The following is a 57,671-nucleotide window of genomic DNA, read 5'->3' as shown; positions in this document are numbered from 1 at the left end:
CTGGCAGCCTGCTCGTTGGCTGGCCGACTGGGGCCTGGAGCCATGCAGCAGGTGCCGGCGCCATCAGTTGTCTGATCCTTGGCGTTATTTCCCGGGTTTCCCTTGGCCACACCGGCAGGCCACTGGTGCTGCCAAAGGGCATGGTTGCGGCATTCCTGGCAATCCACCTGGCCGCGTTGATTCGTGTACTTACTGCTCTGGAACTGATTCCCTGGCATCCCGGCATCGGTAGCAGCACCCTGCTCTGGCTGTTTGCCTACGGCATGTTTCTGTTCCGATATACACGGGTCCTGGCGTCACCACGCCCTGACGGTCGCGCTGGTTAGGTATGAAACGGGACAAGAATCGGGATATAGAAAAGCAGGCTTCCGGGCCTGCTTTCTGCTGGGGAGGTCTGATCAGGCAGCCAGGCGCTCCTGAACCATACGCTCGAAAACACTTCGGGCCTGACGAAAGCGGGCGGCCGGAAAGGATATGCTGATGCCCTCCAGGGCTGCCATCAGCATTTCAAGGTGGGAATCCCAGCCGGCGCAGGAAATTGCCACCAGCCCATCCAATGGCAGCGACAGAGTCAGGGTCAATAGCGTTCCCTGCCCCCTCGGTATCAGTTCCCATGTCAGGGGGCGTTCCGGGGTATCCCCCGCGCTCCACGAATACGCCAACAACCGATTGGGCTGCCAGGCCTGAATAAGACAATCAATAGGCGTCCCGCTGTTACCAAAATCCACCTGAACCCGACCACCTTCCCTGGGTTCCAGAGAACCCGGTGCCAGCCATTGCCCCAGGTATACAGAGTCCGTCAACATTTGCCAGACTTGCTCCGGCGCGTGCCCGGTCTCCCGTTCCAGTTGCACCCGAACCCTGTCCCCGGTTTTTTCGATCAGGCCGCCGATTCCCGGTTCATTCATCGCCATTACCAGCCTCCCGACGCGTTGTTCCCGATGGGAACCCGTCATCAATCATCATCGAAGCCCCTGAACAGACAAGCAATATGGATCCTTAAGGCGACAACAAACCTTGAAGCATGAGCAGCACAATTCCCCAATTGGCCCCATGGGAGAAGGCTCGCCAAAGGTCTGTTCAGGGGGTGTATTTAATCTATCAATCCTCGGTTACCGGGTCTTTGACGACTATCAATAGATTCCCGATGCCCGGTCTCACCGCGCTGACCGGAAAATGCCGGCCACAAGCCGGCAAGTATCCACTAAAGGTCAATAGTGCCTCGCCAGAATCCAGCTAAAGTATTAAGAAATCATTCTGTAACTGAGACACTGGCACTATGTACCCGGATCATTTTGAAAAAGAAGACCTGATCAAGTGTGGTCATGGCGAACTCTTCCCTGGCGATATGCGCCTGCCCATCGACGAAATGCTGATGGTCGACCGCATCATTCATATTGGCAGCGATGACGGCGAGTTTGGCAAAGGCAGCCTGGTCGCAGAGCTCGACATCAACCCGGATCTCTGGTTCTTCAAGGTTCACTTTGACGGTGACCCGGTGATGCCCGGCTGCCTGGGCCTCGACGCCATGTGGCAGCTCGTTGGTTTCTTCCTCGCGTGGAGCGGCGGAGAAGGCAAAGGCCGGGCCCTGGGTGCCGGTGAAGTGAAATTCTTTGGTCAGGTACTGCCCACCGCCAAGAAGGTGCGCTATCACCTGGATATCAAGCGGATGATCAAGCGTAAGCTCACCATGGCTATCGCTGATGCCCGCATGGAAGTGGACGGCAAGGAAATCTACACTGCCAAGGACCTACGGGTCGGCCTGTTCACATCCACTGACGACTTTTAATAAAAGCGGAGTTAGCAACATGCGTCGCGTTGTTATTACCGGCATGGGGATCGTCTCCAGCCTGGGAACCAACCAGAAAGAAGTAGCCCAGTCCCTGCGGGACTCGAAATCCGGCATTGGCTTCAGTCAGGAAGCCAAAGACAACGGCCTGCGCAGCCATGTGTGCGGCCAGATTGACCTGAACCTGCCGGAACTGATTGATCGCAAACTCTGGCGCTTCATGTGCCCGGCCTCAGGTTACACCTACCTGGCCATGCGTGAAGCCATCGAGCAGGCAGGTCTGACCGACGAACACATCAAGGCCGACACCACCGGCATTATTTTCGGCCAGGGTGGAGCTTCCACCGTTGAACTTCTGGACTCCATCGACACCCATCGCGAAAAAGGTATTCGCCGCGTTGGCCCCTACCGGGTGCCCCGCACCATGGGTAGCGCCATTAACGCTTCCATAGCCACCGGCTTTGGTATTCGCGGCATCAACTACGGCATCACCTCGGCCTGCGCCACCAGTGCACACGCCATCGGCCACGCAGCGGATCTGATCGCTCTGGGTCGTCAGGATGTGATGTTTGCCGGCGGCGGCGAAGACATCCACTGGACTCTCAGCCTGCTGTTTGACGCCATGGGGGCCCTGTCCACCAAGTACAACGACACACCGGAAGTCGCTTCACGCACCTACGATGCGGACCGTGACGGCTTCGTCATCTCTGGTGGCGGCGGCGTTCTGGCTCTGGAAGCCCTGGAGCACGCAGAAGCCCGAGGCGCCAACATCATTGCGGAACTGGTCGGCTTTGGCGCGACCTCCGACGGTGCGGACATGGTAGCTCCGAGCGGTGAAGGCGCCGTACGCTGTATGAAGCAGGCGATGAAAAACGTTGAAGGCGAGATCGGCTATATCAACACCCACGGCACCAGCACCCCTGCGGGCGACGTGACCGAGCTGAAAGCCCTGAAGGAAACCTTCGGCGACAAGATTCCACCCGTCAGCTCCACCAAACCATTGTGCGGCCATGCCCTGGGTGCGGCCGGTGTACATGAAGCGATCTACAGCCTGATCATGATGCGCGAAGGCTTTATTGCGCCATCTGCCAATATCCAGACCCTCGACGAAGGCGCCGAAGGCTACCCCATCGTTCGGGAGAGGATGGACAATCAGAATCTGGATCTGGTGATGAGCAACAGCTTCGGCTTTGGCGGCACCAACGCCACTCTGATCTTCAAGAAAGTCTGAGAGAACGGTATTCAGCCGGCGAAGTGCCCATCCAGCGCTTAAACGCCCGGCTGAATGCACTCAACTCGGAAAAGCCAAGCTGCTCGGCAATTTCCACCAGTGGCTTGGTTTTATCCTGCATGTAAGCAAGTGCCTGCTTACGGCGAACCTCTTCCAGCAGACTGGCGAATGTCAGTCCCTCCCGTTTCAGCTTCTTGTGCAGAGTGTAACGGCTCATATGCAGCTGTGACGCCACAACCTCAACACCTACCTTGCCGCGAGTGAGCTGGACACTGATCAGCGAACTCACCCTGGCACTCAGGGAAACACGAGCGGGCTCAGGCCTCAAAGGCTCCGATGCCATGCCAAATTCCTCCTTTATTTTCTGTTTGGCCAGACAAACCATACCAGCGTACACGTGTGAGCTGAAGACAATCTATTAGACCTTTGAGCGAGGTCAAGTGTCCAGAACACATCTCAGGGCAGAATAGCCGGCCACTGAATTGGCCTCATAGCCGCCCATTGCGAACCGAACACCGGAGCCACCATGATTTCCCCGGAACTGCTTGCACCCGCAGGCACCCAGGAACACCTGGAAACTGCCTTTGCCTATGGCGCAGACGCCGTATACGCCGGCCAACCCCGGTACTCCCTGAGAGTAAGAAACAACAGTTTCAAAGACGTTTCAGCCCTGAGCACAGGTATAGAACGAGCTCACACACTGGGCAAACAGTTCTACCTGGTATCCAACATCGCTCCCCATAACAGCAAGGTGCAGACCTACCTGCGGGATCTGGAACCCGCCCTGGAGCTCAAGCCCGACGCTCTGATCATGTCCGATCCGGGGCTCATCATGCTGGTCCGGGAAAAGTGGCCTGGCCAACCGGTCCACCTTTCAGTACAGGCCAACGCAGTCAATTGGGCAACGGTAGAGTTCTGGCGACGCCAGGGCATCAGCCGGGTCATCCTGTCCCGGGAGCTGGCCCTGAACGAAATCCGCGAGATCCGCGACCGGGTTCCCGACATGGAGCTGGAAGTGTTCGTTCACGGCGCCCTGTGCATGGCGTACTCCGGCCGCTGCCTGCTTTCCGGCTACATGAACCACCGGGACGCCAACCAGGGCACCTGCACCAACGCCTGCCGATGGAATTACAAAGAAGTAAAACACGGACATGACCAGACCGATGACCTGATCGCCACCTGTGCCAGCAGCGAAGCAAAGCAGGTCGAGCCGCGGGAAATTCTACTGGAAGAACCCAACCGTCCCGGCAGCTTCATCCCGGCCTACGAAGACGAACACGGCACCTACATCATGAATTCCCGGGACTTGCGAGCCGTGCAACACGTCGCAGAACTGGCCAATATCGGCGTTCACTCCCTGAAAATTGAAGGCCGGACCAAAAGCACCTACTACGTGGCGCGTACCACACAGGTCTACCGGCAAGCCATCGACAACGCCGCACAGGGAAAGCCCTTCGACATGGGGCTGATGGACGAACTCGAAGCCCTCTCCAACCGGGGCTACACCGAAGGCTTCCTCCGCCGCCACTTGCCCCAGGAATACCAGACCTACGAACAGGGCTCCTCATCCCTCGGCACCCAGCAGGTTGTCGGCACAATTACCGATGCGGATAACCGGTGGCTGACCATCGAAGTAAAAAACAAATTCGCACCGGGCGACGAACTGGAACTGATCACCCCTGCCGGCAACCTGCGATTCAGCGCTGACGGCATGGAAAACCGCAATGGCGAAACCATGACCCACGCGCCCGGCAGCGGCCATGTGGTCCGGATACCAAAGCCAGATCAACTCCCGGACACCCTGGACCACAGCTACCTGACGCGAATCCTGCCCGCTTGAAGCCAAGACTTAATCCCATGCGAAGCGGCAGATTTTCCTCCACAGACTGTGTGTTGCCAGGGATGGCAACACCAAGCCCCCATGGATGGGTTCACGGCGTGTCTGTGGAGGAAAATCTGCCGCTTTGCCAACTCCATTTCATCACGTCTCGTCGCTCTCCAAACTATCACTCTAATTGTCACCAACCTTAGTGCCCCATAGGCTGATTAAGGTATAATCCCTACACGACCAATTTAATACCTGACTATTTTACTCTGGTATTGTATAATCGCTCGCCAGAAGCAGCGGATTATCACCGCAACACCCAAATCAAAAACATTCGTCCGGCGGCCAGCACTGCGGCTCCCGGCACACCAAGGGCCTTCGGCCCGCGATGAGAGAATACGGAGCGACGATCATGGCGACCACCGATAAAGAGGTGAACGAGCTGATCAAACGGGAATACGAACACGGTTTCGTCACAGAAATCGAAGCTGAAACGTTCGAACCCGGCCTGAACGAAGACGTCATTACCCGCCTTTCCGCCATAAAGAACGAACCGGAATGGATGCTGGAATGGCGCCTGAAAGCCTATCGTCGCTGGCTCGAAATGGACGAGCCGGACTGGGCGCATGTGGGCTATCCGAAGATCGACTACAACTCGATCTCCTATTACTCCGCTCCAAAGCGCAAAGAAGATATGCCCCAGAGCCTGGACGAAGTCGATCCCGAGCTACTGAAAACCTACGAAAAACTCGGCATCCCGCTGCATGAGCGTGAAAAACTGGCAGGCGTTGCCGTCGACGCCGTATTCGACTCCGTCTCCGTTGCCACCACGTTCAAAGAGCCGCTGGCCAAGGCCGGCGTTATCTTCTGCTCCATTTCTGAAGCCATCCGGGACTATCCGGAACTGGTCCAGAAATACCTGGGCACCGTGGTACCCACCGGGGACAACTTCTTTGCCGGCCTGAACTCGGCAGTATTCTCCGACGGCACCTTTGTTTACGTGCCCAAGGGCGTACGCTGCCCGATGGAACTGTCTACCTATTTCCGCATCAACGCCGCCAACACCGGCCAGTTCGAGCGCACCCTGATTGTTGCCGATGAAGGCAGCTACGTGAGTTACCTGGAAGGTTGTACTGCCCCGATGCGCGACGAAAACCAGTTGCACGCAGCGGTCGTTGAGCTGGTAGCGCTGGACGATGCCCAGATCAAGTACTCCACCGTACAGAACTGGTACCCGGGCGATGAGAACGGCAAGGGTGGCATCTACAACTTCGTGACCAAGCGTGGCGCCTGCATCGGCAAGAACTCCAAGATCTCCTGGACTCAGGTCGAAACCGGTTCAGCGGTTACATGGAAATACCCGAGCTGCGTGCTGCGCGGGGACAACAGTGTAGGCGAGTTCTACTCCGTCGCCCTGACCCACAATTACCAGCAGGCCGACACCGGCACCAAGATGATTCACCTGGGCAAAAACACCCGCAGCACCATTATCTCCAAGGGGATTTCCGCAGGTAAGAGTTCTAATGCCTACCGGGGCCTGGTGAAATTTGGCCCCGGCGCGGAAGGTGCCCGTAACTTTACCCAGTGCGACTCACTGCTGATCGGTGATCGCTGTGGCGCCCACACATTCCCGTATATCGAGAGCAAGAACAAATCGGCCATCGTGGAGCACGAAGCCACCACCTCCAAGGTCAGCGACGAACAGATGTTCCTGTGTCGTCAGCGTGGTATCGAACCGGAGCAGGCAGTGTCCATGATCGTGAACGGCTTCTGTAAGGAAGTCTTCAAAGAACTGCCGATGGAGTTCGCGGTGGAAGCGGGCAAACTTCTGGAAGTAAGCCTTGAGGGGTCCGTGGGTTAATCCGGACCGGCGCTACTGGCAACGAATTCATACAGATTCAGAGATAGAGAGAAGCAACAAATGCTGAGCATCAAGAACCTGCACGCATCCGTTGAGGGCAAAGAAATCCTCAAGGGCATTAATCTGGAAGTCAAAGCCGGGGAAGTTCACGCCATCATGGGCCCGAACGGTTCAGGAAAGAGCACCCTATCCCAGGTGCTGGCAGGCAATGAGGCATTTGATGTCACCGATGGCTCCATCACCCTGAACGGGGACGACCTCCTGGAGCTCGAAACCGAAGAACGCGCCCGGGAAGGCATCTTCCTCGCGTTCCAGTACCCTGTGGAGATTCCCGGGGTCAGCAACCTGCAATTCCTTCGTACCGCTGTGAACGCCATGCGCACTCACAAGGGCCAGGAGGAAATGAACGCGGCCGAGTTCATGAAGCTCGCCAAAGAGGTTTCCAAGCAAGTTGATCTGGACCCGGCGTTCCTCAAACGAGGTGTTAACGAAGGGTTCTCCGGCGGTGAGAAAAAGCGGAATGAAATCATGCAGGCACTCCTGCTTCAGCCGCAACTGGCCATCCTGGATGAAACGGATTCCGGTCTCGATATTGACGCACTGAAAGTCGTCTCCGACGGCGTGAACGCCTTGCGCTCCGAAGACCGCGCCATCCTGATGGTTACCCACTACCAGCGCCTGCTGAACCACATTGTGCCGGACTACGTTCACGTTCTGGCCGGCGGCAAGATCATCAAATCCGGAGGCCGGGAGCTGGCACTGGAGCTGGAAGAGAAAGGTTACGGCTGGCTTGGCATCAAGGACGAAGACGTCGTACCGGATGCAGCCAACTAAGGAGGTCGCGGAATGAAAGCAGCACCCACTCTTCCCACCGCGTTCCTCCATTCGGCCGGACAATCCCTGCCAGAGGCACTGCTGACGCTACGCAAGCAGCGCGGCTCTGCTCTGGTGGATATACCCCTGCCGACCCGGAAAACGGAAAACTGGAAGTATTCCAGCAAGTACCTGAAGCTGACCGACGAGATGGCCATATCGCTGCCTGCCGATGGCAAAACCGGCAGCAGTCTGGCCGTCCCGGGCTACAAGGTCGCATTCCTGAACGGCGTAATGAAGCCTGAAGCCAGCGAATATCCTGACCTGGAAGGCATCCAGATCCTGAGCTTCAGCGATCTGAGCGACGAAGAAGCCGCGACATTGGCCGAGCAGCTCGACAGCAACCTGAGCGGCGATACCGTGCAACTGGCGGGACTGAATTCCGCTCGTTTCGATGACGGTTTGCTTATTCGCCTCAACGCTGATGCCGTTCTGGATCAGCCTCTGCACATTGTGCACGAGGTCAATGCCGATGCCAGCGGCTCGGCGTTTCCCCGCATCTATGTAGACGCAGGTCGCCACAGCCAGATCACCGTTGTGGAAGAATACATCTCAAGCGGCAGCGAAGCTGCGCTGGTCAACACCGTCACTGAGTTCGCGCTGGCCGAAGGCGCCAACGTCACCAGCATTCGCCTGAACATGGAAGGCGAGAATGTTCAGCATGTGGGCGCCACCGGTGTACGCCAGCAGCGTAGCTCACGCTTCGAGAGCCACTGCGTCGGCTTTGGCGGCCCATTGCGCCGCCATGACCTGCAAGTGCGACTGGAAGGCGAAGGCGCTGAATGCAAACTCAATGGCGTAGTGGTTACCCAGGGCAAACAGCATTACGACAACCACACCACCATTGAGCACGTCGCCGCCCACTGCAACAGCGAAGAGACCTACCGCAACATCGCGGCAGACCAGTCTCACGCGGTTTTCAACGGACGGATTCATATCCATCAGGACGCCCAGAAGTCCAATGCCGATATGAACAACAAGAACCTGCTGCTGTCCAATGGGGCGGAGATCGACACCAAGCCCGAGCTGGAAATCTATGCCGACGACGTGAAATGCGCCCACGGTGCCACCATTGGCCAGCTCGACGAGACTTCAGTGTTTTATCTGGTGTCCCGTGGTATCGGCCGGCGTCAGGCCAATGTGCTGCTGACCATGGCATTCATTAACGAACTGGTAGAGCAGATTCCGGTGGAATCCGTTCGGGAAACGGCGCACACCCGCCTGAACCAGTTCTTTGATCAGACCTTCGAGGAGGCGTAAGCCAGTCATGACGGATTTGTCCGTGGCCAATACTGCCAACCAGCCGGCACTTGATGTGGAAGCCATTCGCCGGGACTTTCCAATCCTGTCGCAACAGGTAAACGGCAAGCCGCTGGTCTATCTGGACAACGGCGCTTCGGCCCAGAAGCCTGTCGCCGTGCTGGACGCCATGGACCGCTACTACCGGGAAATGCACTCCAACGTGCATCGCGGAGCCCATACCCTCGGTGACCGTGCCACATCCGCCTTTGAAGGCGCGAGGGAAACCGTTCGCGGTTTCCTCAACGCAGCCAGTACACGAGAAATCATCTGGACTCGCGGTACCACCGAAGCCATTAATCTGGTGGCGAACGGATTGGCGCCGCGCCTTCAGTCCGGCGACGAAATACTCGTTACCCAGATGGAGCACCACGCCAATATTGTGCCCTGGCAAATGGTGGCAGAGCGCACTGGCGCGAAAGTCATTCCCATTCCGGTAACGCCGGCCGGTGAACTGGAACTTGATTCGTTCCACAGCCTGCTCAATGAGCGCACCAAAGTGCTGGCAGTCGCCCACGTTTCCAATGTGCTCGGAACGGTAAACCCGATTGCCGCACTGATTAACGAAGCGAAGAAACGGGGCATCATCACCCTTGTGGATGGAGCCCAGGCGGTACCTCATTATCAGCCGGATGTGCAGGCTCTGGACTGTGATTTTTACGCATTCTCGTCCCACAAGATGTTCGGGCCTACCGGCATTGGCGTGCTCTATGGCAAATCTCACCTGCTGGAAGAGATGCCCCCATACCAGGGCGGTGGCGAGATGATTGAGCGGGTATCGTTCGAGCGCACCACCTGGAACACCCTGCCCTACAAATTCGAAGCAGGTACGCCAGCAATTGCTGAAGCTGTTGGTCTCGGAGCCGCCATCGACTATCTCGGCAGCCTCGACCGGAAGGCCATGGAAGCCGCCGAGTCGGCATTGCTGATCCGGGCAAATGACTTGGTGGAAAGCGTTCCGGGTATGGAGATCATCGGCACCGCGACCGACAAAGTCCCGGTAATATCCTTCAAAATTGCCGGCTTGCACCCCAGCGACATCGGTACCCTGCTGGACCAGCAGGGCATTGCCATCCGCACTGGCCACCACTGCGCCATGCCGCTGATGGATTTCTACGGAGTTCCCGGTACAGCCCGGGCTTCCTTTGCGTTTTACAATACGCTGAATGAGGTGGAACAGTTATTTACCGCCCTTCAGAAAATTCAGCGCCTGTTTGCCTGACGGAGGTGGAATCATGACAGCAGAAGTCTTCACCCCAAATGATGTGAACGTGACCATGACCCCATCAGCGGTCCGGCACGTTCGCAAGCAACTGGACAAGAAGCCCGAAGCCAAAGGCATCCGCCTAGCCATCACCCGAAGTGGCTGCTCCGGCTTCAAGTACGAAACCCAGTGGGTGGAAGAGACCACTGGTGATGACCGGATATTCCATATCGACGGTGTGGATGTGTTCGTCAAGGAAGAACACCTGCCGATGGTCAACGGCATCGAAATAGATTTTGTCACCGAAGGCGTGAACTCGCTCTTTCGTTTCCGTAACCCCAACGCAACAGCCGAGTGCGGGTGCGGAGAGAGTTTCACCATAGCCTGATACACCAGAAGACAGCGAGGCCAGCTTGGGCATGCAAGAACGGGAAGTGGTCCTGACAAAACGCGAGGTGGAAGCCCGCCTGGTACCCGCCGGAACCGAAATCATGATTCCGGCTGATACATTCGTGACCATTACACAGGCTCTGGGTGGCACGTTCACCGTAGCGGTCAATGGCAATCTGGCGCGAATCGAAGGCCACGATGCAGACGCCCTGGGCAAAAAGCCTCTGGAAAGCAGCTTCGACACGCCTGAAGACGGCAGCGTCAATGAAAACCAGGTGTGGGAAGCCCTGCGCAACTGCTATGACCCGGAAATCCCGGTGAATGTCGTGGACCTCGGACTGATCTACGAGTGCCGGATTGAAAACGGCACCGAAGACGGAAACCACATCTATATCCAGATGACCCTCACCGCGGCCGGATGTGGTATGGGCCCTGTTATCTGCGATGACGTCAAGCGCAAGGTGGAGCACGTGCCCAATGTGGACAAGGTCACCATCGATCTGACCTTCGATCCTCCGTGGAGCAATGATATGCTCACCGATGAAGCCAAGCTTGAACTGGGAATGCTTTGATGACTGCTAGTGAACAGGATTTCCTGAATAATCCCCTGGGCACAAAAACCACTCTGGAAGATGTTCTGGATGCTTTTGAGTTTCTGGACGACTGGGAAGAGCGTTACGCCTACATTATCGATCTCGGCAAGCAGCTACCGGCCTTCCCGGATGACGGTCGCATTGAAGAGAACTACGTTCACGGCTGCCAGAGCCAGGTGTGGCTGATCCACCACTTCGATGAAGCCAGCGGCAAGCTCTACCTGCTGATTGATTCAGACGCCATGATCGTGCGCGGCCTTGCCGCCATCATTCTGGTTGCCCTTAACGGCAAAGCCCCCAGAGAGTTACTGACCACGGACATCGACGAGCTGTTCGAACAGCTTGACCTGTTCCGCCATATCTCACCAACCCGTGGCAACGGATTGCGGGCCATGGTCAGCAAAATCCGGGATATCGCAGCGACTGAAGCAGCCTGACCTCAGTACCCCCGCGCGGCACGTTTACCAGATAATGGCAACGTCGTCGCGCTGGATGTTTAGCTGACCGCCAGGCAAAGACATACTCCCGTTACTGAAATCCGGGTGTACGTTATTCAGCGTCACCGTTTGCCTTGCGTCGCTCAATTCGGGCGTCCCCCCAAGCGAATTCCAATAACGGGCACTGCGGTACAGGTGTAATTCATCACCCGGCCTCAGCCCGGCCGTTGCCCCGGATTCCAGGGTCACAGTATCACCGTCTACCCGGGTAATCCGCGTCATGAATGGCTGGCAGGCGACCACATCGTTCACTGCTAACGCCATATCATCAATGGCATCATCCACCGCGCGGCCATAGGCAGATGCCTGGAAGCCTCCGGATCCAAAGCCGTCCGAAGAGCCTGTTGAGGCATCCCAGTCAGCGGACGTGGCGAATCGTTGTCTGTAGACAGGAGAGCCACTGAAGCCATCAAACACCATCAAATCAACTACAAAGCGCCGGGACTGATCCCCATTCCACAGGGTCCTCTTCATTCCATCCCACACAGACGTCCCCCAGGCAGAAGGGTCACTCACCTCCATATCCCGGATCACGCCGGTCACCACAAACTGCGCTCCCAGCTCCCGTGCTACCTGCACTACATTGGAAAGAGCGTTATCTCCGGCCATAGAGGTCGGCGCGTCGGGAATCTCACTGAACAGCTGTCTCGAGCTCGCCCCAAGGACCTGGAGTTGCCCGGTCTCCCTCAATTTTTGCTGGAGTCGTTGAGGCAAACGTTCGCCCGCATCGTCAAGCCTGCCCAATCGGGCCTGGGACGGCTCTATCATCGGGAAACCCATCACCGCGACCCGTTTCCTGAGGTGGGAGGCATCCCCCGCACCACAGCTACCGGCCCCCTCCGTCACATCGGCCCGAACAACAATACGCAGACGGTTACCGGATTGGGTTTCATCCACAACCCGAACGTTCCGGGCACGGGCCCGGGAGGCCACCTCTGTTCGGGAGCCTGTCAGCACACCGTTCTCCATGGTGTCGCTGGTGCTGACACGCGCTTCATACTGCAGTGACAGATCTCGCAGCGCCGCTTGACGGGCCTTAGCCCTGGCCGCCTCCAGATCACCCTGGTAAATGACCGCACTGCCAACACCTTCAAGCACTACAGCCTGGACCTGACTGACAGCGACAAGCATTACCATCAGCCCGAGAAACACTTTCATATTCCGGAACCTCTGTTCATCACCTTTTCCTGCGCACTCATTATTCCCGCAGGATCAGTCGAGATAGTAGAGAGAATCGACACTCTTACTCTGAACATCGCCGACGGCATCGTTATCCCGGGGCATTGGAATCGAACAGCGATCCTGCACCTCATCATCAGCCACCCGCGACACACAGGCACGGAAACGGGGTTCGAGCTTGAGCTCCATCACAGTTTCCACGACGCCGTCGCTATGTTCGTTAACCGCCACCATTTTGGCACCACGAATATAGCTGTCGACGTAGGTCCGGAAGGTATCGTTGCGCAACACAAAGTCGTTCACCGTCGAGCTGCCATAGATAACAGTGCCGTATACCCGCTCCGCCAGATTACGGTATGCATCCAGTTGGGAAGCGCGTCTTGCCAGCAGGCGTTTGCGGGTATTCAGCCGGTCTTTGGAGGCATCCTCATAGGTTCCAAATCCGGAGACCCGCACTGTGATCGGCTCAAATTCCTGATCCGCCTGCTGAGTGCTGTCCTTCGAGCCATCAGATGCACAGGCGGTCAAACCAAGAATCAGAAGCGGGGTCACTATCCACCGAAGGGTCATTTCTCATCTCCGAAAACACATTTTTTCATGGTCATGAAAGATTCACGCCAACATATTTAACTTACTGATAGATAAACACATAGCTCCCAAAAGATCAGGACCTTCGGATTACGGCGGCAAAAAAATGCCTCCACTTACATTTGGAAAACAAACTGTTACCCCTTTGGTCATGTAGCCAACGGCGTTCTGTTCTAATCTCTTCGCACATACTGCGTTAACTCACGGATTTAACAGTTAAAAAAGGAACACCGATGAACGGAAACCGTCTGACCAAACTGTCGCTGGCTATCGGCCTCTCGGTTGCCACCTCTTCTGCTATGGCAAGTCCACAGCAGTTCATGTCTTCCCGCTCCTTTGCCATGGCCGGCACCGGCGTTGCCGTCGCCACTCCGGTGGAAGCCGCTGCAAGGAACCCGGCAATGATGGCAGGCAATCACCATGAGTGGTCCGATGATTTCGGGCTGATGCTACCATCCGTGAATGCCAGGGCAGCGGATGAAGAGGAAACCATCGATCAGGTCGATGATATCCAGGACACCATTGATGCCTTTGAAGCAGCCGCAGAGGGCGCGCAGCAGAGCGAAGCTGAAAATCAGGCAGGCATTCTCCGCGATCAGTTGCAAAACTTTGATGAAGACACTGTTCGCGTGAACGCTGGCCTGGGTCTGGCACTCGCGTTCCCCAGCAAAACGCTTTCCGTGGGCGTGTTTGCCAACGGTAACCTGACAGCAACCGTTCGGGGCGAATACGACGAAAGCGACGATGCCATACTGGCCGGCATTGAAGGCGGCAACCTGGCGACTCCCGGTGTCACCGATACCCTGCAGTCTCGCGGCAAGGTGCTCGCCTCCGCGGTTTCCGAAGTCGGTATCGCCTTCGCCCGGGAATTCGAACTGTCGAACGGCGAAAGCGTGCAACTGGGCGTGTCACCCAAGTACGTCAACCTTCAGACCTTCCAGTACACCGAAACAGTCTCCGGTTTTGAAGACGACGACTTTGACAGAGACGAGTCCCAGACCGACAAAAGCGGTTTTAACATGGACCTCGGCGCAGCCTACAGCTTCGGCGAAGAAAACGAGTGGACCGTTGGCGCCGCGGTCAAGAACCTGATCCCCATGGAACTGGACTCTGCAGCCAGCCGCCCGGCCCTGGGGGAAGAAGTCCGCACCCTCAAGCTCGACCCGATGGTCACCCTGGGCATAGCGCACAAGAGCGACTACCACGTGGTTACCGCCGAAGTGGATCTGACCAAGAAAGAAGCGTTTGGCTATGAGGATGACACCCAGTGGCTGGCTCTCGGTGCAGAGTTCGATGCCTGGCGCTACGCCCAGCTACGCGTTGGTATTCGCCAGAACCTGGCAAGCAACGACGACAACAATGGCATTGAAGAGAAAACCCAGTTTACCGCTGGTTTTGGCCTGAACATCGTCGGTGTCCGCCTGGATCTTGGCGCTTTGTACAGCGATGCGGATATGGGCGCAGCCCTGGAACTCGGCACCGCCTTCTGATTACAAACCAGAACAGGTTTGCCTCTCAAACGCGGGGAACGGATAATCCCCGCAAACATCTCAAAGGAATGCCCTTCCCCATGCAAACCTATCTGGTCGGCGGCGCAGTACGTGACAAACTCCTTGGACTCGACGTAGAAGACCGGGACTGGGTTGTGGTGGGCGCCACACCAGAAGAAATGCTGCAAAAGGGCTTCAAGCAGGTTGGTGCCGACTTTCCGGTATTCCTGCACCCCCGCACCCGGGAAGAGTACGCGCTGGCCCGGACAGAGCGTAAGCAGGGCCGCGGTTACCATGGATTCAGCGTTTACAGCGCCCCGGATGTTACCCTGGAAGAAGACCTGAAGCGCCGCGACCTGACCATCAACGCCATGGCCATGGATGAACAGGATCAACTGGTCGACCCCTTCGATGGCAAAGGCGACATTGAGCGTCGCCTGCTTCGCCACGTATCCGATGCTTTCGCCGAAGACCCGCTACGCATTCTCCGGACAGCCAGATTCGCCGCCCGCTTCCAGCCACTCGGCTTCCGGGTCAGCCCGGAAACGATGCAAATGATGCGGTCCATGGTGAGTGAAGGCGAAGTCAATCATCTGGTATCTGAGCGGGTCTGGCAGGAAATCCAGCGGGCACTCAATGAAAAAGAGCCGGGAACCTTCTTTGAGGTGCTGCAAGACTGCGGGGCACTACAGGTGCTGATTCCAGAGCTTGCATCCCCATCCGAATACCAGGCAGGCCTGAATGCTTTGCGGCTGGCACACCATGCCAATGGGTCAACAGAAGAACGTTTTGCTGCGCTCATGTCCCCTCTCGATAGCCAGACCTGCACCGAACGGGCGGCAACGCTTAAAGCACCCAACGATTGCCGTGATCTGGCCCGCCTGACCACTTTGTTTGCGCCGGATGTCAACACCGGGCAGCCGCCGACTCCGGATAGCGCTCTGGCGCTGCTTAACCATGCCGATAGCTGGCGTCGACCTGAACGGTTTGCATCGCTGTTGAAAGTCCTCTCTTTCGTTCACCCTGAGCGCCTGAGGAGCATAAAGATGCTGCAGGCTGGCGCGGAAGCCGCCACTCAAGTAGATCCCAAAGCGTTAATGCAAAAAGGATTCAAGGGTAAGGCCCTGGGTAACGCCATTCAGGCCGAACGACTTGCCCGGATTGGTCAGGCGTTCACCATGTAATGGCTTTTGGCCCAACCGGCCTTTCCGGCTACAATGCCTGCACTCTTTTTACCCAGCCGGCACCATAGACCCTCTTTGTGCCCATGAATCGGAGAAACACCATGCGCGATGTTGTCATTGTTTCCGCCAAGCGGACAGCGATCGGAACCTTCGGCGGCGGGCTTTCCAGCCTGCGTGCAGATCAGCTCGGTACAGCCGTCATTAAAGCGATTCTGGAAGAGACCGGCGTTTCCGGAGATCAGATCAACGAAGTGATTCTGGGACAGGTTCTTACCGCGGGCTGTGGCCAGAACCCGGCCCGCCAGTCCGTGATCAATGCGGGCCTGCCAGCATCGGTGCCCGCACTGACCATCAACAAGGTATGCGGTTCTGGCCTCAAAGCCGTTCACATGGCGGTTCAGGCCATCCGTTGCGGCGATGCAGAGATCATGATTGCTGGTGGTCAGGAAAGCATGAGTCAGGCGCCCCACGTACTGCCAAACAGCCGCAACGGACAGCGCATGGGGAACTGGTCCATGATCGACACCATGGTTAACGATGGCTTGTGGGATGCATTCAACGATTACCACATGGGCATCACCGCAGAGAACATTGTAGAAAAATACGGTATCAGCCGGGACGAACAGGATGCCTTTGCAGCAGCCTCTCAGCAGAAAGCCTCTGCCGCCCGCGACGCTGGCAAGTTCGACGGTCAGATCGTGCCGGTCTCCATCCCCCAACGCAAAGGTGATCCGATCATTGTTGATCGTGACGAAGGCCCGCGTGAAGGCGTTACGGCAGACAGCCTCGGCAAGCTGCGCCCGGCATTCAGGAAAGATGGCACCGTTACCGCGGGTAATGCCTCTTCCCTGAATGATGGCGCTGCCGCGGTGATGGTATGCAGCGCGGAAAAAGCCAAAGAGCTTGGACTGACTCCGCTCGCCACGATCAAGGCTCATGCGAGCGCCGGCGTTGATCCCACCATCATGGGAACCGGCCCTATCCCCGCCAGCAAGCGCTGCCTCGAACTGGCAGGCTGGACCGTGGATGACCTGGACCTTGTCGAAGCCAACGAGGCATTTGCAGCCCAGGCCATTTCCGTGAACCGTGATCTGGGCTGGGACACCAGCAAGGTCAACGTTAACGGTGGCGCTATTGCTCTCGGCCACCCGATCGGCGCTTCCGGCTGCCGGATTCTGGTCAGCCTGCTGCACGAAATGGTCAGCAGGGATGCCAAGAAAGGCCTGGCTACCCTCTGCATCGGTGGTGGCATGGGCGTCGCCCTGGCGGTCGAGCGCTGATCCATGCTCCACGTGGTGCTGTACGAGCCGGAAATTCCGCCGAATACCGGCAATATCATCCGGCTTTGCGCCAACACCGGCTGCCAGCTGCATCTGATTGAGCCCCTGGGCTTTTCCCTGGAAGATAAGCAGATGCGACGGGCTGGCCTGGATTACAGCGAGTACGCCACCGTAAAGGTTCATCCCGACTACCAGACGTTCCTGGCCAGCGAGTGCCCGCAGCGCCTGTTCGGGATGACCACGAAAGGCAGCCAGCATTACCATGAGGTAGCCTTTCAGGAGGGTGATTACCTGATGTTCGGGCCTGAAACCCGTGGATTACCCGCCGAGGTTCGGGAAGCACTTCCCCGGGAGCATTGTCTCCGGGTCCCCATGCGGCCTGAAAGCCGCAGCCTGAACCTGTCCAATACTGCAGCGCTGGTGGTCTACGAGGCGTGGCGACAGTTGGGGTTCAAAGGTGCACTGTAGTAACCAGCGAACAAGCGGATACAAAAAAACCGGCCGAAGCCGGTTTTTTTGTCTTCAGGATAAAGCTGGACTCAGTGAGTCTGCTCTTCCTTGGCCTGCCCTGCGGCCTCTTCCTGCTTGCGCTGGAGAGCCTGAGCGTAGATAGCGTCGAAGTTAACCGGCGCCAGCATCAGGGCCGGGAAGCTACCCTTGTTCACAACACCATCGATAGCTTCGCGTGCGTATGGGAACAGGATAGTCGGGCAGTACGCACCCAACATCTGACCCAGCTGCGGGCCTTCAATACCCTGAACCAGGAACACACCTGCCTGCTGGATCTCAACGATGTAGGCAACCTTCTCGCCAATCTTGGCGGTGACCGTCAGGGACAGAACCACCTCATACTGGTTGTCGCTGACCTTGTCGTGGGAAGTGTTCAGATCCAGGTTTACCTGCGGCTTCCACTGCTCCTGGAAGACGGTCGGGGAATTCGGGGACTCGAAAGACAGATCCTTCACATAGATACGCTGAAGGGCAAACTGAGGTTGAGTCTGGTTTTCGCTGCCTGCTGCAGCTTGCTGATTGTCAGCCATGTTCAGTCCTTTCGTTCTTAATCGTGGGCTCTGGCCCGTCATTATGAGGTACGCTGCCGGGCCAGTTTACAGCCTGCCCCGGACGGCTAATGTGAAACAGTGCGGCAGATTGCACTTCAGATCAAGGCCCACAGCCTCTTACTTTTTCACCAGCGGCAGGTTGCTGCCTTTCCAGTCAGCAACACCACCGTTCAGACGCACGACGTTAGTGAAGCCTTCAGCATTCAGTTGTTTGACCGCCATCGCAGCGTGCTGCCCCATCTTGTCGGCAACAATGATCTGCTTTTCCTTGTACTTGTTAAGTTCAGCTACACGGCTTTTCAGGCTATTCAGCGGAATGTTGATGGAGCCGGTGATACGGCCTTCACCAAATTCCTTGCGATCCCGGATGTCCACAACCACGGCTTCATCCTTGTTGATCAGTGTGACAGCGCTCTGGGCGGAAATCTTGGCGCCACCACGACGGGACTCCAGAATCAGGATGGCCACCAGAAATGCGACAAACAATGACGCGAGTACATAGTGGTTTACAACGAATTCAAACAAGCGATCCATGAAACTACCCCGAAAAATAATTTGGCAGGATTATACACACCCTGCAGCGCTCACAGAAGGCAGCAGAAATGGCTTGTGGGCGCCAAAACGGTTAGAATCTGTCCTCCTTGTTTATGAACTTTTTTACCTGACCGGATGAAGTGATGACCGCGACGCGCAAGCCGACTGCACTGATTATTCTGGATGGCTGGGGACACCGTGACCCGGCTGAAGACAACGCCATCAGCAATGCCAATACTCCGTTCTGGGACAAACTGTGGCAGAACCAGCCGAAAACCCTGATCAACACGTCCGGCATGTTTGTCGGCCTGCCTCAGGGACAAATGGGCAACTCTGAAGTTGGCCACATGAACCTTGGCGCCGGCCGGGTGGTTTATCAGAGCCTGACCCGTATCGACAAGGATCTTGAGGACGGCGCCTTCCAGAAAAACGAAGTGCTCTGCGCGGCTATCGACAAGGCTGTTTCCAGCGGTCGTGCGGTGCACCTGATGGGCCTGCTGTCGCCGGGTGGTGTGCACAGCCACGAAGATCACATTCTGGCAGCAGCCGAAATGGCCGCCGCCCGCGGTGCCAAAGAGATTTACATCCACGCATTTCTGGATGGCCGTGACATGCCTCCCCGCAGTGCTGCTCCATCCCTGGAAAAAGCCACTGCGAAAATGAAGAGCCTGGGTGTTGGCCGTGTGGCCTCCATCGTTGGTCGCTACTACGCCATGGACCGGGATAACCGCTGGGATCGTGTGGAAGCCGCATACAACCTGATGACTCAGGGCACTGCCGAATTTACCGTTGCAGACGCAGTGACCGGCCTGGAACAGGCCTACGAGCGGGGTGAGAACGACGAGTTCGTCAAGCCAACCCGCATCCGCGCTGCCGGCGAATCCGAAGCGACCATCAACGATGGCGACACCGTCCTGTTCATGAACTTCCGTGCTGACCGTGCCCGGGAGATGACCCGCACCTTCGTCGACAAAGATTTCGACGGTTTTGATCGTCTGAAGCACCCGGAACTGGCCGATTTCGTAATGCTCACGGAGTACGCAGCAGACATCAAAACCTCCTGCGCCTACCCCCCCGAGCAACTGGTCAACGGACTGGGCGAATACATGGCGAAGCAGGGTAAAACCCAGCTGCGCATTTCTGAAACCGAGAAGTATGCTCACGTTACCTTCTTCTTCAACGGTGGCCTGGAGACTCCGTTCGAAGGTGAAGACAGGATACTTGTACCGTCTCCCAAAGTGGCCACCTACGACCTGCAACCGGAAATGAGCGCACCGGAAGTGACTGACAAACTGGTCGAAGCCATCAAGAGCGGCAAATACGATCTGGTGGTATGTAACTACGCCAATGGCGACATGGTTGGCCACACCGGCAAACTGGATGCTGCCATCAAGGCCGCAGAATGCCTCGACCAGTGCGTTCAGCGCGTTGTTGAAGCCCTCGACGAAGTCGGTGGTGAAGCCCTGATTACAGCAGACCATGGTAACTGTGAGCAGATGACCGACCCCAGCTCAGGTCAGGTCCATACCGCTCACACCATTGGCCCGGTTCCCCTGGTCTACACCGGCCACCGCAATGTCACCCTGGTGGATGACGGCGCGCTCAGCGATATTTCACCAACCCTGCTCGCCCTGATGGGCATGGAGCAGCCGAAGGAAATGTCCGGGCACAGCCTGGTCAGGATCGACTGATCGCAAAGCGTGACATTTTGCTCCGTCTACTGATTATCGCCGCGCTGTCCCTGCACCTGGGGGCCGTGACGGCGATGGCTGAAGAGGTAACGCCGGAACAGATCGAAGACCTCAAAGAACGTATTGAGGACATCGATGACTGGCTGACCGATGCCGAAGAGGATCGCTCCGACCTGGAGCAGCAACTGGTCTCTACCGAACGTACGATCAGCCGACTGACCCGGGAGCGTCGCGTCCTGAATGAACAGGTAGCGGAGCAACAGCAGCGGCTTTCCGAACTCCAGACCCAGGAACGGGAACTCACCCGAACACTGGACAAGCAAAGGGAAAGCCTGAAAAAACAGATCCGGGCAGCCTGGATGGAGGGAGATACGCCTGCCGTCAAGGTCCTGCTCAACGAGGTCAGCCCGGACAACGTCGCCCGGACAATGACGTACTACGAGTATCTGAGCCAGGATACCGTCCAGCGCCTTGAAGCGTTCCGCAATAGCCTGCAGCAGCTTCAGCAGACCCGAGCCAGCGTTCAGGCAACCCGCACAAAGCTGGCCAAATCAGAATCTGACATTGCCGAGCGCCAGGCCCAGCTCACCCAATCCCGCAAACAGCGAGAGCAGACGCTCGCCTCACTCAAAGCGGATATCAGCAGCCGCAAGAGCGAACGCAATGAGCTGGAGTCAGACCGCAAGCGTCTGCAGAAACTTCTGGATGAAGTACAGCAGGCCATCGCCAGCATCCCCGCCCCCAACGAATCTGAACCATTCCGCACACTCAGGAACAAATTGCCGTGGCCCGTCCAGGGCAAGGTGGTCAGTCGTTATGGTGCGCCCTACGCTGACGGCAAGCTTCGCCGCAGCGGAATACTCATCAACACCAGCGAAGACGCTGAAGTCCACGCCATTCACTATGGCCGGGTCGTATTCGCCAACTGGCTGCGGGGATTCGGCCTGATCACCATCATTGATCACGGCGATGGCTACATGACACTCTACGGCCATAGCAGCAGCCTTTTCACCAGCCCCGGCGACTGGGTCGCGGCTGGCCAGGCCATTGCCCTGGCTGGCCGAACCGGAGGCACCAGCGATCCTGCGCTGTACTTTGAAGTTCGACATAACGGCAAACCCGACAACCCTGGCCGGTGGCTTGCCGACTGACGTGAGGGCTGACAAACGACCGCCCGGGCGCCATACTGTCGGAAATCAGGGAAACTAGTCCAACTATTGGAATAAAAACGGGATATGTGAATGACACGGGTCAGAAGTACTGCCAACAGCTCGCCATTACGCACCATGATTCTCGCAACCTGTTTCGCCGTATCCCCCGGACTGGTTAACGCCCAGGACACCGAGGCAAACAACGAACAGGTACTCGACAACGTCCAGAATGGCGAACGGGTGGAGATTACCCTGCCCGATCCGGAGAAACAGCTGCCCCTGAACGATCTTCGCAAGTTCACAGAAGTCTTCAGCCGCATCAAAGATGCCTACGTGGAAGAGGTTGACGACAGCCAGCTACTGGAAAGCGCCATCAAAGGCATGCTGTCGGATCTCGACCCACACTCCACTTACCTGGCACCCAAGGACTACGAAGAACTGGAGGAAAGCACCTCCGGCGAATTCGGCGGCCTGGGCATTGAAGTTGGCATGGAAAACGGCTTTATCAAGGTCATTTCTCCGATCGACGACACCCCGGCATCGAAAGCCGGCGTGCAGGCCGGCGACCTGATCATCAAGCTGGATGAAAAGCCCGTCAAAGGCATGAGCCTTGAAGAAGCCGTTCAACTGATGCGCGGTAAGCCCGGAACGATTCTGACCCTTACCATCATGCGCGAAGGCGAAACCGGACCGATAGAAATCGATGTCGAACGGGATGTCATCAAGGTCACCAGCGTGAAATCGCGCATGATCGACAATGGCTACGGCTACGTTCGCATCACCCAGTTCCAGGCGGACACCGGTTCACAGTTCCGTAAAGCTCTGGACAAGCTTGAAAGCGAACATGGCAGCGATCTGGATGGCCTGGTCATTGATCTGAGAAACAATCCCGGTGGGGTTCTGCAGGCTGCCGTTGAAACTGCGGACGCACTGCTGGAGGAAGGGCTGATCGTCTATACCGAAGGCCGCATCCAGAGTTCCCGCCTGCGCTTCAGCGCCAAGGCCGGAGATGTCATGGAAGGCACGCCCATTGTGGTACTGATCAACGGTGGCTCAGCTTCCGCATCGGAAATTCTCGCTGGCGCGCTTCAGGATCACCAGCGAGCCGTGATCATGGGCACCCAGTCTTTCGGTAAAGGTAGCGTTCAGACGGTCATCCCTCTCGACGAAACCCATGCCATCAAGATGACCACCGCTCGCTACTATACGCCGGATGGCCGCTCCATCCAGGCTACAGGCATCAAGCCGGACATCATCGTGCGCCCGGCCGAGCTGAAGGAAATCGACAGCCAGCCATTCTTTACCGAAGCCGACCTGAGCGGGCATCTTGTAGGCCAGAACGAAAAAGACAAATCCGAAAACAACGATAACCAGGACCAGGAAGCAGCCAGCTCGCTCGCAGACCGCGACTTCCAGCTGCACTCTGCGGTCAACCTGCTCAAGGGCATGCATATTCTCAACCGCAAGGGACAGGACAGCAGCCAGTGAAATATGTCCTGCTGATTGCCGCTCTACTGGCACTGCCAATCACCGCAGCCAGCCAGGACCGGAATACCGGCCCTGAACTGCCCCCAACCATTGCCATCATAATTGATGACATGGGGCATAATCTGGAAGAAGGTGAGCGCCTGGCACGGATGGACCAGCCCCTGACACTGGCATTCCTGCCCTATCGGCGCTTTACCATCCCTCTGGCGCAACTGGCCCATAAACAGCACAAGGAAATCATGCTGCACGCCCCCATGGCCAATACCCATAATTTTGCCTTGGGGCCAGGCGGGCTGACGCCGGACATGAACGAAGGTTCGCTGACGACGACCCTTCGCCGGGCACTTCAGTCCATCCCCTACGTTCAGGGTGTGAATAATCACATGGGCAGTCTATTGACCCAGCAACTCCAGCCGATGGACTGGGTGATGAAGGAGCTGAGCCAATACCCGGTTTACTTTGTGGATAGCCGCACGATTGCCTCATCCGTCGCCGGGGATGTAGCCCTGGCTTACCAGATCCCGAGCCTGACCCGGGACGTGTTTCTGGACCATGAGCAAACAGAAGAATTTGTGGATCGCCAGTTCAAGCTGTTGATCAAGCGCGCCAGGGAGAATGGCAGCGCGGTGGGCATCGGCCATCCACACAAGGTCACCGTCGATTACCTGGAAAAGCACCTCCCGCTGCTGGACCAACAGGGCGTCGCCATTGCCACAATCAGCGGCCTGTGGGCGATGCGCAATAACAACCGGGAAATGTTTGCAGAAGGCGAAAAGCAGGCCATTCGACCTGCTTTTGCCAGGAAGGATTAATCCCGGACTTCGATGCCCTGGGCCTTCATGAAGGCCTTGGCTTCCGGAATCGTGTGCTGGCCAAAGTGGAAAATTGAAGCCGCCAGCACCGCGTCAGCACCACCTTCAGTGACACCATCAGCCAGATGCTGAAGCTCACCTACGCCACCTGACGCTATCACAGGGACCGCTACTGCATCGCTGATTGCTCTCGTCAGGCCCAGGTCGAACCCGATCTTGGTGCCGTCACGGTCCATGCTGGTCAGCAGCAGTTCGCCAGCGCCCATTTGAACCATTTTCCGGGCCCACTCGACCGCATCCAGCCCGGTGGGCTTACGTCCACCGTGGGTAAAAATTTCCCAGCGAGGCTCTTCACCCTCGGCACTCACCCGCTTAGCATCGATAGCCACAACAATGCACTGACTGCCAAAACGATCCGCCGCTTCGCGAACGAATTCAGGGTTGAACACCGCTGCCGTGTTGATGGACACCTTATCAGCCCCGGCATTCAACAGCTTGCGAATGTCGTCTACTGTTCGAACGCCCCCACCGACCGTCAGGGGAATGAAAACTTCTGCGGCCATCCGCTCTACGGTTTCATAGGTGGTGTCACGGCTTTCGTGACTGGCGGTAATATCCAGAAAGGTGATCTCGTCAGCACCCTGCTCATTGTAGCGGCGGGCAACTTCAACCGGATCGCCGGCATCGCGGATGTCCACAAAGTTCACGCCTTTTACAACGCGCCCTTTATCCACATCCAGACAGGGAATAATGCGCTTGGCCAGCCCCATGATTCCCCCTTATGCCTTCAGGCTGTCACAGAATGCCTGAGCTTCCGCCACATCCAGAGTGCCTTCGTAGATGGCACGGCCGGTAATGGCACCCAGGATGCCCTTGTCGGCAACGGTCGACAGGCGTTTGAGATCATCCATATTCGTTACACCGCCCGATGCGATAACCGGGATACCGCCCTCTTCGGCCAGAGCCGCAGTCGCCTCGACATTCACGCCCTGCATCATTCCGTCACGATTGATATCGGTGTAGACGATGGATGACACACCGTCATTGGCAAACCGCTTTGCCAGATCCACCGCCATCACTTCAGACACTTCGGCCCAGCCATCAGTGGCGACCCGGCCGTCTTTGGCGTCCAGCCCCACGATGATATGCCCCGGGAACTGCTTGCACATCTCGGTTACGAACTCAGGTTCTTTGACGGCCTTGGTGCCAATAATGACCCACTGCACCCCAGCCTTAAGATAGGCCTCAATGGTTTCTGCAGAGCGGATACCACCACCAATCTGGATCGGCAGGTCCGGGTATTTGCGAGCAATCGCCTGAACAATCTCACCATTGACTGGTTCACCGGCAAAGGCACCGTTCAGATCCACCAGGTGCAACCGGCGGGCTCCGGCTTCCACCCAGCGGGTTGCCATATCGACCGGGTCATCCCCGAATACCGTGGAATCATCCATACGGCCCTGACGCAACCGCACACATTTGCCGTCTTTAAGGTCGATGGCAGGAATAATCAGCATAAGAGAATGTCCGTGTTAATCGTTCAGACGCCCCGGCGTTACTTGCCGGACCAGTCAACAAAGTTTTTCAGAAGCTGCAGGCCGGCCCGGGCGCTTTTCTCCGGGTGGAACTGCACAGCAAAGATGTTATCCCGGGCAACAGCCGCGGCCAGATCCACGCCATAGCGGCAACGGCCGGCAATATCAGCGTTTCCTTCGGCCTCAGCGTAATAGCTATGCACAAAGTAGAAACGATCGCCATCGGGAATGTTGTGCCACATGGGGTGATCCACCGTCTGGTAAACCTCGTTCCATCCCATGTGCGGCACTTTCAGGCGCTCACCGTCCTCGACCAGGTTGTCACCGAAGTAACGCACCTGGGAGGGAAACAGATTGATGCAGTCCACACCGCCATTTTCCTCGCTGCGGGACATCAGAGCCTGCATGCCCACACAGATTCCCAGGAAGGGCCGGTCACGGGAGACCTCCCGTACCAGAGTGTCCACACCAAGACGTTGAATTTCATGCATGCAGTCACGGATAGCGCCCACCCCGGGCAGGATCACATGATCCGCTTCGCGAATCTGGTCAGCGTTATCGGTAACCAACACCCGGACATCGGGAGCCACATGCTCGACAGCTTTTCGGGCCGAGTGCAGGTTACCCATGCCGTAGTCAATAATGGCAACGGTCTTCATAGTGTAATTGCAGAGTCCTGTTGGCTAGCGGGTTACAAACAGCCCTTGGTGGAAGGCATGATATTTGCCATCCGCTCATCCATTTCGATCGCCATGCGCAGTGCGCGGCCAAAGGCCTTGAAGACCGTTTCGATCTGGTGATGGGTGTTCTTTCCCTTCAGGTTATCAATGTGCAGGGTCACCATGGAGTGGTTTACAAATCCATGGAAAAACTCTTCAAACAGATCCACATCGAAACCGCCCACTGAGCCACGGGTATAGGGCACATCCATCATCAGGCCAGGACGGCCGGACAGGTCGATCACAACACGGGAAAGTGCTTCATCAAGAGGAACATAGGCATGGCCATACCGGCGGATACCTTTCTTATCCCCCACCGCCTGCCTGAACGCCTGCCCCAGAGTAATCCCGATATCCTCAACGGTGTGGTGGTCATCGATGTGGAGATCGCCCTTGGCGACAATATTCAGATCCACCAAACCATGACGGGCAATCTGGTCCATCATGTGATCAAGGAAAGGAACACCGGTGTCAAAACTGGCTTTGCCGGTGCCGTCGAGATCAATCTCAACGGTGATCTGGGTTTCGAGGGTATTTCTTTCTACCCGAGCCTTACGTTCGGCCATGGGGACTCCGTTACAAAGGGGCGAGATAACGCCGGTAATATTTAATTCCGGATTATACCTTTTTAGCCCGCCAGAGTCCCATAAAGGCGTCAATCACCTCCATAGCCGAAGCTGCCTCAGAACGCCTGCCTGAGGTTGTTCATGTAGGTGTCCACCAGGCTGTTGAATTCATGCTTGATGACAGGGCTGATCGCCAGCTTGAGCAAACTTGGCAGAGGCACCGTCAGCTGGGCGCTGGTTTTGAACTTCACGCTGGTGGCAGAGGCACCATTGGCAACCAGGGTCCAGGACCCACTCACCACTCCGTTACCTTCGCCACTGACCGGCTCCCAGGTAATTTTTCCGGCGTCCTTGTCGGCCCTGTAGACGCAGGCGTAAACGGACTGGATTGCGTGCTTGTCCACGCCAACCTTTTCCATCTCCCAGCGGTAGGTGTTGTCACCCAGGTCGGTGAGCTTATCGACTTTCGGGAAATGGCTGGCAGAACGCGGAACATCCGCCAACAGCTCAAAGACTTCATCGTAGCTTGCCGGTATCTCAAACTCCCGGTTCAGCTCAATCGAAACAGTAATTGCCACAGCCAACTCCTTCTTATGGTTATACGTCTTAATGTAGTCGGAATAAGAAAGCGTGTATTTTGGCCCATCACTACCTCATTGTCATATTCCTGCGCTGTTAATTTGGTAACCCTGCGTTATCCTCTCACTAACTGGTACCGGGATTCGAAGCAAAGCCCGTAAAGCTCTACGGAACAAGGAAGCCTCAATCATGAAAGCTGTACGTTACCTGCTGATTGCCATTATCGCGGTGATTGTCCTCGTCGCAGCGGCCATCGCAATCGCCATGGCCGTGATCAACCCCAACGATTACAAGCCACAGATTGAACAAGCGGTTGAGGATCAAACCAATCTCGACCTGATACTGGATGGCGACATCGGTTGGTCCTTTATTCCCCTGGGCCTGGAGCTCAATAACGTAGAAGCAAAGCTCGAAGACAAACGCTTTGTGGCTCTGGAGCAACTCGTAGCGGAAATTGACTTCTGGTCGCTGATTGCCATGTCTCCGCAGGTAAACACCTTCACCCTGAATGGCCTGGAAGCCAACCTTGAAGTTAACGAGCAGGGCCAGGGTAACTGGACCCGAATCATGCCGGAGTCGTCCAGTGAAACAAAAGATGGCACCGACAGCAGCACCGGGCAGAGCACCGGACAGAGCGCCGATACCTCCTCAACCAGCAGCTCAGGTAGTTCAGACAGTGGCGAAGCACTGAACTTTAATGTCGAGAACGTCCAGATCGGAAATGCCAGGATCGTTTACGATGACAAAAGCACAGGCCAGTCGGTCATTCTGGAAAACTTCACAGTGAATGCCAGCAGCATCAGCCTGGACAAAGAGTTCCCGCTGGAGATTGGTTTCCGCGTTGAAACCGCAAAACCGAAGTTTGAAGTGGACGGCAGCATCAGTGCACGCCTTGCGGCCAATAAGGCTCTGAACGAGTTCTCGGCCTCTGGTCTGAAAGCCGTCTTCGACATGGCGGGCGAACCGTTTGGCGGGAAATCCGTTACGGCAGAAATCAGCGGTTCCGCCAGCGCCAATCTGGAAAATGAAACCGCCAGCCTGAAAAATTTCGAAGCCAGCCTGGCAAACCTTGTACTGACAACCACCCTGGACGTTAAAGGCTTTGGCGACAAACCTGCACTCAGCGGCAACGTAGCTGTCGCAGAATTTTCGCTGAAAAAGCTGCTGGACAGCCTTGGGCAGGCAGCCATTGAAACCACAGACCCCGACGTACTCAAAGCACTGGCCTTCTCCACCGATATCGGCGGCAGCCCGGGCAAAATCGACCTGAGTAACCTGACCCTGAAACTGGACGACACCAGCTTCACAGGCTCAGGCAGCTATACCCTTGCCAGCACAGGCATCGTATTCAACCTGCAAGGTGACAAGCTGAATGTCGATCGCTACCTGCCCCCGGCGAGCGAAGAAGACGAAACCAGCACTTCCACAACGAGCGGGAGCCAGACACAAACCGCGCAATCCTCACCGGAATCCGATCTGCTTCCGCTGGACACCCTGCGTACCCTGCTGCTGGACATCGATTTCGGGCTGGGCGAGCTGATCGCCAGCAACCTGACCATCAACGAGATAAAAGCCAGCACCACAGCCAAAAACGGCGTACTCAAGCTGGACGAATTCAGCGGCAAGATGTACGAAGGCAGCTTTGGCGCCAACGCCACTCTCGACGCCCGCACCGACAACCCCAAATGGGCCTTTGGTTCCAACATTTCCAGTATCCAGACACTGCCGTTGCTCACGGACCTGGCAGAGGTCGACATGCTCTCTGGCGGCGCCAACCTGAAACTGAACGTAAGCACCACCGGCAACCGGATCTCCGCACTGCGCAACAATGCCGATGGCCAGATCAGTTTCAACCTGGCAGAGGGACAGCTTCGGGGCATGAACCTGACCCACCTGGCCTGCCAGGGGATTGCCCTGGTCAATCAGGACAGCCTGACCACCACGGACTGGGGCACAACAACACCGTTCAACGACATGCACGGCACGCTGGATATCAACGGCAACATTCTGAAGAACACCGACCTGGTCGCCTCCCTCGCCGGCATGAAGCTCGAAGGCACCGGCACCGTGGATCTCTCTAAAACCGAACTTGATTACGAGGCGGGGCTCCGCATCGTTGGGGAAATTCACCGGGATCAAGCCTGCCGCGTAACCGATTACGTCGAAAACGTTGTTATCCCGGTAGAATGTCGCGGCAACTTCTCGGAAAATGCCGCCGGACTGTGTTCCTTCGATGGTTCCCGCTTCCGCGATACCCTGAAAACCATCGCCGCCAATGCCGCCAAAGCGAAAGCCCAGGAAAAAGTGGACGAAGCCAAGGCCAAAGCTGAAGACAAGATCAAAGAAAAAATCGGCGAAGAGCTCGGCGACAAACTGAAAGGTCTGTTCAATTAATGAGTGATCGTTTTGCCGGCAAATTGCTGGCTTGGTATGACCAACACGGCAGGCATGACCTGCCGTGGCATTTTGATCGGAACGCGTACCGGGTATGGGTGTCTGAAATCATGCTCCAGCAAACCCAGGTCGCCACTGTTATTCCCTACTTCCAGGCATTTATGGAGCGTTTCCCGGACGTTCAGGCTCTGGCCTCAGCACCTGTTGATGACGTACTGGGGCATTGGTCGGGGCTTGGCTACTATGCCCGGGCCCGCAACCTCCAGAAAGCGGCCATCACCATCGTCGAAGACTTCGGCGGCGAGTTTCCGGACAACCCGGAAGAACTGGAAACCCTGACCGGCATCGGCCGCTCTACCGCTGCCGCCATTGTGGCCCAGGCCTATGGCAAACGCGCCGCCATTCTCGACGGCAACGTAAAGCGGGTACTGGCCCGTTACCACGCCATTGCCGGCTGGCCCGGCCAGACGGCCGTCCTGAATCAACTATGGGAACATGCAGAGGAGCATACCCCGGAAGAACGGCCACGAGACTACACACAGGCGATCATGGACCTTGGCGCCATGGTGTGCACCCGCACCCGCCCCGACTGTGAGAGCTGCCCACTGAGCAATGGCTGCCAGGCCTATGCCAGAGGAGAAACCAGACTCTACCCAGGCTCCAAACCGAAAAAGGAAAAGCCGGAAAAAGCCACCTGGATGATTATTGTTGAAGACGAAGATGGCCGAATCCTGCTGGAGCGGCGCCCACCCAGCGGCATCTGGGGCGGACTCTGGAGCCTGCCGGAACTTGACCCGGCCCTCGGCGCCGATGAACTGCAGGAAGCTTGCGAACAGCACCTTGGAATGAGCTGCTCCGAACCAGAGCTGATCAGCGGCTTTCGCCACACCTTCAGCCACTATCACCTGCATATCCAGCCTGCCCGACTGGCTCTGACCCAGCCCAGCAAGATTGCAGACGCAGACCAACACCGCTGGTTCCATCGGGATGAGGCTCTGGTACTGGGATTACCCGCCCCTATACGGACCCTGCTGACCCAACCGGAACAGGCCGCCCTGCTCTGACATTCCACAAGGTGACCGGAGCGGCATGTCTGTTATCATGCCGCCAGATTAACATCTCAGCAGGAGCCATCATGACCCGTACCGTATTCTGCAGAAAGTACCAGAAAGAACTCGAAGCCCTCCCATTCCCGCCAATGCCCGGCAAGCGGGGCGAGGAACTGTTCGAGAACATTTCCAAACAGGCCTGGGAAGAATGGCAGTCCCAGCAAACCATGCTGATCAACGAAAAGCACCTGAGCCTGATGGATCCGAACAACCGGAAATACCTGCAGGCGCAGATGGAGCGTTTCTTCAATAACGAGCCTTTCGACAAGGCCGAAGGCTACGTGCCGCCGGAGAAATAAGCGCCTTTTGTACAAAGGCTGATCAACCAGAGAAAGAATCAGATTTTTTTCAAAGTCAGCCTTGACTCAAAACTGCTAAACCGGTTTAATAGCGCCCCGTTGCAGAGCACTACCGCAACATGCCCGGATAGCTCAGTTGGTAGAGCAGGGGATTGAAAATCCCCGTGTCCGTGGTTCGATTCCGCGTCCGGGCACCACTAATTCAATGACTTAGCCAGCTTTCGAGCTGGCTTTGTTGTTTCTGGACCACCCGCTGGGACACTCACGGGACACTAACCCACAAAAAATCACGACACCTATCCCCGCTCCACTCTTTTTCTAAAAGACAGATATCCTCCGCTTTAAAAGTGCTACCAGAAGCCAGCCTGAAAGCTCTTCCGCATCACACTGCCCCATAAATGCCCCTCACAACGAGACAAGACATAAAAAAACCATTGATTTTAATTTGTTACCTGGTAACACCAAGGGATTATCTATCCCCTGGTTGCTTTTGTTTCGTGTTGCGGATTACATTAGGAGAGCAATGAAGAGCCGGGCCAGTGCACCACCACCAGCCCGGCAACCACCGGCAAAACCTGAATAGGAGGTTCCGCCAATGGCACTTGTCACTATACCACGCAGCACCCTTCACCTACTTGGAGGGTTCCATCATGGCCAGCATTGAAAAACGAACCGACAAGCAGGGTAAAAGCAGCTATCGGGTAAAGATTCGACTCAAAGGACGCCCCACCGAAACAGCAACCTTCGATAGGCTGACCGATGCTAAACGATGGGCAACCCAAACTGAGGCCGCCATCAGAGAAGGAAGACACTTTCACTCAGCGGCAGGCAAAGGCAAAACACTGTCCGATGCTATTGAGCGCTATGAACGGGACATTCTTCCCGGTTTGAAAGACCAGAAACATCGAAGCACCCATCTTGCGTGGTGGAAAAAGAAAATTGGGGAGACAGCAATAAAAGACGTTAACTCTGCGCTGCTCACCGAATGCAAAGATGAACTCAGAACTACCCCATATAAAACGGGCAATACTTATAAACAGCGAAGTGATGCCACGGTAAATAGGTATATTGCGTCTCTGAGCCCAGTCATGAAAGCAGCCACTAACGACTGGGAATGGATCCCAAATAACCCATGCCAAAAGGTTCGCCGAGGCTCGGAAACGAAAGGACGAACCCGCTTTTTAGCCAAGGATGAGCGCAACGCATTGCTTGATGCCTGCGATAAAGCCACTGAAACACCTGAGCTAAAAATCATTGTGCTACTGGCACTGACAACAGGTGGACGCCGCGGCGAGATTTCGGGGCTACGCTGGCAAGACGTCGACTTGCAACGCAAACGAGTAACTTTCGAAGATACCAAGAATGGAGAAACGAGAGCCGCCCCACTCGTCGGGCCTGCGCTCGCAGCCATGACAGACTGGGCTAAGGTTCGCCCTCTTAACGGATCAGCCTACGTATTCGCAGGAAGGACAGATAAAACCAAGAGTAAACCACTGGATTTTGAGAAGGCATGGCAAACAGCTTTGAAGCGAGCAGAGTTAACCGACTTCAGGTTTCATGACCTGCGACATACCGCCGCCAGTTACCTGGCCATGAACGGCGCGGGGCTCAGAGAGCTTGCTGACATTCTTGGCCACAAGACGCTGGCCATGGTGCAGCGATATAGCCACCTAACCCAAGACCACAAGGCTGCAGTAGTAGAGCGCATGACTTCCGCGATTTTCGGAGCAATAGAGTAATGACCAGACGAAAGAAAAAGGTAAACCGGAGAAAAGGCTTTACTGCGTATGACCTAGAGCCCCCAGTCCCTCTCTTTATGGACCTCAAGGTGATGACCGTAATACATGGTCTACGCACAGGCAATCTCATCCCGCTGGCCGACCAAATCGAGTGCGGCAGACTCGATTATGTTTCTCGTTTTTTCACCGACGAGGACAATGTCAGACTCGCGCGAGCGCTGAGAACCGGATCTTCGTTAACCCGAGCAGAAAAACACAGATACCGTCAACAAGGTATCGAAAGAGACAAAATTCTGCTAACTCGAATAGTGTACTGGCGAGTGCGAGGGAAGCCTCTCTTCTCACATACTTCTCAGGATACGGCCGTCCACTTGGCAAGCAATGATTACGGAAAATCACCGATTTCCGGCGCTCCTGCCAGGTCGCCCGAAAGCACCTACAAGCATGTTTGGAAGGCATTCAAACAGGCACCAGGGCGGCCGTTAGAAATGGCCGAACATTTGATAGAAGCGCTGGTACAGGGCCTGAATGATTCCAATGACCAGTCTCTGAACAAACAACAGTTTCAATGGTTTTCAGAAAACGTCATGAAACCGGACTCAACATTGGTGGTCAAGGCGAGCCTAAAAAACAAGCTGGCCGAACTGCTTAATAGTGCTCCCCCGGACGAAACTTGCTCAGCCCTCGAAAGGATATCCCAAATAACTAGACGGAGAACGTATCTGGACAAGAACAAAAAGCCGGTGGACATAAAGACGCTAGATTAGCTGTCCATTACAGCACCAACCCCGACCTTGCTGAAATGCCCTCAGCCAAATTCATGGCAAACCGCAACACACGAGGGTATTTCAATGCGTTTAACGAACGACACCAGCTCAACATGTAATCAAGTCGGAGGGCCCACGCTTTTAAATCTCGGCCAACTATGCGATGTGGAACCAGGTCTGACACGCGGGGGCGTCCGCCACCTTTTATTCACCAAAGGCCACAATCTTCCGGGGGTTTACAGGTTCGGCAGAAAAATTCTTTTTGACCGCGCGGAATTCATAGAAGGGATCAAACAAGGGCACGCCGCCCAAATAAGCGGGAGGGCCGAAAAATGACCAATGCACCCTCCACACCGACAAGGAGCTACTCATCTTGCATGACTCCCCGCAACCAGCGCTTAATTCGTGCTTTGCTCAAAGGTCCGCTTTACCGGGAACAAGCTGACCGCATTGCCGGAGCAAGTAACAGTCCGCACCATATTAGCCAGCTCCGGAAGCAGGGCCTTAATATAGAAACCGTCAGACCAGAACGTATTGACCGCGACGGGCTCATCACTCGCCCCGGAATATATGTCCTGCAAAAGGAGTCTATTGAGCTGGCCAGAACACTTTTGGAAGATTCTGGGACAGCGGGCGCTAGTGAGACCTGACTGTGGCTAAAGACAGCAGGGCCCGGCACAAGGGAAGGAAGGGCAATGCGCCCTTCCTTCACATCCCCCACAGCGTTCTTGAAAGTGAAGCGTACAGACGACTGGATGGATGGTCTGCAAAATTGTTGGTTGATATTGCTGGACAGTTCAAGGGTTACAACAACGGCGACCTCACTGCGGCATGGTCCCATATGGTAAAGCGGGGGTGGCGGTCGAAGGGAACATTACACAAAGCACTCAAGGCACTCGTCGATGCAGGGCTCATCGAGCAAACACGGCAAGGCGGCAGGAATCGCTGCTCCCTTTATGCTGTTACTTGGAAGGCAATTAACGAGTGCGGCGGCAAATTGGACGTCAGGCAAACTAAAGGACCCAGTGCCCTCTACCTTTTCCCTAGGACCGATACGCAATGAAAAACAAAACCCTTACCCGCTATCCGTACTCAACTACCCGCTATATGTACCAGTCCGGCCAAAATTGTCGCGCACCCCCGGAAAGCTACCCTCCATGAGGACCAGTCCGCACACTTTCAGGCCCACGATTACCCGCTATGCGTACTCCTTTATAGATTACCAAGGCCCATGGCCGTCTGGATTGACTATCCAGCCGCAGAAAGCCCGGTAGACATTAAGTGCCCTGCACCGCCGGGACCCCTGCCATCAAAACGACACGAATCGTCGCCCCAGCGTGCTTATGTAGCATCAAGAATCCCACAAACCTTCTGTAACCTAACGATATGGGCTAACCTAAAGCCACAAAACCACGCAAAACCAGATGGTTGCAATCAAGAAGTAACGGCGGCGAGCGCATGGACAAGAAACAGCTCACAGAGCGGGACATCTGCACCAAGTACATCAACCCTGCCCTGCTGAACGCAGGCTGGGACATGCACAGCCAGGTGCGCGAAGAAGTGTCGTTCACAGCTGGCCGCATTATCGTGCGCGGCAGGCTGCACACCCGTGGCAAACGCCGCCGGGCGGATTATGTTCTCAGCTACAAGAAGAACATGCCCATTGCCATCATAGAGGCCAAGGACAACAACCACAGCCTGGGCGATGGCATGCAGCAGGCCCTGGCCTACAGCGACGCACTGGATGCACCCTTCGTGTTCAGCAGCAACGGCGACGGCTTCCTGTTCCACGACCGCACCGGTCTCTTCGGCCAAACCGAAACCACCCTGACCCTGGACGAGTTCCCCTCCCCGGAAACCCTCTGGGAGCTTTACTGCCAGTACAAATGCATCCACCAGAACGCCCGGCAAACCGTCGAACAGCCCTACTACGATGACGGCAGCGGCCGAACGCCACGCTATTACCAAACTGTCGCCATAAACCGCACCGTAGAGGCTGTGGCCCGCGGGCAGAACCGCATTCTGCTGGTGATGGCCACCGGCACCGGCAAGACATTCACGGCCTTCCAGATAATCTGGCGGCTTTGGAAGTCAAAGCAGAAGAAACGCATCCTGTTCCTGGCCGACCGCAACATTCTGGTAGACCAGACCAAGAACAACGACTTCAAGCCCTTCGGCCAGGCCATGACCAAGGTCACCAACCGAACGGTAGACCCGTCCTACGAGATTTACCTGTCGCTGTATCAGGCCGTCACCGGCAGCGAGGATGAGCAGAACATTTACAAACAGTTCTCCCCGGACTTCTTCGACCTGGTGGTTATCGACGAGTGTCACCGGGGAAGTGCTTCCGTAGACTCCGCCTGGCGCCAGATTCTGGAATACTTCTCGGCGGCCACCCACATCGGCCTGACCGCCACACCCAAGGAAACCAAGGAAGTCTCCAACATCGACTACTTCGGCGAGCCGGTTTACACCTACTCCCTGAAGCAAGGCATCGAAGACGGCTTCCTGGCCCCCTATAAAGTCGTGCGCATCGACCTGGACCGCGACCTGCAAGGCTGGCGCCCCAGCAAGGGCCAGACCGACAAGCATGGCGAGCTCATCGACGACCGTATATACAACCAGAAAGACTTCGACCGCACCCTGGTTTTGGAAAAGCGAACAGAAGTCGTGGCGCGGAAGGTCACGGAGTTTCTGGAACAGACTGACCCGCACCAGAAAACCATTGTGTTCTGCGAAGACATCGACCACGCCGAACGCATGCGCCAAGCCCTCGTGAACCTGAACCCTGAGCGAGTGAAGGAAAACCGCAAGTACGTCATGCGCATCACCGGGGACGAGCAGGAAGGCAAAGCCGAGCTGGATAACTTCATCAACCCGGAAGAGCGCTATCCGGTCATCGCCACCACCAGCAAGCTGATGACCACCGGCGTGGACGCCCAGACCTGCAAACTCATCGTGCTGGACCAGCGCATCCAATCCATGACCGAGTTCAAGCAAATCATTGGCCGCGGCACCCGCATCAACGACGACTACAACAAGCACTGGTTCACCATTCTGGACTTCAAGAAGGCCACCGAGCTGTTCGCAGACCCGGCCTTCGACGGTGACCCGGTGAAGGTCTATGTCCCCGGAGCCGGAGACCCCGTTAACCCCGATGACGAAAAGGCTCCGGAAACTCCGGAGCCGGGGCATGGGTGCGGAGAAGAACCCGAGAGCTATGAAGCAGATCCCGAAGCGGGCTGGGAAACCGACGACCCGAAAGGCGGGGATACCGGTGGTCCAGGCGAAGGCGGCGGAACCGGCAGCGGCCGAACCCGTTACGTGGTAGACAATGTTGAAGTGACTGTTATAGCCGAACGTGTCCAATACCTGGGCCCAGACGGCAAGCTCATCACCGAAAGCCTGAAGGACTTCACCCGCAAGAAAGTGAAAGAGCAGTACGCCACCCTCACCGACTTCCTCAAAGGCTGGAACGAGGCCGAGCGCAAACAGGCCATCATCGAAGAACTGGCCGAGCAAGGTGTGATGTGGGACGACCTCATCAAGGATGTCAGCAAGAAACTGGGCGCCGAGCCCGACCCCTTCGATGTCATCTGTCACATCGTTTACGACCAGCCGCCCCTTAGCCGAAAGGAAAGGGCCGAGCAGGTGCGCAAACAGAATTACTTCAGCAAATACGAGGGCGCCAGCAAACAGGTGCTGGACGCCCTGCTCGACAAGTACACCGACGACGGCATTGAGCCTATCGAAGATGTTAAAATCCTGACCCTCGCGCCGTTCAGCCAGATTGGCTCACTGATGGAACTGGTGGACGCCTTTGGCGGCAAGCCTGGCTACACCGAAGCCGTGCGAGATCTGGAAGACGGGCTGTATCGGCAAACACCCTGATCTGATTTTTGTTTATCGCCATTCCGTTTACTCAGGAACTGAACACCTATGTCTATCAGCACCACCATCAAATCCATCCAGGACATCATGCGCAAAGACGTTGGCGTAGACGGCGATGCCCAGCGCATCGGCCAGTTGGTCTGGATGCTGTTCCTGAAAATTTTCGACGACCGGGAACAGGAATGGGAACTGATTTACGACGACTACAAATCCCCGATTCCGGAAAAGCTGCGCTGGCGAAACTGGGCCGCCGACCCCGAAGGCATGACCGGCGACGAACTCAAAGGCTTCATCGACAACACCCTGTTCCCCGGCCTGCAGAACCTGGAGCCGGCCGGTGATGACTACCGGGGCGTGGTTATCCGTAACGTGTTCGAAGATGCCTACAACTACATGAAGTCCGGCCAGCTCATGCGCCAGGTCATCAACAAGCTGCAGGATGGCATCGACTTCAACAAATCCGCCAAGCGCCACGAACTCGGCGATATGTACGAGCAAATCCTCAAAGACCTTCAAAGCGCCGGAAACGCTGGCGAGTTCTACACCCCTCGGGCGGTGACCGAATTCATGGTCAATCGGGTAGACCCGAAGCTGGAAGAAAAAGTGATGGACCCAGCCTGCGGCACTGGCGGCTTCCTGACGTGCACTATCGAGCATAAACGCAAGAATTACGTGCAGACACCAACGGACGAACAAACCCTGCAGAAAAGCATTCACGGTGTAGAGAAAAAGCCTCTTCCGCACCTGCTGGCCACCACCAACATGATTCTGCACGGCATCGAGGTGCCGGACCAGATTAAGCACGACAACACCTTGGCCCGCCCCCTCATCAGCTGGGGCCCGAAAGAGCGGGTAGACGTTATCGTGGCCAACCCGCCCTTCGGCGGCATGGAAGAAGACGGCATTGAAACCAACTTCCCCAGCGCCTTCCGCACCCGGGAAACCGCCGACCTGTTCATGACCTTGTTCATCCATCTGCTACGGGATGGTGGCCGCGCTGCCGTGGTGCTGCCAGACGGCTTCCTGTTCGGCGAAGGCATGAAAACCCGGCTCAAAGAAAAACTGCTGGAAGAGTGCAACCTGCACACCATCGTGCGTCTGCCCAACGGTGTGTTTAACCCCTACACCGGCATCAAGACCAACCTGCTGTTCTTCACCAAGGGCAAGCCCACGGAAACCGTGTGGTACTACGAACACCCCTACCCGGAAGGCTACAAGAGCTACAGCAAAACCAAGCCCATGAAATTCTCGGAGTTCCAGACCGAGATCGACTGGTGGGGCACCGAGGCCGACGGCTTCACCAGCCGCGTTGAAACTGAGCAAGCCTGGAAAGTGCCCATCGAAGACATCAAGGCCCGCAACTACAACTTGGACATCAAGAACCCCCACGAAGGTGAACAAGTCAGCCACGACCCGGACGAACTGCTGGCCAAATACGAACAGCAACAGGCCGAAATCCAGGAAATCCGCCACCAGCTGCGTGACATCCTGGCCGATGCGCTCTCTCACAACAGCGAAGAGAACTCCGGCGGAGGTGCGGCGTGAGTGCGCGGGAGCTGATTACCGAGCACCTGGGCTTATGGACCGAGGCGGTCACGAAGAAGTCCAGTAGTGGCCGCGGGAGTAACGGCAAGGTTGAGCTGACTGGGGTTAAGAAGCTTCGGGAGTTGATTCTGGAGCTTGCGGTCAGAGGCAAACTGGTTACTCAAGATAAGGATGACGGGCCTGTTAGCCTGCTCCTCAAAAAAATCGAGTCAGAGAAGTCTGCTCAGCTAAAAGCCAAAGCAATTAGAAAGCCAAAGAAGCTACCCGAGATTCAGGAGATAGAGCAACCATTTCCAATCCCTGTTAGTTGGCGTTATTGCCGACTGAATGAGCTCGGCGTTTGGGGCTCCGGAGCTACGCCCAAAAGGGGCAATTCTCACTATTACGGGGGCGGCATACCCTGGTTTAAGTCCGGAGAGTTATACAAAGACTTCATTGATTCATCCGAAGAAACAATCACTGAATTAGCCGTTCAGGAAACATCCGTTCGCATGAACCAACCAGGCGATGTGCTTATCGCCATGTACGGTGCAACCATTGGTAAAGCGTCCATCTTGGAAGTGGCAGGCACGACCAATCAAGCCGTGTGCGCCTGCACACCATGGCCAGGTATCTCCAATAGGTTTCTGCTGCTTCTACTGAAAGCTTACCGGTCACGGTTCATCGCAATGGGCGCAGGCGGAGCGCAGCCAAACATTTCACGCGAGAAAATAATCGCGACTGTGATAGGGCTGCCACCCGAGGAAGAACAACATCGCATCGTCCAAAAAGTCGATGAACTCATGGCCCTCTGCGACCGGCTGGAACAGCAAACCAGCGACCAGCTAGAAGCCCACGAAACCCTCGTGGACACCCTGCTCGGCACCCTCACCCAATCCGAAAACGCCACCGAACTGGCCGACAACTGGGCCCGCCTCGCCGCCCACTTCGACACCCTGTTCACCACCGAACAGAGCATCGACAAGCTCAAGCAGTCCATCCTGCAACTGGCGGTGATGGGGCGGTTGGTGGAGCAGGATGTGGGGGATGAGCCTGCATCAGACCTGATACAACGTATTAATGCAGAGAGGCTGAAACTAGAGAGAGAAGGGAAAGCTCGCGCAGCCAATAAAGCGGCCCGCGTAGACGTGGTCGAGCCTTTGCCGGGTGCATGGGCCAAATGCAAACTAGGAACATGCATTAGTCTAATATCCGGCCAACATTTGAAGGGCGATGAGTACTTCGATGACGAACGACCCGACAGTATTCCCTATCTAACGGGGCCAGCCGAATTTGGAGTTCAAACACCAGAACCGCAGAGACACACATTTGAAAAGCGAGCAGTGGCCGAAAAAGGCGACATTCTCATTACCTGCAAAGGCTCTGGGGTCGGCAAATTGAACATCGCTTCCAGAGATATAGCTATTAGCCGTCAACTGATGGCGGCCCGACCAATAGTCATTAACGCTCGTTTTTTGTATCTCCTCCTCGACAGTTTGCGGGATGCCATTCGCGAGAAAACTGTAGGCATCGCAATACCTGGCATTTCTCGTGGCGATATCTTGGATGCGGACATCCATCTGCCGCCACTGGCAGAACAACACCGCATCGTCCAAAAAGTCGATGAACTCATGGCCCTCTGCGACCAACTCAAAGAACGGCTGAACCAGGCTAGCGAAACCCGCTGTCAGCTGGCCGAAGCCGTTGTGCAAGGGGCCCTGAACTAATGGCGTACAGCAGGCCATGGAAGTCCTTCCCCGAGCAACTGGGGCTGCTCAAATCCCGGGGCATGGTGGTCACCGACGAAGCCGCCGCGCTGGATTACCTGCAGCGCGTGGGTTACTACCGCCTCAGCGCCTACTGGTATCCGTTTCGTAAATTCGAGGTGGTGCAGAGCGGCAATGCCGGGAAGCTGGCCACACGAGCCTTGGACGAGTTTCATGCCGGCACCCAGTTCGTGGATGCGGTTCACCTGTACCTGTTCGACAAGCAGCTACGCTTGTACCTGGCCGATGCCCTCGAACGTATCGAGATTTCCCTGCGGGTAGACCTGTCGTATCTGCTGGGCAAACGCAGCCCTTTTGCCCATATCGAGAACACCAAGGCTCACTTCCACCCAGGCTTCGCGAGCCGGCCTTTCCACAAAGGCAGCGCCCAATCCGCCTTTGATGCCTGGCTGAGCAAATACCGGGGGCTGGTGAGCCGGTCCAAAGAAGACTTCGTGCGGCATTACCACGCTAACCACGGCGACGAACTGCCGATATGGGTCGCCGTGGAGGTGCTGGACTTCGGCGCCATCTCCCAGCTGTTCAGCATACTCAACGTAAAAGACCAGCTGGCCATCGCCAACCGATACGGCGTGAACGACTGGAAGGTGTTCAAAAGCTGGCTGTTCAGCCTGAGTTACCTACGCAATCTGGTAGCCCACCACAGCCGCCTGTGGAACCGGAACATCACCTCCAAGCCCATGCTCCCCAAACGGGGCGAGATAGCCTGGTGTGATGCCTTCATCGACAACGAAGACACCCGTTTCAAGCCGTTCCTGCTGCTGGCCATTGCACGCATGCTAGTGAAGTCGATATGCCCGAATACCGAATGGCACAACCGGCTGGCAAAGCACCTGGAACAGTTTCCAGAGCAACACTCATCGAGAAAGCTGGATTTGAGCGGAATGGGGATTACAGAAAACTGGAAGGACTGGTGGTAGCCAGAAAATAAAAACCCCAGCGTAAGTTGCAAGCAACCAAGAGGCCGGGGTCGTGTTGGCAGTAATACTAGCTACGTCGACGCAGGAACTCAAGTAACCAAGAGTTAAAAGGCTGAACGAATCAGGAGTACATATGCAAAACGGATGGATGATTAGAGCAGGCAACGGTGGTCGCTATTTCGACGAGTTCAAAGACTCCGGCTGCGTCGCCATAGGCTGGAACAACCTGGGCGACCTTCGTCATTACTCCTCCCCAGAAACGCTCCGCGAAGCCTACATCCACCACTTTGGAAACGCCAAACCAGGCCGCACTGGCAATGCTATTGCGATGATTCGAAAGTTTCGCGACGACATCAAGCAAGGCGACTGGCTCATTACCTACAGCCAGGAGCACCGGGAATACTTGGTGGGTGAAGATTTAGGCCAATACGAATTCCGTTCCGAGCAAGAACTGGTTGGAGAGTTCGCCAACATCCGAAAGGTGAACTGGCTCGGCCGCGTCTCCCGGGACCAGCTAACTCAATCCGCCCGTAACAGCCTGGGATCGGTACTGACTCTCTTTTCACTATCCCCCGAAGTCATCAAAGAGCTGGAGGACAGGCTGACAGGCAAGCCCTCCGAATCCCCGGAAATAACAGACGACTCTCAGGCTGCAGAAGCCGAGTTCGAACTGCTGCGTGACGATGTCATGTCCCGTGGACACGAACTCATCAAGGACAAAATCCAGGCCCTCGATCCGGAGGAGATGGAAGAACTTACCGCCGCTTTGCTTCGTGCCATGGGATACCAGACACGGGTATCGGCCAAAGGCCCAGACCGGGGTGTGGACGTTCTAGCGTCTCCAGACGGACTGGGACTGACTCAGCCCCGCATCAAGGCGGAAGTGAAACACCGCAGTGGCAGTATGGGATCAAACCCAATTCGAAGCTTTATAGGCGCGCTGCGAGACGGGGACCAGGGTATCTTTGTTAGTACCGGTGGATTCACCCGCGAGGCCCGCTATGAAGCGGAACGAGCGACAATTCCGGTGACACTCATCGACATTGACTTGCTCGCAGACCTGATTGTGGCCAATTACGAGCGGTTTGATATTGATGGGCAACGTTTGCTGCCGCTGGTGAAAGTTTATTGGCCTGCAGAGTAAGCTGCCCCCAGTGGATAGCAATAACAAGGAGGGAGTCGTAATGAAAAACAAGCCAGCCACTCAACAGGAAGACTACTTTCTGAACATTAAAGAAGGAGAAATCGCAGACCTTCACGACGGCAAGGAACCCATACCGCTCTACAAACTATGGCTTGAAGGAAAACTGACCAGTCCAGGCGCTGCACAACAGGGCTACTGGGCTTACCAGGCTTATTTAGAAACAATGGCGGAGCACCAACCCCAACCTGAAGATGAAGAATGACCAAGAGTTTTGGAGAGAACCGACGCCTAGTGGTCAGGCAAAAATTTCATTTTTTCAGCCAAACCGACTAAAGCTTTTTGTCGGTAATACTCCTGCTCCTGGCGCAACCGAAAAAAGGTTGTGAAATGCATACCTTTAGGTTTGCCTCCGTCTCCGGTCAGAATCCCGGTATGCCAACCCAACTGTTCCCTCAACCGCTCTGCCCGTCTTACCGCCCGGTCAGTTTCACCTTCCCTCTGCGACGCATACGTCAGCCCCAGACATTGTCGACAGAGGAACACTCTCGCGCCATATAGCTTCGCTACACGTTTTCCACACCCATCTTCAGGACACAAGAACCAAGGGCGCTTTCCGCCGAGATAACATTCGGACCATTCGACCCTAATATGCTGAACAATGTCCTCGAGAGGCGCGCCCGCACGCCGATAGGTGTAGCCCAAGGTTAAGGACTCGGTACCAGACAAATAGGCCACCTCTCCCCGACATACTCCACGACGACGCCATCGCACCTTCCCTGCACCCTCACCCTCGAACGCCCCGTCCCGTCGAAGCATTCGAATATCCAAGCACCTATAGTCGCCAGTTTCTGCCTTTGACCCCGAGCACCTAACTCGCCCGCTACCCGCCCCGCCCATATCGCCCCTCTGGATTTTCCCGAAATCATTTGGCAACTTTACCAATAAACGAACTACTCGTTTTAACGGCCCGCATACGCAGAATGGAATCAGGTGCGTTCATGAGCACAACAACAGAAAGCAACTCCCCTAAACTCTCTCGCCCCCAGGAAAAGCTTCTATCAAACATCATCCATCAAATGGAGTCCGTAACCGGGGATTGGGAGATGCCCTGGCACAACCTCGGGAAAAGCGGTACGCCTCAAAATATCTATAGCGCCAAAAACTACCGCGGTTTCAACAAACTGGTTCTAATGCTGAAACAATCGGAGATGGGCTACACAACACCCAACTGGGGCACACTACGGCAATGGAACAGCCGGCGCTCCAAAGTCCTGGCAGGAGAAAAAGCTGTCACCCTGTTTTATCCCGTTTTCAGGTACGACAAACGAGGTAATGAACACTTGGCCTACTTCCGCCCTTTCTGGGTGTTCAACGGCAACCAGGTCAGCAACTACAATCCGGACCACCCCGACCTCTTCGACGGAATGGGACTAAATAACGATTTCGTACTGCCCTCGGTCGATGAATTGATTCGAGCCAGAAAAATTTCGCTTTCATTCGGAGGAATGAGCGCTTATTACAACTTTGTTCAGGATAGGATCTCGATACCAGCCAAGAAAAAGTTTGTAGGATCCAGCACCAGCACCGCTAACGAGGCATTCCACGCAACGCTACTGCACGAGATGGTTCACTGGACCGGCCACAAAAGCCGTCTTAATCGCCCCCATCACCAACACTGGGGTGATGATGTCTACGCTTTCGAGGAGCTGATTGCCGAGATTGGTGCGGCATTCATCTGCTGCGACTACAACATTACCAACGCACCACGAGAGGACCATGCAAAGTATTTGAAAAGCTGGCTTAGAAGCCTGAACGAGGACATGTCCCTACTGTGGACTGCCGCCAGTCAAGCCCAGAAGGCTGTCGACTACCTTATAGGCCAGAAAGAAAAGGCTCCAGAACATGACCATGAGGAACCAACCGACTTCGCACTGGAAATGCAGCCGACTCAGTCAGACCTTTTTTACTAATACTACTGGAGCTACAAGAATCATGGATTCGATACGACATACTCTTCGCTACCTGAGTAGCCCACGTTACCGAACCGAAGTCCGGATCAAGCGTAATGTGGAGACTTACTTTGCAAGCCTCCCTCGATGCACAAGCTCGCTCTTGTTAGCGGACTCCAACCATGGAAATCACGAATACAAATGCAACGTCACGATACCCACGGAAGACGTTAGAAGATGGGTAATAAACAGTCCTGACGCGCGTAATTTATCCTGGATGAAAGGTACTTTATTGGAGCACTTTCAAATCTGGTTGACTAAAGCGGATTCAGAAAGCGAACGTGCGAGTCGGTTGCCCGAGGGTATATTTCAACTCCTCGAAGATCAGATTGCTGAATGGGTGAAAAACGGCATGACCAAAACCTGGTGTTACTCCTGCAGGTCCCACATTTCCGGAATTACTATAGAAAAGGCCGACGAAGAGCAACTCGGAAATAGCCGCTATGTGTGGAATTCTGTCTGGCTTTGCCCTGCGGGACACGAGCTTTATCGAAAACAGGATGAGGTTCGGATAATGCGTTCAAGTCATCGACTGAAAACTTAACTACAAGGCTCTGCTCAATACTGTCCCCTGGGACACTTACGGGACACCGAACCGCAAGAATCACCAAAACCAGACAGATGACCACAACACGAATAATCGATAACAGGCTGTTTTATATTGCTTTTATCACCGTGTCGTTTCGTGGTTTTTGGCATTAGACAGATTGAAAATCCCCGTGTCCGTGGTTCGATTCCGCGTCCGGGCACCACTAATTCAACGACTTAGCCAGCTTTCGAGCTGGCTTTGTTGTTTCTGAAATACAACATTACCCCCCCCTGAATCACCGAAGAATTCGCCATAAAAAAAGCCCGCACACAGCGAGCTTCTCGATCTTCCCATTTGATCCGGGATCATCCCTTCGTCACTTTAAACTCAGCACTCAGGCAAACTTGCTTCAAGCCCCAGTTCACCCACCGGAACATCCAGCAACATTCCCAGATAGTGACGTGCTGCGTATTCACTTTCTGATTCATAGAGTCTGGGCTCACCCTGAATGTGAACCTCATAGCGAAAAGGCCGGCAATAACCTGAAGGCTCCCGCACGCTGAGCTCCAGAAGCTCAACACACCTTTCTGTGCACGACCAGAGGACGTGTACTTCAACGCCGCTGACCGCTTTCATTACAATTGACAATTCTGCCCCCTGTTAATGCTGTAGCCGCTGAAGTGGTGCGGCCGAGGGCTCATCCTGAGCAGAGCATTCCGATTGAATGAGGCCACTATGGCCCCGAAGGAACGCCATTACATCAGGCTATTGTTGCGATTTTCTTACAAGCCTTTCTTATTGCTGGATTTTCCGAAGACTCAGGTCAGAGCCAACAACGCTTCAGCCAGCTTGATGTCATCATAGTGATGGACATTGCGACTACCACCAGCGAGATCAGTGTCGATGATCTGCACACCAAACCGGCCTTTGATCTCTGCTACCTGCTCCTCGGAGATCTCCAGCAACTGGGAGTCGCACAGCAGAAAGTCGATGGCAGGCCTCTGCTTTGCAGCGAAACCGTTCGTCAGATAGTTACCGAGAACCCGGACCTGATCGACGAGGGTCATCCCCAACGATTCCAGATCGGTACCAAGGTTCGGCACATAGACCCGTGGGGCCGGGTTTTTGTTCAGTGCCTTGGTGACGCCTTTCGGCAACAGGTTCGCAACAATGCTGCTATAAAAACTGCCCGGCGGGAAAACAAACAGTTCTGCTGATTCAATCAGCTTCCGGGTTTCCTTGCAGACTCTGGAGGCATCCTGGGTATCCACGTCGTCTGCCTCACCGGACAACTGGATAGCTGTAATCGGGGAATCAATTCCCGCGGTTTCTTTACCCGTAAACAGATGCTGGCCGGTAAGGGATTTGCCGCTTGCCAGATCGACCTTCAGTTGCAAGTCGGCATCGGTGGTTGTGCGCACCGTGCCCCTTGTTTTGATCAACTGTCCGAACAGAAACGCAATGGGGTCCAGGGAGCGGTTATGCAGCAGGTATCCACCGGTGAGGATCAGGTTTCCGACACTGGCTCCCGCCAGATCAAAGCTCGCCGGCCGCTGGCTCGAAAATTCCGCGATATAGCTTTGAATAAGGGATCGCATGGGTTCCGATATCGCTTTCAGCAACCGGTGCTTGCCGCTGACCAACGCCTGCAGATCCTGCTCAAGCAAGTCCGGGTTCCCCACCTTACTCAACCTATGAGAGAACAGTGCCGCGATTTCGGGGTGGCCCGTTACGGAATGATCAGCCAATGAAAGCAGACGGGCACGCAGGTCTCCGACGGCAGGCATGGAAAAAGCCTTGCGTAACTCGGCCGAACTTCCGCCGGAATCGAAAGGTGTGACAAGATGAATGGAGTTATGGGTATAACCCGCCAGCACTTCTGAAAAGCCCCTGAGCGCGCTGCCTCCGCTGAAGAAAAGGATTTTGGGGCCCAGTTCGGGCGACTTTCGATAACGCGCAAGGCGCAGGTCGTTCCCATTACCGAACCCACGGGGCACACTCAGACCACTGTTGGAAAAACGACTTTTCGACATAGTTCTCTATCAGACTGTAAGAAATGCTTAACGCAAAATTGGCCACAGTTGCTTATAGTGTGCGCCATCCCATGGTTCCACAACAGGTGAGACGGCCTATCAACGCATCAATTCTGGAGCATCTCTATTTTCTGCGTTTCGAGGTGGAAAATCACTTCGATCTCGTTGAAGATTTCGTGACGCGCCCGCGAGCCACCACCGCACAACGTCTCGTTAACCGGAAAGGCTATCGCAAAACCCTTCTGGAGAAGGTCGATCTTTCCGTTGCCATGGAAGTACAGAGGCGCAAAGTCGACGGCCCGGTTTTCCAGCGTTCAAAATCTGTCGAGCGCCTGGCAAGGCTGCTGGATGCCCTCGGCCAGGCCTGCCTTGAGTTCACGGGTATCGAACCTTTACGACAGGCACCCGACAAGCGCTACAAGGATTACGCCAAACTTATTCGGCGGATACGGAAATCCCTCGCACTCATTATTGTAAACCCGGACGATGCAAATACCCGGCAGGGGCTAAAGCTTGGCCGGCGGGTAGCCAAACTGACTCTGGACCTGAAAGCACTGAGTGATCAAAAAGCCTTCCCGGAAAAGAACGGCGCGGCCGCGGGCCCCGTTCTCCACTTCCAGATCGAGCGGATGATTCAACTGCTGTCCGAGCTGGCAGATGCCCTGTTGGCCGCCAACTTCGGGCCAGCCGTTGGTCTGCAGAATTACAAACAACTGAAAAATGCAGCGCATGCTCTCACGTCTGATAGTGACCAGTTTGGTGTAGAGCGCCTTGCATTGACCCGCAGCGGCAGCACCATTGCCGCACTGAAAGCAGAACATGACTCTTCCAGCAAAGTCATGGCCGTCTATAAGGAAGGGCAGGCGCACAAAGTGCTGGAAGAGATTTCCGGTGTCGACCAGTGGAAACAGGTCTATCCGAAAGTCGCTCCCAAGGTGCTGTCTCACCACGTAGAGCAGGAAAGCGATCTGGGCTCTATGGTGATCGAGCACCTTCCGGGGCGCACGCTGGAGTCACTGATTCTGAACAGTGAATGGGATGCGGCAGAGCTGCTCATCAACGAGCTGTGCAAAACTCTGGGCAAGATCTGGAAAAGCTCCCGGACCAATGAGCGTGCCCAGCCCGGATATATGCAGCAGCTGCGCAAGCGGATGCCGGAAACCCGAAAAACCCACCCTACCCTGTTCAGCACAGGGCAAACCATTTGCGGCCTGTCCCGCCCGGACTTTGACACGCAGATCGACCAGGTCGAGGCGCTGGAACAACAACTGCGCGCTCCGTTTTCTGTCCTTATTCACGGAGATTTCAACGTCGACAACCTGATCTACGATGAATTCAAGGACCGCATCTACTTCATCGATCTTCATCGGGCGTCTTACTCTGACTATATTCAGGATCTGTCCGTTCTGATGGTGTCGATTTACCGTCTGCCAATTATGGACCCCGCCCCCCGGGCTGAAATGATGAAACTCATCAAACAGCTCTACCAGTTTGCCCACAGGTTCGCGAGGAACAACAAAGACGCCACGTTCAATGCGCGACTGGCGATTGCGCTGGCCCGATCCTTTGCAACTTCGACACGATTCATTTACGACATGGGCTTTGCGAGGAAACTCGGCTTTCGGGCGAGCTATCTGATGGAAACACTCGCCCGCATGAATCCGGAAAAGCCCGAGAAGTACCGACTGCCCCTGGAGGAGATTTTCAGTGACTGACACGCGGATAGCCGTCATAGGAACACCCGGAAAATGGTCAACAGAAGTTCTGGCTGATCACCTGGAACAGCGCACCGGATTCCGTTGTGTTGTGGATATGGCAGATGTGGTTCTGGAGCTTGAAACCGGAATCCTCCGCTACCGCGACGTGGTTCTGAATGAGCTGGATGGCGTTATTATCAAGAAGATCAGCGAAACCTACTCGCCGGCCGCTGACGACCGTATTCGTATGCTCGGCAGCCTGGAATCCTCTGGCGTACGGTGTTTCAGTACCCCCGAACAGGTCGGCCGGTTGATCAACCGCCTGGAAGGCACATCAGCACTCGCCGCCGGAAAGGTTGCACTACCGGCAACCCGGATTACCGAGAGCACTGAAGCCGCGCTGGACGTTATCACCCTGTTCGGTAAAGCCATCCTGAAGCCTTTGTACTCAACAAAAGCCCGGGGGATGGAGGTACTGAATGCCGAAGACGGCACCGAAACAAACACCGGGAAACTCAACGCTTTCAAAGCGGAACACGGCCTATTTTATCTGCAAAAGTTTGTGAATCTGGGCGGCCAGGATCTGGGCATGGTTTTCCTGGGGGGTGAATACTTGTGCACCTATGCCCGGGTTGGCGACGCCAATGCCTGGAACACCACCATCCATAGCGGAGGAAAGTACCAGGCCTACGATGCATCACCTGAATTGATAGAGCTGGGTCGCAGAGCCCAGGCCTGCTTTGATCTCAGTTTTACCACGGTCGACATTGCCCTGACCGATGAAGGCCCGGTGGTGTTTGAGGTATCGGCCTTCGGAGGCTTCAGCGGAGCACTGAAGGGATGCGGCATCGACGCTGCGGAGAAGCTGTGTGACCATGTACTGAAAGAGCTTGAGAACAACCCATGATCGACCTTTTAAACAGCGGGCAAATCGGCCAGGCCAGATCAGAATGTACGTCATCGTTAACCCTGACATTCAACGACCTGACATTCCGGCTGTTTGCAAACAATCCGGAGATACTGTCGTACCTGGATGATTACTATGCAGGACTCACCGATTCTGCAACCGCCAGCACCGAACTGAGCCTCTTCCTGTTCGATGGCACAGCCGATACGGCTCAGGTTGACTGGCACCCGGTAAAGCGGGCCAAAGCCAGTGCCCTTGGCCTTAAAGAGGCCTATGCCGATACCGCCGAAGGGCGATGGATTCATAAGGTTCGTACCGGCATGGTGATGTTCCAGTCATTGCAGTCGCCAATGGTGGTGGGCGATCTGCTGAAGAACCGGGCGCAAGTGGTTAATTTCATCAACAACCAGTTTCTCAATCACCAGCAACGCCAGCGCTATCTGCTGGGCCATGCCTCGGCGTTTACCGTAAACGGAGACACCACCGCCATAGCCGCGAGCTCTGGTGGCGGAAAATCCACCCTGATGCTCAGGGCTATGGAATCCAGCGGAACACGCTTTCTGTCGAATGACCGCATCCTGTTCCAGCCCGAAGCTGAACACGTTCGCGTTCTCGGAGTCGCCAAGCACCCACGGGTCAACCCGGGTACTCTGGTTAATTCCGAACGGCTCATATCCATCCTTCCGGAGGCCGAACGAGCAAAGTTCGAGGGCATGCCAACAGCACAGTTATGGGAGATTGAACAAAAGTACGACGTTCTGATCAGCCAGGCCTATGGCGAAAGCAGAGCAAACCTCTCAGGGCACCTGAAGAACCTGATTCTGCTGGACTGGTCATTGAATTCATCCACGCCAACGGAGTTGTGCCCGGTCGACATCAGCAAGACTCCGGACGCACTCGACGGGTTACGCAAGAATCCCGGCCCGTTCTTCCAGTTGCAGGACGGAACCTTCCCCCCAGAACACACCCAGCCGGCTTCGGTATACGCGCAACACCTCCCCGGCGTTCAGGTGTACCGCCTGACCGGGCAAGTCGACTTTGATCGTGCCATAGAGCTGCTGCAGGAGCGGGGAATCCTCTGATGGCCGCCATCGCCCTGATCCGCCACGGTGAGTACCAGCAACTGGCCCATACACCCAGTGCCCTGCAACCCTACCCACTGACGGACAACGGAGCCGATGAGGTTCGGAACCAGGCCCGCAAGTTCCGGCAATGGCTATCACAGACCGATTACGTTCTGGAGCCGGAGATCCACTGCTCAACACTGTTGAGGGCCTGGCAAACCGCCGAGATCTACCGTGAGGAACTCGGCGCTTTCTTTGCCGGACAGCCAGTCACTTGCAGCTTTCCGGCACTCTGCGAACGAAGCGTTGGCGCCGTGGCCAACCTGACTGTCAGCGAGATAGAGCGGATTGTCGAACTCGACCCGCGCCTTGAGACACTTCCGGAAGGCTGGAAATCCACCAGCGACTTCAAGCTGCCATTTGACGGCGCCGAGTCACTTCTGGAAGCGGGAGAGCGGGTCGCAAAACACCTGCAGAATCTGCGTCTGGAAGAAAAATCCGGCAACCGTATTCAGCTGGTCGTTGGCCACGGTGCATCCATCCGCCACGCCAGCTTTCATCTGGGTGTCATAAAGTTCAGCGATATTGGGCGGTTTAGTATGTTCTATGGTCATCCGGTTGTTTTTGAGATACGGAACCAGCAATGGATTCTGCTCTATGGCAACTGGAAACTCCGCCAGAACAAAGACCCCATCGACTAGCAGGCGATTGCCATGGCAGCTTCCGGTTTCATTCCCAGAATTCAGACAACGCAATACCATGAAGCTGTTCGGGCCTGTTTACCCACGGAATGGGAATCCTGGCCTGACGATGACACCTCCGTGAACACCAGCGACACACTGGACACCTTTCGAAAACGCGCAAACAAGAGCGGTTTTTCCTGGCCCAGGAAACCCGTCGTCTTTATCTCCGACCCCCATGCTGATGGAGAAGCCTTTGAGGCGTCACTTATCGCCGCAGGTGCCATCAAGCGGGAGGGCTCTAACCTGTGTGAGTTCCGGCTGACCAAGTTCGGCAAAAACGCCGAAATCGTCATCGGCGGTGACTGTCTGGATAAGGGCCCCAGCAACCTGGCCATGCTGCGCAGCCTGGCGCACCTGTACCGTTTAAAAGCCGATGTAACGCTACTTGCCGGCAATCACGACCTGAGGCTGCTGATGGGTCTTCTGGTACTGGAGCGGCAACGGGATGTGGGCAGCCAGCACATGTTTGTTCGCATGGGGAAAAAGGTGATCCCGTTGTTCAGGGAAGTTTTTGACCAGTACCTGCTCAATACCCATTGGCAGGAAGGCCTTCCGTCGGAAGCGGAGTGCCGGGCCACGCTGTTTCCCGATGACGACTGGTTTGAGAACTTTCCGTTTTTTGCCGCCGGCTTCCTGACTGCCGAAGGCATTGATCGCGAAATGCGAAAAATGGAAACCAAGATCGAGAGTTTTGAGGGTCATTGCAACAATGCCGGCCTGACCCTGCAACAGGTCTACGCTGCCGCAATGAAGTGCCGTTCTCTTTTTTTAAAGGACTCGGGAGAGTTCAACTGGTTCTTCAAGAACATGCAACTGCTCAAACAGCGGGGCTCATTCCTTTTCCTGCACGCTGGCCTGGACGACCACATGGCAGCCCTCCTGGCCAAACGGGGTATCAAACATGCGAACAGGGCCTTCAAAAAAAACCTGATGACCCAGAACCTGTTCAACTTCTACTACAGCCCCCTCGCCAATACCTTCCGCACCAAGTACCGTAAAGCAGACCTGCCACTCACTCCACGGGGCGCAAAGGCGGCTAAGAAGGCAGGCATCCGGGTGCTGGTTCAGGGCCATGTAAACCAGCACCACGGCCAACGCATCACCCTCAAAAACGACCTGCTGCACATTGAAGCAGACATCACTCTTGACGCCCACTCCCGTAAAAATGAAGGGCTCGACGGCTTCGGTGCCGGTGCCACCCTGATCGATAAAAAGCGCGGAATTATCGGCCTGAGCAGTGATTATCCGAAAGCAAAGGTTTTCCAGCGCTCAGGTAAAACCCGCCGCAAACAGGCGCAATAAGCTCACCAGCAAAGGGAACCAGACGTATGAAGTCCAAGACCAAGTTCAGCCATGACTCTCTCCTGGATCGCAATTCCACGAAAGAACTCCTGGTTACTCTCGCCAACGCAATCAAGAAGGGAGAGCTGGAATTTCAGGAAAGCGAAGGTGATCTTGTGCTGACCCCGAAAAATCTGCTTCAGGTGTCTGTCAGGGCCAGCGACGAGGGGGACAAACAGGAGGTTGAGATCAAGCTGAAATGGCGTACCAAAGCCAAGGAAATCTCTGATACGCCGCCGAAGATCAAATAATTATCCCACCGGGTCTATCTTGAACCTGCGGTTCGTGGCTTCCAGCCTGCTGGCATGACCTGAGAGCAAATCACTCTGCTGCTCCAGGTCTTTGCTGATCAGCCGCGCTTCCCCGGTCTGCTCGCGAACCACCTCAACCTTCTGGGCGATATCTTCGGTCGTGACCGAGATCTGCTCAACAGCAACAACTACCTGATCCATTTCGGATGTTAACCGGTCCACGGACTCAACAATCCGTGAGATGCTGGCTGAAATCTCATTAGCCTGCCCCGCACTCTCTCCAGCAGCCTCCTGACCGGCTGCCATCTGCTTATCCATGCTTTCAGTGGCCCGGTTCAGCTCGCTGATCAGCCCGGAAATGTTGTTGGTCGCACCCACGGTTTTCTGCGCCAGCGTTCGCACTTCATCAGCCACAACGGAAAACCCACGGCCCGCTTCGCCGGCACGAGCTGCCTCGATCGCAGCATTGAGGGCAAGCAGGTTCGTTTGTTCGGCCAGTCCATCAATCACATCAATGATGCCTGTAACCTGAACACTGGCTTTGTTCAGAGACACCACGTGCCCTTGAGAGTCCCGGATCAGGCCAGCCAGGCGATGCATGGTTGCTACGCTTTGCGCAATGGTCACCTCGCCACTTTTGGCGGCGTCATTGGCACCCTGCATGGTCTCTCCGACTTCTGCGGTACGGCGGGCCACGTCATTGATGGTGACCGATATTTCCTGGGTAGCCGTAGCAGCCTGCTCCGTCTGCTGATCAATCGACTCGCTGCTCCGGTTCAGCCTGTCCGTCGTCTGGGCAAGCTGCGCACGCACCTCCATCAATGCTTCGGTACTGCGGATGGACTCTCTCAACAATTCTGACACGTCATCAATCATCTGGTTGGCGGCCTGTCCCAACATATTGAATTCGTCGTTGGGGTTCCGGCCAGGGTCCAGTTTCCGGGTCAGATCGCCTCCTGATACATCCGACAGCAACTGAACCACGGAAGCGAGGCGGCGAACGAGGGTTCGGGATATAAACACCAGCGCGATCATAAGAACAGGTGCGAACACCAGTGCGGTACCGACACTGGCAACCCGCGCAGAAGCTTCGGCCTGTTCGGCGTCCGCCATCGTCGTTCTGATCAGGCCATTTTCCAGCAACTGGTTCTGCTCAACGACGCCGCCCTGCAGATTTCTGCCCGCCTGAGAAATGTCCGATTCCTTCTCCGAAACCGACGACAGAATGGCCTTTGCTCTTGCGAACACATTTCGGAAGGTCTGAATATTCTGGCCGATCACACTGTCTTGCCAGTCATAATCGTCGACAATGACATCGAGGCTGGCCAACGCTTCTTCAGCGTCTCTGGCAAAAGCCGAATCACGGGTCTGCACATACTGTCGGCTGGCCACCACCAACTTTTCCACCGGTTCATCCAGAAGACTGATCGACAAGTCTTCCAGGTCGCCGAGGGCTGTCTCAAGTTCCAGCCTCACCCCTTCACTATCTGAAAATCCAAGGGCAGTGACATCATCCAGCCATGCCTTGCGCAAGGTGACATAGTGTTCAGCCTCTCCAGCAATCCTTTTTGCTGACTCACTGACCTTAGCTTCTCCAAATGCCCGGGATTGCACGACCAGGTCTGCTGCGCCCTGTTCAAGCACATCAAGTCCCGCACGCACAGCGTCGGTGTTTGAAGCGTCCATAGCGGCCACAGACTGCTCCGCAGAACTCCAGGCAATGAGCACATCGTTGGACATAACTTTGTAGTCAAACACATCGTATATGGCACGGTACGAAGAGGAGACCGTACTCAGCCCCCACATCACAACCCCTACGATCACAGCAAGACCAATTGGCGTGCTGAGCATCAGGGCGTTCAGTTTCTGTCGCCAGGAAAAATTCACTCTCATCAGTACAACCCCATCCAAATGAGTGAGTTCAAATCCGGGTGATTGCCTGCCCACCAAAAAAAAAGACCCCGGGGTCTCCGGGGCCAAGGGCAATGCAACTCAAAAGGAAAAGCTGATCTGTTCGGGCCGGATCAGAACCCGAACATCACCATGGCTTGCAGGCGCACGGCGTCGCCTTCGTCGCCATTCACCTGCTCGCGGGTGTGGTATCCCGCCTCGAGGCCATAGGTGATGTGGTCAACAGGTGACCAGATGTAGTTGGCGAATACGCTGGAGAAGCGCTCGTTGGAGGTGGCGGAAACATCACCACTCGCCACCGCATCATCCAGGTCCGCCATGGCCAGGCCGTAACCCAGGTTGAAGGCGCCAGAGCCGGCAGCAACACTCATGCTCACACCACCGCCGGTACCCTCGATAGTTTCCAGGTTGCCGTTGGCATCAACGTAGCCGGTCGATCCTGGGCCTTGGTACAGGTAACCACCCAGGCCATCACCGTGGGTTACTGAACCACGAACCGTAATGGCGTCGGTCAGTTTGGTGCTTGCCTCAAGCATCACACCCCAACCGGTAGCGGAGTCATCTGTCCAGTTCGGGTTGGAAACCGTGGAACCTTCTGCATCGTATTCAAGGAAACGACCAAGTACGGCGCCTGCAAATTTGATCGGGCCACTGGTGTTCTGGTAACGCGCTGTGATGTCCGGTATGCGGTACTGGTTCGTTCCTTCAGCACTGACTGAACCGCCAGCACCACCATTCGGATCCTCGAGAGAGAACGAGAAGTTTCCAGTGGTGTAACGAATCTGGGGCTGACGACCACCGCCCTGCCCCAACGCGCCGTTAAAATCTACGGTCTGGTAGAGACTCAGGATGTTGCCGAAGTTACTCCAGGTCTGGCCGGCCAGAACACCGTTCCACACACCGTAGGCATGGCGCATACGAAGCTCACCGCCGCCACCAGTGAATCCGCCACCGCCGTAAAAATCGGTTTCGATAACGGTCGTCAGGGCATGACCACCAACCATGGTGGAGGTCTTCAGGCCAAGGCGGCTCTGGAAGGCGTGCATATTGGTATGGCCGTCAACGCCGGGTTCACCATCCAGACGGATGCTCGGACGCCAGATGGTGTTTCCCAGATCCGCGTCTACATCGTAAATCACGTCAAGCTTGGCATAGCCATAGAGAGTGACGTCGGTATCTTCAACCTGGAACGTAGCCGCCTGACTTGCGGACGCAACCGCCAGCGCCAGCGCACCCAGAGAAAAAGCAGAAATTCGTGTTGATGTTCTCGTCTTCATAAAGCCCCTCGCAGGTTGTTTGGGAGTGATTGTTTTGTTGGCAGAGATTGGCTGAATAAATGGACGTGCAGCGAGTGCAACGACTTCTTGTCTAACTTCCGTGTGGTGTTATTCCGTGCTCCAAGGCAATACCAGAATACACTTACATGTATCTTTTTCAATACATTTGAATAAAAAAATTATTCCGAATATTTGTAGCAAAAATAATACCGATAAAAAGAATGGAATCAGACAAGGAAGAATAAGTCGGAAAAATCAGAAGGGAAGAAGGCGCCACGGGCGTTTGCCGGTGGCGCCAAAAGCAGGGAAAATCAGCGAATTACGCCTTTTTCACGAAGGGAGTCAAGATAATCTGCACGATCAGGGAACAGCTGCCCCAAAACATCGCACGTATGCTCCCCCAGACGGGGCGGAGGCTGATCAGAATTGGAGTGCTTGTCGTCAAACCGGATAGGATTGCTAACCAGGCTCATCTCACCCGCTTCGGGATGAGACATTTGCATTTCCATACCACGATGCCTGACCTGAGGGTCGGCAAACACCTGCTCAACAGAGTTGATCGGCCCGCATGGGACACCTTCCCGCTCCAATGCATCAAGCCAGAAGCTGGAGGGTTTGGTACGGATCAGACTTTCGATCTGAGGCACCAGCAAGGTCCGGTTATGAACCCTGTTCCTGTTGGTGGCAAACCGCTCGTCAGACGCGAGCAACGGAACGCCGGCTACCTGGCAGAAACGCTGGAACTGCATATCGTTCCCCACGGCGAGGATGATGTGACCATCCGACGTCGCGAACGCCTGGTAAGGCACAATATTGGGGTGGGAATTCCCCAGCCGGCCAGGTGATTTACCCGATGTCAGGAAATTGGTCGCCTGGTTGGCGAGCATGCTCACCTGAACGTCCATCAGTGAGATGT

At 55.7% G+C, this 57,671-nt stretch carries 54 protein-coding genes and 1 tRNA gene (2 of these 55 running past the window's edge); 38 read left to right on the top strand and 17 right to left on the bottom strand.

Going from position 1 to position 57,671, the window contains the following annotated elements:
* Positions 1 to 326 carry the end of an NnrS family protein gene (locus FWJ25_RS01890; RefSeq protein WP_149598547.1) on the top strand. Its footprint begins 859 nt before the window's first position, so the window shows 326 of its 1,185 coding nt (coding positions 860-1,185); its start codon lies beyond the left edge, outside the window; the stop codon is at positions 324 to 326.
* A gap of 72 nt (positions 327 to 398) precedes the next feature.
* Here FWJ25_RS01890 and FWJ25_RS01885 read toward each other — a convergent pair whose 3' ends face one another.
* Positions 399 to 914 (bottom strand): SRPBCC domain-containing protein, encoded by a 516-nt coding sequence (locus FWJ25_RS01885; RefSeq protein ID WP_149598546.1) that lies wholly within the window; start codon positions 912 to 914, stop codon positions 399 to 401.
* 365 nt (positions 915 to 1,279) lie between these two features.
* On the opposite strand from FWJ25_RS01885, the gene fabA reads away from it, so the two are divergent.
* Together fabA and fabB are read left to right on the top strand one after the other, a co-directional pair.
* Entirely contained in the window at positions 1,280 to 1,789 is a 510-nt protein-coding gene (fabA, locus tag FWJ25_RS01880; protein ID WP_149598545.1) for a bifunctional 3-hydroxydecanoyl-ACP dehydratase/trans-2-decenoyl-ACP isomerase, read from the top strand.
* Positions 1,790 to 1,808: 19 nt separating this feature from the next.
* The gene (gene fabB, locus FWJ25_RS01875) at positions 1,809 to 3,020 is read left to right on the top strand and encodes a beta-ketoacyl-ACP synthase I (RefSeq protein ID WP_149598544.1); all 1,212 of its coding nucleotides are present in this window, start codon (positions 1,809 to 1,811) and stop codon (positions 3,018 to 3,020) included.
* Here the strand turns inward: fabB and FWJ25_RS01870 are convergent.
* Positions 3,007 to 3,363, bottom strand: coding sequence for a helix-turn-helix transcriptional regulator (locus FWJ25_RS01870; protein WP_149598543.1), 357 nt, complete (start codon positions 3,361 to 3,363; stop codon positions 3,007 to 3,009). The genes fabB and FWJ25_RS01870 overlap by 14 nt on opposite strands.
* A 183-nt stretch (positions 3,364 to 3,546) precedes the next feature.
* On the opposite strand from FWJ25_RS01870, the gene trhP reads away from it, so the two are divergent.
* From trhP to FWJ25_RS01830, 8 genes are all read left to right on the top strand, one after another.
* Entirely contained in the window at positions 3,547 to 4,860 is a 1,314-nt protein-coding gene (gene trhP, locus FWJ25_RS01865) for a prephenate-dependent tRNA uridine(34) hydroxylase TrhP (protein WP_149598542.1), read from the top strand.
* A gap of 397 nt (positions 4,861 to 5,257) precedes the next feature.
* Positions 5,258 to 6,706 carry a Fe-S cluster assembly protein SufB gene (gene sufB / locus FWJ25_RS01860; protein ID WP_149598541.1) on the top strand — a complete coding sequence of 483 codons (1,449 nt, stop codon included), beginning with the start codon at positions 5,258 to 5,260 and terminating at the stop codon, positions 6,704 to 6,706.
* Positions 6,707 to 6,766: 60 nt separating this feature from the next.
* On the top strand, positions 6,767 to 7,540 hold the full coding sequence (gene sufC, locus FWJ25_RS01855) for a Fe-S cluster assembly ATPase SufC (RefSeq protein WP_149598540.1): 774 nt from the start codon (positions 6,767 to 6,769) through the stop codon (positions 7,538 to 7,540).
* A gap of 12 nt (positions 7,541 to 7,552) precedes the next feature.
* A complete protein-coding gene (gene sufD, locus FWJ25_RS01850) occupies positions 7,553 to 8,839 on the top strand; it encodes a Fe-S cluster assembly protein SufD (RefSeq protein WP_149598539.1) in 1,287 nt (428 codons plus the stop codon).
* A gap of 7 nt (positions 8,840 to 8,846) precedes the next feature.
* Positions 8,847 to 10,100 (top strand): aminotransferase class V-fold PLP-dependent enzyme, encoded by a 1,254-nt coding sequence (locus FWJ25_RS01845; protein WP_149598538.1) that lies wholly within the window; start codon positions 8,847 to 8,849, stop codon positions 10,098 to 10,100.
* Between the two features lie 13 nt (positions 10,101 to 10,113).
* Positions 10,114 to 10,470 carry a HesB/IscA family protein gene (locus FWJ25_RS01840; RefSeq protein WP_149598537.1) on the top strand — a complete coding sequence of 119 codons (357 nt, stop codon included), beginning with the start codon at positions 10,114 to 10,116 and terminating at the stop codon, positions 10,468 to 10,470.
* Between the two features lie 31 nt (positions 10,471 to 10,501).
* Entirely contained in the window at positions 10,502 to 11,044 is a 543-nt protein-coding gene (gene sufT, locus FWJ25_RS01835) for a putative Fe-S cluster assembly protein SufT (protein WP_149599043.1), read from the top strand.
* A complete protein-coding gene (locus FWJ25_RS01830) occupies positions 11,044 to 11,502 on the top strand; it encodes a SufE family protein (RefSeq protein ID WP_149598536.1) in 459 nt (152 codons plus the stop codon). The genes sufT and FWJ25_RS01830 overlap by 1 nt, the downstream gene beginning before the upstream one ends.
* A gap of 24 nt (positions 11,503 to 11,526) precedes the next feature.
* Here the strand turns inward: FWJ25_RS01830 and FWJ25_RS01825 are convergent, their stop codons facing one another.
* Entirely contained in the window at positions 11,527 to 12,720 is a 1,194-nt protein-coding gene (locus tag FWJ25_RS01825; protein ID WP_149598535.1) for a flagellar assembly protein T N-terminal domain-containing protein, read from the bottom strand.
* Between the two features lie 54 nt (positions 12,721 to 12,774).
* Entirely contained in the window at positions 12,775 to 13,311 is a 537-nt protein-coding gene (locus FWJ25_RS01820; RefSeq protein ID WP_149598534.1) for an LPP20 family lipoprotein, read from the bottom strand.
* 251 nt (positions 13,312 to 13,562) lie between these two features.
* On the opposite strand from FWJ25_RS01820, the gene FWJ25_RS01815 reads away from it, so the two are divergent.
* The 4 genes from FWJ25_RS01815 to trmL all read left to right on the top strand — a co-directional run bounded on the left by FWJ25_RS01815 (position 13,563) and on the right by trmL (position 17,751).
* On the top strand, positions 13,563 to 14,819 hold the full coding sequence (locus FWJ25_RS01815; protein ID WP_149598533.1) for a conjugal transfer protein TraF: 1,257 nt from the start codon (positions 13,563 to 13,565) through the stop codon (positions 14,817 to 14,819).
* An 80-nt stretch (positions 14,820 to 14,899) separates the two neighbouring features.
* Positions 14,900 to 16,003 carry a tRNA nucleotidyltransferase/poly(A) polymerase-related protein gene (locus FWJ25_RS01810; RefSeq protein ID WP_149598532.1) on the top strand — a complete coding sequence of 368 codons (1,104 nt, stop codon included), beginning with the start codon at positions 14,900 to 14,902 and terminating at the stop codon, positions 16,001 to 16,003.
* Between the two features lie 101 nt (positions 16,004 to 16,104).
* The gene (locus FWJ25_RS01805) at positions 16,105 to 17,283 is read left to right on the top strand and encodes an acetyl-CoA C-acetyltransferase (protein WP_149598531.1); all 1,179 of its coding nucleotides are present in this window, start codon (positions 16,105 to 16,107) and stop codon (positions 17,281 to 17,283) included.
* Positions 17,284 to 17,286: 3 nt separating this feature from the next.
* Positions 17,287 to 17,751 carry a tRNA (uridine(34)/cytosine(34)/5-carboxymethylaminomethyluridine(34)-2'-O)-methyltransferase TrmL gene (gene trmL / locus FWJ25_RS01800; protein ID WP_149598530.1) on the top strand — a complete coding sequence of 155 codons (465 nt, stop codon included), beginning with the start codon at positions 17,287 to 17,289 and terminating at the stop codon, positions 17,749 to 17,751.
* Positions 17,752 to 17,822: 71 nt separating this feature from the next.
* Here the strand turns inward: trmL and secB are convergent, their stop codons facing one another.
* Together secB and FWJ25_RS01790 are read right to left on the bottom strand one after the other, a co-directional pair.
* The gene (secB, locus tag FWJ25_RS01795; RefSeq protein ID WP_149598529.1) at positions 17,823 to 18,323 is read right to left on the bottom strand and encodes a protein-export chaperone SecB; all 501 of its coding nucleotides are present in this window, start codon (positions 18,321 to 18,323) and stop codon (positions 17,823 to 17,825) included.
* A gap of 138 nt (positions 18,324 to 18,461) precedes the next feature.
* Entirely contained in the window at positions 18,462 to 18,878 is a 417-nt protein-coding gene (locus FWJ25_RS01790; RefSeq protein WP_149598528.1) for a rhodanese-like domain-containing protein, read from the bottom strand.
* 143 nt (positions 18,879 to 19,021) lie between these two features.
* Between FWJ25_RS01790 and gpmM the strand changes: the two genes are divergently transcribed.
* The 4 genes from gpmM to FWJ25_RS01770 all read left to right on the top strand — a co-directional run bounded on the left by gpmM (position 19,022) and on the right by FWJ25_RS01770 (position 24,020).
* Positions 19,022 to 20,569: a 2,3-bisphosphoglycerate-independent phosphoglycerate mutase gene (gene gpmM / locus FWJ25_RS01785; protein WP_149598527.1), complete on the top strand. Its 1,548-nt coding sequence runs from the start codon at positions 19,022 to 19,024 to the stop codon at positions 20,567 to 20,569.
* Positions 20,570 to 20,643: 74 nt separating this feature from the next.
* Positions 20,644 to 21,720, top strand: a complete 1,077-nt coding sequence (locus tag FWJ25_RS01780) for a murein hydrolase activator EnvC family protein (protein WP_149599042.1) — start codon at positions 20,644 to 20,646, stop codon at positions 21,718 to 21,720.
* A gap of 90 nt (positions 21,721 to 21,810) precedes the next feature.
* On the top strand, positions 21,811 to 23,208 hold the full coding sequence (locus FWJ25_RS01775) for a S41 family peptidase (RefSeq protein WP_149598526.1): 1,398 nt from the start codon (positions 21,811 to 21,813) through the stop codon (positions 23,206 to 23,208).
* A gap of 26 nt (positions 23,209 to 23,234) precedes the next feature.
* The gene (locus FWJ25_RS01770; RefSeq protein ID WP_246166648.1) at positions 23,235 to 24,020 is read left to right on the top strand and encodes a divergent polysaccharide deacetylase family protein; all 786 of its coding nucleotides are present in this window, start codon (positions 23,235 to 23,237) and stop codon (positions 24,018 to 24,020) included.
* Here the strand turns inward: FWJ25_RS01770 and hisF are convergent.
* The 5 genes from hisF to FWJ25_RS01745 form a co-directional block, all read right to left on the bottom strand.
* Entirely contained in the window at positions 24,017 to 24,790 is a 774-nt protein-coding gene (gene hisF / locus FWJ25_RS01765; protein ID WP_149598525.1) for an imidazole glycerol phosphate synthase subunit HisF, read from the bottom strand. The two genes, FWJ25_RS01770 and hisF, sit on opposite strands and share 4 nt — an antisense overlap.
* Before the next feature lie 9 nt (positions 24,791 to 24,799).
* A complete protein-coding gene (gene hisA / locus FWJ25_RS01760) occupies positions 24,800 to 25,537 on the bottom strand; it encodes a 1-(5-phosphoribosyl)-5-[(5-phosphoribosylamino)methylideneamino]imidazole-4-carboxamide isomerase (RefSeq protein ID WP_149598524.1) in 738 nt (245 codons plus the stop codon).
* Between the two features lie 38 nt (positions 25,538 to 25,575).
* Positions 25,576 to 26,214, bottom strand: coding sequence for an imidazole glycerol phosphate synthase subunit HisH (gene hisH / locus FWJ25_RS01755; protein WP_149598523.1), 639 nt, complete (start codon positions 26,212 to 26,214; stop codon positions 25,576 to 25,578).
* A 32-nt stretch (positions 26,215 to 26,246) separates the two neighbouring features.
* Positions 26,247 to 26,840, bottom strand: a complete 594-nt coding sequence (gene hisB, locus FWJ25_RS01750) for an imidazoleglycerol-phosphate dehydratase HisB (protein ID WP_149598522.1) — start codon at positions 26,838 to 26,840, stop codon at positions 26,247 to 26,249.
* Between the two features lie 116 nt (positions 26,841 to 26,956).
* Positions 26,957 to 27,418: an SRPBCC family protein gene (locus tag FWJ25_RS01745; protein ID WP_149598521.1), complete on the bottom strand. Its 462-nt coding sequence runs from the start codon at positions 27,416 to 27,418 to the stop codon at positions 26,957 to 26,959.
* Between the two features lie 190 nt (positions 27,419 to 27,608).
* On the opposite strand from FWJ25_RS01745, the gene FWJ25_RS01740 reads away from it, so the two are divergent.
* The 6 genes from FWJ25_RS01740 (at position 27,609) to FWJ25_RS01715 (ending at position 33,727) form a co-directional block, all read left to right on the top strand.
* Positions 27,609 to 29,813, top strand: coding sequence for an AsmA family protein (locus FWJ25_RS01740; RefSeq protein WP_149598520.1), 2,205 nt, complete (start codon positions 27,609 to 27,611; stop codon positions 29,811 to 29,813).
* Positions 29,813 to 30,877, top strand: coding sequence for an A/G-specific adenine glycosylase (gene mutY / locus FWJ25_RS01735; protein ID WP_149598519.1), 1,065 nt, complete (start codon positions 29,813 to 29,815; stop codon positions 30,875 to 30,877). The genes FWJ25_RS01740 and mutY overlap by 1 nt, the downstream gene beginning before the upstream one ends.
* 71 nt (positions 30,878 to 30,948) lie before the next feature.
* Positions 30,949 to 31,221 (top strand): oxidative damage protection protein, encoded by a 273-nt coding sequence (locus FWJ25_RS01730; protein ID WP_149598518.1) that lies wholly within the window; start codon positions 30,949 to 30,951, stop codon positions 31,219 to 31,221.
* Positions 31,222 to 31,342: 121 nt separating this feature from the next.
* A tRNA-Phe gene (locus FWJ25_RS01725) sits at positions 31,343 to 31,418 on the top strand.
* A 453-nt stretch (positions 31,419 to 31,871) separates the two neighbouring features.
* The gene (locus FWJ25_RS01720) at positions 31,872 to 32,960 is read left to right on the top strand and encodes a tyrosine-type recombinase/integrase (protein ID WP_149598517.1); all 1,089 of its coding nucleotides are present in this window, start codon (positions 31,872 to 31,874) and stop codon (positions 32,958 to 32,960) included.
* A complete protein-coding gene (locus FWJ25_RS01715) occupies positions 32,960 to 33,727 on the top strand; it encodes a hypothetical protein (protein WP_149598516.1) in 768 nt (255 codons plus the stop codon). Before FWJ25_RS01720 ends, FWJ25_RS01715 begins: the two co-directional genes overlap by 1 nt.
* A gap of 204 nt (positions 33,728 to 33,931) precedes the next feature.
* Here the strand turns inward: FWJ25_RS01715 and FWJ25_RS19575 are convergent, their stop codons facing one another.
* Positions 33,932 to 34,099, bottom strand: a complete 168-nt coding sequence (locus FWJ25_RS19575) for a hypothetical protein (protein WP_188093544.1) — start codon at positions 34,097 to 34,099, stop codon at positions 33,932 to 33,934.
* A 1,086-nt stretch (positions 34,100 to 35,185) separates the two neighbouring features.
* Here FWJ25_RS19575 and hsdR point away from each other — a divergent pair.
* The 7 genes from hsdR (at position 35,186) to FWJ25_RS01675 (ending at position 44,963) form a co-directional block, all read left to right on the top strand.
* The gene (hsdR, locus tag FWJ25_RS01705; RefSeq protein WP_149598514.1) at positions 35,186 to 37,618 is read left to right on the top strand and encodes an EcoAI/FtnUII family type I restriction enzme subunit R; all 2,433 of its coding nucleotides are present in this window, start codon (positions 35,186 to 35,188) and stop codon (positions 37,616 to 37,618) included.
* Between the two features lie 48 nt (positions 37,619 to 37,666).
* A complete protein-coding gene (locus FWJ25_RS01700) occupies positions 37,667 to 39,163 on the top strand; it encodes a type I restriction-modification system subunit M (protein ID WP_149598513.1) in 1,497 nt (498 codons plus the stop codon).
* Positions 39,160 to 40,869, top strand: a complete 1,710-nt coding sequence (locus FWJ25_RS01695) for a restriction endonuclease subunit S (RefSeq protein WP_149598512.1) — start codon at positions 39,160 to 39,162, stop codon at positions 40,867 to 40,869. Before FWJ25_RS01700 ends, FWJ25_RS01695 begins: the two co-directional genes overlap by 4 nt.
* The gene (locus FWJ25_RS01690) at positions 40,869 to 41,849 is read left to right on the top strand and encodes an Abi family protein (protein WP_223163209.1); all 981 of its coding nucleotides are present in this window, start codon (positions 40,869 to 40,871) and stop codon (positions 41,847 to 41,849) included. Before FWJ25_RS01695 ends, FWJ25_RS01690 begins: the two co-directional genes overlap by 1 nt.
* Positions 41,850 to 41,982: 133 nt before the next feature.
* Complete coding sequence (locus FWJ25_RS01685; RefSeq protein ID WP_149598511.1) at positions 41,983 to 42,993, top strand: restriction endonuclease; 1,011 nt, start codon at positions 41,983 to 41,985, stop codon at positions 42,991 to 42,993.
* 40 nt (positions 42,994 to 43,033) lie between these two features.
* Positions 43,034 to 43,255, top strand: a complete 222-nt coding sequence (locus FWJ25_RS01680; protein ID WP_149598510.1) for a hypothetical protein — start codon at positions 43,034 to 43,036, stop codon at positions 43,253 to 43,255.
* Positions 43,256 to 43,991: 736 nt separating this feature from the next.
* Positions 43,992 to 44,963, top strand: coding sequence for an ArdC family protein (locus tag FWJ25_RS01675; protein ID WP_188093543.1), 972 nt, complete (start codon positions 43,992 to 43,994; stop codon positions 44,961 to 44,963).
* A 955-nt stretch (positions 44,964 to 45,918) separates the two neighbouring features.
* On the opposite strand, the gene FWJ25_RS01670 is transcribed toward FWJ25_RS01675, so the two are convergent.
* Complete coding sequence (locus FWJ25_RS01670) at positions 45,919 to 46,179, bottom strand: hypothetical protein (protein WP_149598508.1); 261 nt, start codon at positions 46,177 to 46,179, stop codon at positions 45,919 to 45,921.
* A gap of 170 nt (positions 46,180 to 46,349) precedes the next feature.
* On the bottom strand, positions 46,350 to 47,564 hold the full coding sequence (locus FWJ25_RS01665) for a GAK system CofD-like protein (protein ID WP_149598507.1): 1,215 nt from the start codon (positions 47,562 to 47,564) through the stop codon (positions 46,350 to 46,352).
* Between the two features lie 23 nt (positions 47,565 to 47,587).
* Here FWJ25_RS01665 and FWJ25_RS01660 point away from each other — a divergent pair, with 23 nt between their 5' ends.
* From FWJ25_RS01660 to FWJ25_RS01635, 6 genes are read left to right on the top strand one after another with little or no spacing between them, the layout of a single operon-like run.
* The gene (locus FWJ25_RS01660; protein WP_149598506.1) at positions 47,588 to 49,279 is read left to right on the top strand and encodes an aminoglycoside phosphotransferase family protein; all 1,692 of its coding nucleotides are present in this window, start codon (positions 47,588 to 47,590) and stop codon (positions 49,277 to 49,279) included.
* Positions 49,272 to 50,168: a GAK system ATP-grasp enzyme gene (locus FWJ25_RS01655; protein ID WP_149598505.1), complete on the top strand. Its 897-nt coding sequence runs from the start codon at positions 49,272 to 49,274 to the stop codon at positions 50,166 to 50,168. Before FWJ25_RS01660 ends, FWJ25_RS01655 begins: the two co-directional genes overlap by 8 nt.
* Positions 50,165 to 51,250: an HprK-related kinase B gene (locus tag FWJ25_RS01650; protein WP_149598504.1), complete on the top strand. Its 1,086-nt coding sequence runs from the start codon at positions 50,165 to 50,167 to the stop codon at positions 51,248 to 51,250. Before FWJ25_RS01655 ends, FWJ25_RS01650 begins: the two co-directional genes overlap by 4 nt.
* On the top strand, positions 51,250 to 51,933 hold the full coding sequence (locus FWJ25_RS01645) for a histidine phosphatase family protein (RefSeq protein ID WP_149598503.1): 684 nt from the start codon (positions 51,250 to 51,252) through the stop codon (positions 51,931 to 51,933). The genes FWJ25_RS01650 and FWJ25_RS01645 overlap by 1 nt, the downstream gene beginning before the upstream one ends.
* Before the next feature lie 12 nt (positions 51,934 to 51,945).
* A complete protein-coding gene (locus FWJ25_RS01640; RefSeq protein WP_149598502.1) occupies positions 51,946 to 53,277 on the top strand; it encodes a metallophosphoesterase in 1,332 nt (443 codons plus the stop codon).
* A 26-nt stretch (positions 53,278 to 53,303) separates the two neighbouring features.
* Positions 53,304 to 53,567 carry an amphi-Trp domain-containing protein gene (locus FWJ25_RS01635; protein WP_149598501.1) on the top strand — a complete coding sequence of 88 codons (264 nt, stop codon included), beginning with the start codon at positions 53,304 to 53,306 and terminating at the stop codon, positions 53,565 to 53,567.
* Here the strand turns inward: FWJ25_RS01635 and FWJ25_RS01630 are convergent, their stop codons facing one another.
* The 3 genes from FWJ25_RS01630 to FWJ25_RS01620 form a co-directional block, all read right to left on the bottom strand.
* Complete coding sequence (locus FWJ25_RS01630; protein ID WP_149598500.1) at positions 53,568 to 55,460, bottom strand: methyl-accepting chemotaxis protein; 1,893 nt, start codon at positions 55,458 to 55,460, stop codon at positions 53,568 to 53,570.
* Between the two features lie 131 nt (positions 55,461 to 55,591).
* A complete protein-coding gene (locus FWJ25_RS01625; RefSeq protein ID WP_149598499.1) occupies positions 55,592 to 56,755 on the bottom strand; it encodes a DcaP family trimeric outer membrane transporter in 1,164 nt (387 codons plus the stop codon).
* Between the two features lie 311 nt (positions 56,756 to 57,066).
* Positions 57,067 to 57,671: the 3' end of a CaiB/BaiF CoA transferase family protein gene (locus tag FWJ25_RS01620; RefSeq protein ID WP_149598498.1), read on the bottom strand. 607 nt of this gene lie beyond the right edge of the window; only the last 605 of its 1,212 coding nucleotides appear in the window; its start codon lies beyond the right edge, outside the window; it ends in the stop codon at positions 57,067 to 57,069.

Source organism: Marinobacter salinexigens (genome assembly GCF_008370345.1).
GTDB lineage: Bacteria > Pseudomonadota > Gammaproteobacteria > Pseudomonadales > Oleiphilaceae > Marinobacter > Marinobacter salinexigens.
This window is presented reverse-complemented; position numbering and strand designations above follow the sequence as displayed.

Coding starts and splice junctions, on each gene's coding strand:
- FWJ25_RS01775 (WP_149598526.1), top strand. CDS start 21,811: ATGACACGGGTCAGAAGTACTGCCAACAGCTCGCCATTACGCACCATG.
- FWJ25_RS01780 (WP_149599042.1), top strand. CDS start 20,644: ATGGCTGAAGAGGTAACGCCGGAACAGATCGAAGACCTCAAAGAACGT.
- FWJ25_RS01665 (WP_149598507.1), bottom strand. CDS start 47,564: ATGTCGAAAAGTCGTTTTTCCAACAGTGGTCTGAGTGTGCCCCGTGGG.
- sufT (WP_149599043.1), top strand. CDS start 10,502: ATGCAAGAACGGGAAGTGGTCCTGACAAAACGCGAGGTGGAAGCCCGC.
- sufD (WP_149598539.1), top strand. CDS start 7,553: ATGAAAGCAGCACCCACTCTTCCCACCGCGTTCCTCCATTCGGCCGGA.
- FWJ25_RS01715 (WP_149598516.1), top strand. CDS start 32,960: ATGACCAGACGAAAGAAAAAGGTAAACCGGAGAAAAGGCTTTACTGCG.
- FWJ25_RS01870 (WP_149598543.1), bottom strand. CDS start 3,363: ATGGCATCGGAGCCTTTGAGGCCTGAGCCCGCTCGTGTTTCCCTGAGT.
- FWJ25_RS01625 (WP_149598499.1), bottom strand. CDS start 56,755: ATGAAGACGAGAACATCAACACGAATTTCTGCTTTTTCTCTGGGTGCG.
- trhP (WP_149598542.1), top strand. CDS start 3,547: ATGATTTCCCCGGAACTGCTTGCACCCGCAGGCACCCAGGAACACCTG.
- FWJ25_RS01840 (WP_149598537.1), top strand. CDS start 10,114: ATGACAGCAGAAGTCTTCACCCCAAATGATGTGAACGTGACCATGACC.
- FWJ25_RS01675 (WP_188093543.1), top strand. CDS start 43,992: ATGAGCACAACAACAGAAAGCAACTCCCCTAAACTCTCTCGCCCCCAG.
- FWJ25_RS01640 (WP_149598502.1), top strand. CDS start 51,946: ATGGCAGCTTCCGGTTTCATTCCCAGAATTCAGACAACGCAATACCAT.
- fabB (WP_149598544.1), top strand. CDS start 1,809: ATGCGTCGCGTTGTTATTACCGGCATGGGGATCGTCTCCAGCCTGGGA.
- secB (WP_149598529.1), bottom strand. CDS start 18,323: ATGGCTGACAATCAGCAAGCTGCAGCAGGCAGCGAAAACCAGACTCAA.
- FWJ25_RS01685 (WP_149598511.1), top strand. CDS start 41,983: ATGCAAAACGGATGGATGATTAGAGCAGGCAACGGTGGTCGCTATTTC.
- FWJ25_RS01740 (WP_149598520.1), top strand. CDS start 27,609: ATGAAAGCTGTACGTTACCTGCTGATTGCCATTATCGCGGTGATTGTC.
- FWJ25_RS01810 (WP_149598532.1), top strand. CDS start 14,900: ATGCAAACCTATCTGGTCGGCGGCGCAGTACGTGACAAACTCCTTGGA.
- hisH (WP_149598523.1), bottom strand. CDS start 26,214: ATGAAGACCGTTGCCATTATTGACTACGGCATGGGTAACCTGCACTCG.
- FWJ25_RS01660 (WP_149598506.1), top strand. CDS start 47,588: ATGCTTAACGCAAAATTGGCCACAGTTGCTTATAGTGTGCGCCATCCC.
- FWJ25_RS01630 (WP_149598500.1), bottom strand. CDS start 55,460: ATGAGAGTGAATTTTTCCTGGCGACAGAAACTGAACGCCCTGATGCTC.
- FWJ25_RS01820 (WP_149598534.1), bottom strand. CDS start 13,311: ATGACCCTTCGGTGGATAGTGACCCCGCTTCTGATTCTTGGTTTGACC.
- sufB (WP_149598541.1), top strand. CDS start 5,258: ATGGCGACCACCGATAAAGAGGTGAACGAGCTGATCAAACGGGAATAC.
- FWJ25_RS01805 (WP_149598531.1), top strand. CDS start 16,105: ATGCGCGATGTTGTCATTGTTTCCGCCAAGCGGACAGCGATCGGAACC.
- trmL (WP_149598530.1), top strand. CDS start 17,287: ATGCTCCACGTGGTGCTGTACGAGCCGGAAATTCCGCCGAATACCGGC.
- FWJ25_RS01830 (WP_149598536.1), top strand. CDS start 11,044: ATGACTGCTAGTGAACAGGATTTCCTGAATAATCCCCTGGGCACAAAA.
- FWJ25_RS01790 (WP_149598528.1), bottom strand. CDS start 18,878: ATGGATCGCTTGTTTGAATTCGTTGTAAACCACTATGTACTCGCGTCA.
- FWJ25_RS01690 (WP_223163209.1), top strand. CDS start 40,869: ATGGCGTACAGCAGGCCATGGAAGTCCTTCCCCGAGCAACTGGGGCTG.
- sufC (WP_149598540.1), top strand. CDS start 6,767: ATGCTGAGCATCAAGAACCTGCACGCATCCGTTGAGGGCAAAGAAATC.
- mutY (WP_149598519.1), top strand. CDS start 29,813: ATGAGTGATCGTTTTGCCGGCAAATTGCTGGCTTGGTATGACCAACAC.
- hisF (WP_149598525.1), bottom strand. CDS start 24,790: ATGGGGCTGGCCAAGCGCATTATTCCCTGTCTGGATGTGGATAAAGGG.
- hisA (WP_149598524.1), bottom strand. CDS start 25,537: ATGCTGATTATTCCTGCCATCGACCTTAAAGACGGCAAATGTGTGCGG.
- hsdR (WP_149598514.1), top strand. CDS start 35,186: ATGGACAAGAAACAGCTCACAGAGCGGGACATCTGCACCAAGTACATC.
- FWJ25_RS01845 (WP_149598538.1), top strand. CDS start 8,847: ATGACGGATTTGTCCGTGGCCAATACTGCCAACCAGCCGGCACTTGAT.
- FWJ25_RS01680 (WP_149598510.1), top strand. CDS start 43,034: ATGAAAAACAAGCCAGCCACTCAACAGGAAGACTACTTTCTGAACATT.
- FWJ25_RS01720 (WP_149598517.1), top strand. CDS start 31,872: ATGGCCAGCATTGAAAAACGAACCGACAAGCAGGGTAAAAGCAGCTAT.
- FWJ25_RS01815 (WP_149598533.1), top strand. CDS start 13,563: ATGAACGGAAACCGTCTGACCAAACTGTCGCTGGCTATCGGCCTCTCG.
- FWJ25_RS19575 (WP_188093544.1), bottom strand. CDS start 34,099: ATGAGTAGCTCCTTGTCGGTGTGGAGGGTGCATTGGTCATTTTTCGGC.
- FWJ25_RS01885 (WP_149598546.1), bottom strand. CDS start 914: ATGGCGATGAATGAACCGGGAATCGGCGGCCTGATCGAAAAAACCGGG.
- FWJ25_RS01635 (WP_149598501.1), top strand. CDS start 53,304: ATGAAGTCCAAGACCAAGTTCAGCCATGACTCTCTCCTGGATCGCAAT.
- FWJ25_RS01700 (WP_149598513.1), top strand. CDS start 37,667: ATGTCTATCAGCACCACCATCAAATCCATCCAGGACATCATGCGCAAA.
- FWJ25_RS01730 (WP_149598518.1), top strand. CDS start 30,949: ATGACCCGTACCGTATTCTGCAGAAAGTACCAGAAAGAACTCGAAGCC.
- gpmM (WP_149598527.1), top strand. CDS start 19,022: ATGACCGCGACGCGCAAGCCGACTGCACTGATTATTCTGGATGGCTGG.
- FWJ25_RS01825 (WP_149598535.1), bottom strand. CDS start 12,720: ATGAAAGTGTTTCTCGGGCTGATGGTAATGCTTGTCGCTGTCAGTCAG.
- fabA (WP_149598545.1), top strand. CDS start 1,280: ATGTACCCGGATCATTTTGAAAAAGAAGACCTGATCAAGTGTGGTCAT.
- hisB (WP_149598522.1), bottom strand. CDS start 26,840: ATGGCCGAACGTAAGGCTCGGGTAGAAAGAAATACCCTCGAAACCCAG.
- FWJ25_RS01645 (WP_149598503.1), top strand. CDS start 51,250: ATGGCCGCCATCGCCCTGATCCGCCACGGTGAGTACCAGCAACTGGCC.
- FWJ25_RS01650 (WP_149598504.1), top strand. CDS start 50,165: ATGATCGACCTTTTAAACAGCGGGCAAATCGGCCAGGCCAGATCAGAA.